This is a genomic window from Micromonospora sp. DH14, assembly GCF_029809455.1.
Classification (GTDB): domain Bacteria; phylum Actinomycetota; class Actinomycetes; order Mycobacteriales; family Micromonosporaceae; genus Micromonospora; species Micromonospora parva.
In genome coordinates, this window is the sequence record NZ_JARVKT010000005.1 from 1 (window position 1) to 55,887 (window position 55,887).

Consider the following 55,887-nt stretch of genomic DNA (forward strand, 5'->3'; position numbering starts at 1 on the left):
CCCCCCCTCCCTCTCCCCCTCCCGCACCACCCACCCCCCAGCGCGCTGATCATGAAGTTGTTGCCACGACACGCCGCCCCGGAGGGCAATAACTTCATGATCAACAGGAGCAGGGTGCATCGGGGAGAAGGGGGTCAGGTTTTCAGGAGGACTCCGGTTAGGAGGACGCCGTGGGCGAGGTTGAGGACTCCGTCGCAGCCGGGGTAACCGACCCGCGCCAGGCCGCCGGAGGCCTGCCGGCCGAACAGGTACGGGGCCAGGGAGTACGGGACGTCGGCGGTGACCGTCTCACCGGTCTCGATCTGGACGAAGTCCATCGACACCCGGTCGGTCGGCAGGTACTCCTGAAGGATCGCGCCGCCCTGGTCGACGGCAGCCCGCACACCGTCGGCCCAGTCCACCGCGCTCAGCTCCGGGCCGAGCAGCACCCCATGCCCGGCCGAACCGTCGGCCGGCTTCGCCACCAGCGTGGCCTGCTCGGCGATGGCCCGGTCGAGCACCGCGGCGGTCAACGGCACCGTGTACGGCACGTGCCGGCGGATCAGCGCCTGGTCGTCGGCGGGCAGCCCGGCCACGTCCTCCCACAGCCAGGCGAAGGTGACCTTGTTGCCGAGCAGCCAGGCCGCCGCCGACACGAACATCGGTAGCGTGCCGGCGGCGAGGGCCCGGGCCACCGCGTCCAGGCCGGCGGTCGGGGTGACCCGGTTGGGCACGAACAGGCGGAACAGCGCGTCGACCGGCGCGCCGTCGACGACCAGGCGCTGGTCGGCGTCCACTGTGGCGGTGGAGACCGGGGCGATGACCAGGTCGATGCCGAAGTCCCGGGCCCGTACGGCGAGCGGGTCGAGGATCCGGATGAACGTCTGCGGGTCGTCCAGGCCGGGGTAGTCGGCGTCGAAGTCCATCAGCAGCGCCACCCGGGCGCCCTCGGGCAGTCGCAGCTCGTCGCGGATCGCCACGAACCGCTGGTCCAGCAGGGACGGGGCGGCCCGCACCGGCAGGTCGTCGAGGATGCCCTGGTCCTGGTAGAGGCGCGCGTACCGCTTGATGACGGTGTCGGCGTCGAACCCGCCGCCGAGGCTGCTGTCGATGTTGTACTCGACGAACTTCGGCACCCCGGCGGAGAAGATCACATCCGGTCGGTACGCGGCCAGCAGCGCCTCGGTCAGCGGCTCGGCCTCGTCCAGCAACCGGGTCTCCCCCGCCGGTACGCCGAGCAGCCGGCGCAGCTCCCCGGCGGTACCGGCGCGACGACGGCAGGCGTCGAGGATGAGCTGCGCCAACCGGTCGCAGACCTCGTTGAGCTCCCGCCAGGCGTCCGCGGTGAGCACCGGGGGCCGGGCCAGCCGCCACTGCTTGTTGTAGGTGGCCCGGCCGTGGAAGACCTGCTCCCAGGCCGCCGCCCCACTGGCCACCATGGCCCGCCGGGCCGGCTCCGGCAGCTCGGCCCAGGCCCGGCCGACCGCCGGCCACTGATAGTTCGGGTCGATCATGATGAGTCCTTCACGGTCAGGTGGATGGCGGTGACGAGGTGGTCCCGGCCGGGTTGCACGGCCCGGTCCAGCGCCGGGGCGAACGGCAGCACCGCCCCGTCCGGTCGGGTGACCCGGCGCGGCGGGGCGAGCAGCCGGACCCGCTCCACCACCGAGGCGATGATCTCGGCGGCCATGCCGCAGGACCGGTTGCCGTCGTCGAACACCACGAGTCGCCCGGTACGGGTGACCGACTCGATGAGGCCGTCGATGTCGAACGGGTACAGGGTGCGCGGGTCGAACACCTCCACCGAGACCTGGTCGGCCAGTTCCTCGGCGACCGCGAGCGCGTCGTGCACCAGGTGCCCGACCGCGACCACTGTGACGTCGCAGCCGTTGCGGTGGATCCGGCCCCGGCCCAACGGCACCGGCGTCAGGTCGTCGACGTCGTCGCGCACGTCCATCGCGGCGGCCGGCGCGAACACCACCACCGGGTCGTCGTGGCGGATCGCGGTGACCAGCAGCCCGTACGCGTCGGCCGGGGTGGCCGGCACGACGGTGACCACGCCGACGTGCGCGAAGAGGCTGTACGGGTGGTCGGAGTGCTGCCCGGCCCACCCGGTCCGCGAGCCGGAGCCGGGCACCAGGTAGGTGACGGGGACACGGCACTGCCCACCGGTCATCAGCGGGAACTTGTGCGCGTGGTTGACGATCTGCTCGAAGACGAGGAACAGCAGCGACGGGATCTGGAACTCGATCACCGGCCGCAGCCCGGCCAGCGCCGCCCCGGTGGCGAAGCTGGTGAACGCCTGCTCGGACAGCGGCGTGTCGCGGACCCGTTCGGCCCCGAACCGCTTGGCCAGCCCGGTGGTCACCAGCGAGGCGCCGACCTGGATGTCCTCGCCGAGCAGGAACACCGCCTCGTCGCGGGCCAACTCGTCGGCGAGGGCCCGGGTCAGCGCCCGCCGGTACGACAGTCGCGGCATCTCACCCACCTCCGGTGCGGGCGGTCAGGCCGCTGGCGTACAGGTAGGTCAACGCGTCGGCCGGGTCGGGTTCGGGGCTGTCCAGGGCGAACCGCACCGCCGCGTCGACTGTCGCCTCGACCTCGGCGTCCACGGCGGCGCGGTCGGTGTCACTGAGGCGCTCACCCTGGATGCGGACCGGGTCGCGGGCCCGACCCCGGGTCACCTCGTCGGGCGGCCGGTAGTCGAGGCGTACCGCGTGTTCGAAGGTGTGGTGGGCGTCGAAGCGGTAGGTCCGGGCCTCGATCAACTCGGGGCCACCGCCGGCGCGCATCCGGTCGACGGCGGCGGCCGCGGCGGCGCGTACCGTCTCGGGGTCCTGGCCGTCGACCTCGACGGCCGGGATGTCGAACGCGGCGGCCCGGCCGGCGATGCTGCCGGCCACCGCGCCGGCGACCGGCATGGTGGTGGCGTAGCCGTTGTTCTCGCAGACGAACAGCACCGGCACCCGCCAGAGCGCCGCCAGGTTGAACGCCTCCAGCAGCATCCCCTCGTTGACAGCGCCGTCGCCGAAGAAGCTCACCCCGACGGTGTCGCGGCCCTGCCGTCGCCGGGCCCAGACCGCGCCGGTGATGATCGCCCCGGAGGCGCCGACGATCGCGTTGGCGCCGAGCACACCGATGCTCAGGTCGGCGGCGTGCATCGAACCGCCCCGGCCGGCGTTGAGGCCGGTGACCCGGCCGCACAACTCGGCGAGCATCCGGGCCGGGTCGGCGCCGCGCGCCAGCACGTGCCCGTGCCCCCGGTGGGTGCCGGCGAGCACGTCGTCGGCACCCAGCGCCGCGCAGACGCCGGCGGCGACCCCCTCCTGACCGAGGTACGGGTGGATGCCGCCGACGATCTGCCCGCCGTGGACCAGCTCCACCGCCCGTTCCTCGAACCGGCGGATCAGCCGGACCGTGCGGTAGAGCCGGACCCTGTCGGCGTCGGTCACACCGGCCCCTTGATGGCGGCGAGGATGTCGTCCCAGAGCCTGGCCCGGGCGGCCAGCGCGGTGTTGACGGTGACGGCGCACTCCTGCCACCTGCTGTCGTCGTCGCCGCACAGGTCGGCGAGCATCTGCATGGCCATCGGGGTGTGCTGTTCGCCGTCGACCTCGATGTGGCGTTCCAGGTAGTCGACGAACGTGTGCAGCCGGTTGCTGACCTCGTTGACCGAGACGACCTGGGTGAACATGTCCGGGATCAGGTCCTCCCGGCCGAACGCGAAGGCCGCCGCCTGACAGTGCACCGGCGTCGACTCGATGATCTGCCAGGTGGTCGCGGCGAACCTCGCCGACGCGGCGGGCACCCCCGCCTCGGTGAGCGCCTCGGTGACCGGACGGCCGGCGCGCAGCAGCTCGATGAGGGCGTTCACCGCCGTGGTGTCCGCGCCGGCCTCGGCCATGCCCCGCACGTACAGCTCGAAGTGGCTGATGTAGCCGCCGCCCAGCTCGTCGCTCTCCTCGACCATGACGATGTCGTTGATGAGGCGACGACTGCCGGTCGGGCCGGTCGGGATCCACGGCACGCTGACGCAGGTCAGCTGCCGCTGCAACGACTTCAGCAGGGACATGAAGTCCCAGACCGCGAAGACGTGGTGCTCCATGAAGGTGACGAGCGCCTCGTGGGTGTCGAGGTTGGTGTAGAGCGGGTGCTTGACCACGGCGTCGCGTCGGTCGGTCACCGCCCGCTCCAACCGCTCGATGCCCGGGTGCGTCCTACCCCAGTCGTACCGTGACATGTCAGCCTCCCTGCTGGGCGCGGTGGCGCCAGATGACCGGGCAGTAGTCGGGGTCCGCGTAGTCCGGCCGCCCGTCGTGGGTACGGCGGACCAGCACGTCGTGGTTGTACGCGGCGAGGGTGCCGTCCGAGAGCGGGTACTCCCGCCAGGCGTTGTCGCCGTCCTGCAGGTGCAGCGAGATCGCCTGTCGGGGCCGACCGCTGACGTTGGGGCCGCTGCCGTGATAGGTGCGGCAGTGGTGGAAACTCACGTGTCCCTTCGGGATCACCATCGGGATCTTGCGGATCTCCGCGCCGTTGTACGCGGCGTTCTCGGCCAGCATCTCCTCCAGCTGGCTGCGGTCCCGGTCGGCGAAGTGCCGCACCACCGTGTCGTCCGCGCCGATCTCCTTCCACCGGTGCGAACCGTCGACCATGGTGATGGTGCCCATCTCCTCCCCGCAGTCGTGGAAGGGGATGAACGCGGTGAGCATCTGCTCCGACGACGAGGACGCCCAGTAGTGCTTGTCGAAGTGCCAGGGCACGATGTTGCTGGGCTCCCCGTCGATCGGCGGCTTGTAGATCAGGGTGGACTGGAAGACGCGGATCTCGTCGGCCCGGGCCAGCCGGGCCGCGACCGCGCCGATCAACGGCTTGCGCAGGATCGCGCCGAGCCCGTCGTGCTCGTGGTGGACGTAGTCGTTGTGCCGCTGCACCGGGCCCCTGGACGGGTCCCAGTAGGCGAGCTTCGGCGGGCGGACCGGCAGCCGGCGGTCCCGCTCACCGTCGTAGTAGCGCGCAGCGGCGGCGGCGAGGGCGTCCACCTCGTCGTCGGTGAAGACCTTCTTCGACAGGTACCAGCCGTGCTCGGCGTAGTGCCGCACGTCGTCGTCGGACGGCAGCAGCTCCCGCTCCTCGGCGGTCAACGTCGACCCGAACCCGGTCACGGTCATGCGCCCACCTCCTGTGGTGTGGCCGCCACGGCGGCCAGCTCCCGCTCCTTGGCCTCGTAGAGGGCCTTGATGTTGCCGCTGCCGAAGCCCCGCGCGCCGCGCCGCTCGATCAGCTCCAGGAAGAGCGTGCGTCGCACGTGCATCGACTCGGCGAAGATCTGCAACAGCTGACCGTCGTGGTCGGAGTCGACAAGCACACCCAGCTCGCGCAGTCGGTCCAGTGGGGCGTCCACCCGGCCGACCCGCGCCTCCAGGGCGTCGTAGTAGCTGGCCGGGGTGCCGGCGAAGCGCACCCCGCGCCGGCCCAGCGCCTCCACGGCGGCGACGATGTCCTCGGTGCGCAGCCCCAGGTGCTGCACTCCCCCACCGGCGTGCTGGTCGAGGAACGCGTCGATCTGCCCCGGCCGCCGGGTGCGGTCCGGTTCGAGCAGGACCACCGTGACCCGCCCGGACGGGCTCTGCACCACCTTGGAGTTCATCCCCTGCCCGTCGACCTCGATGTGCTCCTCGAAGATCTGCGCGAAGTCGAACAGCGCCTCGAAGTGCCGGACCGTCTCGTCGAGCTGACCGGGCGGCACGCAGACCGCCAGGTGGTCGATCTCCGCGAGCACCGGCGGATGCTCCTGCGCCGACGACGCCGTCGGTGTGATGGCCCCGGGCAGGAACTCGGCCCGGTCGCCCCGGCGCTGCACCAGCCGGTGCCGCACGTCGGCGAAGCCGTCCACCTCGGCGATCACCACCTCGGCGTCCGCGCCGGTGCGGGTGGTCGGCGGCGTCACGCCGGTCGCACCCCGGCCCACCAGCTCGGCGTACGCGGCCGACACGTCGTCGACCTCGACCGCGACGACAGCGATGCCGTCACCGTGGCGCTGCACGTACCGGGCCGCCGGATGCTCGGCGCTCAGGCCGGAGGTGAGCAGCAGTCGGATGTCGCCGTGGCAGAGCAGCAGCGAGCGCTGCCCTTCCAGCCCGGTCTCCGGGCCACCCTGGCCACAGATCTCGAAGCCGACGGCGGTGCTGAAGTAGAAGGCCGCCTGCCGGGCGTCCCCCACGTAGAGTTCGATGTGGTCGATACCACTGATGTCCATGTCCCCTGAAACCCCTCCCACACAGTTCCCCCCGCGTTGCCGTCCGGGCGCGCCCGCCCGGGATGCCGCCTCGATCACCCCCTCGGCTCGGCGACGCGTGCCAGCACCAGGCTCACGTTCTGGCCGCCGAACCCGAACGAGTTGGTGACCGCGTACTCCGGGTCGGCCTTGCGGGGCGCGCCACGGATGTGGTCCGCCGGGCAGGCCGGGTCCGGGTCGTCGAGGTGGTACGTCGGCGGCAGCAGCCCCCGACCGAGCGCCACAGCGGTGGCCGCCGCCTCCACCACCCCGGAGGCGCCGAGCAGGTGACCGGTGAGCGCCTTGGTGGAGCTGACCGGCACGCCGCCGACGCCGAAGACGTCCGCCAGTGCGGTGGTCTCCGCGATGTCACCGAGCTTGGTGCCGGTGCCGTGCGCGTTGACGTAACCGACCACCGCCGCCGGCACACCGGCGCTGCGCAGGGCCCGGCGGATGCACGCCGCCGCGCCGGCACCGTCCGGTCGGGGGGCGGTCGGGTGGTACGCGTCAGTCGTCGCGCCGTGCCCGGCCACCTCGGCGTACCCGGTGAGGCCACGCGCCGCGGCGTGCTCGGCGCGCTCCAGCACGAGCAGCGCGGCGCCCTCGGACAGGACGAAGCCGCTGCGGGAGGTGTCGAACGGCCGGCTCGCCCGGCCCGGGTCGGTGCCGGCACGCGCCAACGCCCTTGCGTTGCCGAAGGTGTCGGCGAAGGTCGGGAACAGCGGTGCCTCGCTGGCCCCGCACAGCACCACGTCGGCTTCCCCGGTCGCGATGAGCCGGACCCCGTCGGCGATCGCCTGGGCGCCGGAGGCGCAGGCGGTGCCGACCGACGAGCTGTAACCCCGGATGCCGTGGGCGATGGCGATCCGCGCCGCCGGCATGTTCGGCAGGATCCCGGTGAGCAGGTACGGGCTGACCGCCGCCCGACCCCGGGCCGCGCGGGCCAGCACCTGCGACTCCAGGGTGGCCATCCCGCCGACCCCGCCGACGATCACACCGATCCGGTCGGGGTCGACGTCGCGGCCCACCACGATGCCGGCGTCGGCGAGGGCGTCGGCGGCGGCGAGCAGGGCGAGCACGACGATCCGGTCCAGGATCCGGGCCTCCGGCCCGGACGCGACGGTACGCGGGTCGATGTCGGGCAGCAGGCCGGCGACGTCCAGCGACTCCCGCGCCGGGTGCCCCTCGGCCGGACGGGTCAGCCCGGACCGGCCGGTGGTCAGGGCGTCGAAGGTCTCCTCGACCCCCCGCCCGACCGGGGTGAACAGCCCCATCCCGGTGATCAGCGCGGTCACGAACGCGCCTCGGTGAGGTAGCGCTCCCGCAGGACCACCTTGCGGACCTTGCCGGTCACGGTGACCGGGATGTCGGCGGAGCGCACCGGCACGACCCGCCGCAGGGTGGCGCCGACGTCGGCACCGAGAGCGGCGCGGACCCGCTCGGTGCGGTCCTGCGCCTCGTCCGCGCCGGCGGCCAACTCCAGCAGCACGTCGGTGACCACCACCCCGGCCTCGGCGACGATCACCACGGTGCAGTCGGTGACGTCCGGGCAGGCGGCGAGGATCCGCTCCTCGGACAGCGCCGTGTAGAAGCGCCGCCCGTCACCCGCGTCGACCGAGTCCACCGCCCGGTCCAGGTGGTAGTAGCGGCCGTCGGCGTCGGCGCGGACCAGGTCACCCGTGAGGTACCAGCCGCGCTGGCGGAAGCGGTAGGTGGTGACCGAGTCGTTCCAGTAGCCGCGGAACAGCGACGGCGAGTCGATGCCCAGGAAACCCACCTCGCCGGCCGGCACCGGCTCACCGTCGGCGTCGAGCACCGCGACGTTGGCGAACTGGTACGGGCGGCCGATGCACCGGCCGTACCGGTCGGTGTCGGCGCGGTGGGTGATGTGGAACATCGAGTGCCCCATCTCGCTGGAACCCAACCCGTCGATGAAGACCGACCCGGGCACCTTCGCCACCCCGTCCCGGGTGACGGTGTCGTGCCAACCGACCGCCACGAGGCGGCGGATGTGCGGCTCGTGCGAGGCGTCGCCGGTGTTGAACCACAGCCGCACCGAGTCCAGGTCGTACCCGGACAGGTCGAAGCGGGCCAGCTCCGCCCAGGTGACCGAGAAGCCGAACACCCCGTCGGGGCGCCAGCGTTGGATCGCGTCGAGCACCTGCTCGCCGCCCTGCTCGGACAGCAGGAACATCTGCGCGCGGTTGCCCAGCGCCTGGTTGACCATCAGCACCGTCGCGGTGTGCGGTGCGGGCAACGCGTTGAGGATCCGGGTGGTGCCCTGCGCCTGCGGCATGGTGAGCAGGTGCCGGGTGGCCGCGAAGAGGCTGGCGTGTGAGTGCAGCACCGCCTTGGGCACCCCGGTCGTCCCGGAGGTGTGGGTGATGACGATCGGGTCGTCCGGGTGGTGCCGGTAGTGCGCCGGGGCGGCGGCCGGGTCGCCCGTGCCGGCCTGCGCGGGGGTGCCGAGCAGCGGCACGCCCAGGTCATGCCCGGCCAGCAGCGCGGTGTGCGCGTCGTCGGCCAGCACCCCGACGCCCCGCAGGCGGCGGATGTACTCGGCGGCGATCTCCGGGCGAAGCTTGCCGTTCATCAGCGCCGGGATCGCGCCGAGGCGGGCCAGCGCCAGGAAGCTGAGCACCATGTCGGCGGCGGCGGTGGCCCAGACGGCGACCGGGTCGCGGGGGCGTACCCCGTGTTCGTGCAGCCAGGCGGCGCGGGCGGCGACCCGTTCGTCGAGCCGTCCCAGCGTCAGTGGCGTCTCGGCGGGGTGCCCGTCGACGGCGGTGTCGAAGGTCAGGCCGGGCCCGTCCGGGTCGGCGCCGTGCGCCAGCACCCGGGCCAGGACGTTGCCCGCCCCCAGTTCGGTGTCGGCGGCCAGTGCGCCGCGCAGTCCCCGTTTCCTCATGGTCGTGCTCCTCCCCCCAGCAGCACCGCGACCGCCTCGGTCGGCCCGTCGGGTGCCTGTTCGATCAGGATCAGCAACACCTCGTCGGCGTCACCGTCGTCGCGTAGCAGGTCGGCCTCGGCGACACCGTCGGTGTACGGGTCGCCGGTCGGGCTGAGACAGACCACCGGACCGCGCAGGCCCCACCGGGCGGCGATGTGCCCGGCGACGCTGTTGGGCACGGACTGGAAGAAGAACAGCGGGCCGACCCGCCCGCCGGCCTCGACGGTCGCCCGTACGTGTCGGGCGCTGGCCAGGTCGCCGCTGGCGCTGACCAGCACGATCCCCGTAAGCACCTCGGGTGGCACCGGCTGGGTCCCGTACCCCCGCCGCAGGCACCGCTCGGCGACGGCCACCACCACCGGCGCGAAGTCCGAGTGCACGAACCCCGGCACCCCCGCCACGCCGCCCTCGTCCCCGACCTCCGGCCACCAGGCCCTCGCCCTCTCCCCCGCCCTCGCCCCCGCCCTCGCCCTCTCCCCCGGTGATCTTGCAGTTTCGGTCGTCGTTTCGGGCACTTGGTCGGATTCGTCGGGACAGAAAGTGCAAGATCGCGGGGAGTTGGCGGCGGTCATCCGACGCCGACCAGGAGGGCGGTGTTGGCTCCGCCGAAGGCGGCGTTCAGGGTCAGGGCGTGGGTGACCGCCGTGCGGCGTGGAGCGGTGGTGATGACGTCGAGTGGGCACGCCTCGTCGGGGCCCTGCCAGCCGGCGTTGACCGGCAGCTCACCGTGGCGCAGCGCGAGGGCGGTGACCACCAGTTCGAGCAGGCCGGACGCCTCCAGCGCGTGCCCGTGCACCGACTTCGTGGAGCTGACCGGGACCTCGGTGGCGTGCCCGCCGAGGGCCCGGTGCAGCGCGGCAGCCTCGGCGGCGTCGCTCTGCGCGGTGCCGGTGGCGTTGGCGTTGACGTAACCGACGGCCCGCGGTGCCAGCCCGGCCCGGCGCAGCGCGCCGCCGATCGCGCGGGCCAGCCCGGTGCCGCCGGGCTCCGGCTGGCAGGGGTGGAACGCGTCACCGGCCCGTCCCCACCCGGCCACGGTGGCCACCGGATCGGCGCCACCGCGTCGTCGGCCGCTGCTCGACTCCAGCACCACCGCGGCCACGCCGTCGCCGAGCAACAGCCCCCGCCGGCCGGCGCTGAAGGGGCGGACCGCCCCGTCGACCGCGAGGGCGCGACCGGCGTCGAAGAGCGCGAACTGGTCCGGCTCCACCAGGTAGCCGGCGGCGACGACCACCCGTTCGACGTCACCGCGGGTGATCTGAGCGGCGGCGTCGGCCACCGCCGTGCTCGCCGACACGCAGGCGCTGGTGTAGACCCGGGTGTGCCCGGAGAGGCCACATCGGGCGGCGAGCTGACCGGCGAGCACGGCCGGGGCCGGGCCGGTGGCCGGTCCGCCGTGGACGGCAAGCAGCAGGGCGCACCCGGTGCGGCCCTCGCGGTCCAGGCCGGCCGCCCGGCACGCCTCGTCGATCGCGGCGGCCAGCTCGTCGGTCAGCGTGCCGACCTCGGGCAGGGTGGCCGCCACGGTGACCCGACGGGCGGCGGTGTCGAACCGGCGTACCGGGCCGAAGGCCGGCACACCGGCCAGCACGCCGGCAAGCTGCGCGTCGGCGCCCCGACCGAGGGCGCTGACGGCGTACACACCGGTGAGCTGGGCGACGCGCGCCTCAACCATCTGTGGGTGCGGTCAGCGACGCCCGGAACACCGCCAGGGCGTCGTCGACGGTACGGATGCCGGCCAGCTCGTCGTCGGCCAGGTCGAGCCGGCGGTCGTAGCGCTGCTCGACGAGGTGCACCAGCCAGGCGAGCTCCATCGAGCCGATCCGGTCGGACACCTCGGCGGCTGGTTTCGCGGTGAGTTCGGCGAGCATGCTCAGCAGGTCAGCTCGCCCCAGATCGGGCTGACCGCCCATCAGACCGGGTCGCTCGTGGCCTCGGCGACGCGCTTGGCGACCATCGTGGTGAACTCGCCGACAGTCATCAGGGCCAGCTGCTCGGACTCGTCGTCGGCGAACGTCACGCCGTAGCGGTCCTCGACCCGGACGGACAGGTCGGCCAGGGCGAGAGACTCCAGGTCGACGCCGGACGGGCCGAGTGTGGTGTCGTCGTCGAGCCCCTCGACGTCGTAGTTCATGTCGGCGAGCTGCTCGACGACGAAGGCGCGGACCTCGGCTCTCATGGATACCCTCTCTGCGTGGGCCAGCTGACGGTGTCCGGTCGGGACACCGCCTACGTGTGGGTCGGCCGGGACACCGGCGGTCAGCCGGATCCGGCCGCTGTGCTGCTGCGGCGGGCGGGTGCTCTGCTGCTCGGCCGCGCGGAGACCGCTGTGGTGCTGACGCACGACAGCGCGGGACGGCCGGTGGTCCGGGTCGACGACGTGACCGGGCCGGTCGAGCTGGCGGTCAGCGTCAGCCGCACCGCCGGGCTGGTGGTGGTCGCCGCCCGTCGGGGCGGCGCGGTCGGGGTGGACGTGGAACGGGTCCGCCCGCTGCCGGCGCTCGCGCTGGCCGCCCGCTGGTTCCCGCCCGCCGAGCTGGCCTGGTTGGGCGATCGGCCCGAGGCCGGCCGGACGGTGGACTTCCTGCGGTTGTGGACCGCGAAGGAGGCGGTCGGTAAGGCGCTCGGGCGGGGGTTGCGCGGCGGCGGGCTGCGCCGGTTGATGCCGACGCCGGGGCTGCCGTTGCGGCCGGTGCCCGGCGCCGGGCCCGTCCGGGTCGGTCACCCGCCGCTGGGCGAGGGCCTGGTCCTGGCGGTCGCCGGGTACGCGGCCACGCGGGTCGACGTCGAGGTGGTGCAGGGGCCCGGTCACGGGCTGACCGCCGAGCGCAGCGCGTCGGTCGAGCGGACCAGCTTGCCGGTGGTGGTGCGGGGCAACTGATCGAGCAGGTGCAGCGTCCGGGGCCGTTTGTAGCCGGCCAACCGTTCGGCGAGGAGCTTGTCCAGCGTCTCCTCCGACAGCGGGCCGTCGGGTTGGACGTACGCGGTGATGCCGTCGTCCCAGACGACCACCGCGGCGGACACCCCGGTCAGCTCGGTGACGGTGGCCTCCACCTCGGTCAGGTCGACCTTCATCCCGCCGACGGAGACCTGCGAGTCGAGTCGACCGCGCACGGTGACCAGGCCGGTGTCCTCGTCGACGGTGCCGGCGTCGCGGGTGTGCAGCCAGCCGTCGGACCAGCGGGTCGGGTCGCTCAGCCCGACGTACGGTGACGCCGGGCAGGACACCCACAGCTCACCGCCGCGCTCCCGGACCTCGATGCCGGGCGCGGGGGCGATCGACGGTCGGTGTGCGCCGTGCAGGTCGGTGCCGATCACCCCGACCTCGGTCATCCCGTACATGTTGCCCAGGGGAACCCCGTACCGGTCGGTGAACGCCCGGGCGACGGCGGCCGGCACCAGCTCACCCCCGGTGGTCATCCGCCGCAGCTGCGGCAGGGGCCCGGCCGGTCGGGTGGAGGCGAGCAGTCCGATGTGGAACGGCACGCCCAGCACGGTGGCCGGTGTGGTGCCGGCACCGATGGCGGCCAGCACGGCGTCGCCGCTGAGCCGTTGGGGCGGGACCAGCTCGACCCCGGCGTGCAGCCCGTAGAGCAGGCCGCCGACCAGGCCGAGCACGTGCACCATCGAGGGCAGCAGGATGATCCGCTCGCCGGGCAGCGCCACCCCGTCGATCCGGGTGTAGCGGTGCACCTCGGCGACCAGGTCGGCGGCGGTGCGGCCGATCACCTTGGACGGGCCGGTGGAGCCGGAGCTGAGCTGGATCACGGCGTGACCGCTGACCGCCGGACGGTCGGCGTAGCGCGTGACGCCCTCGGTGACGTCGACGAAGATCTTCAGCGCGCCGCCACCGGTGCGCACCGGGGCGATCACCACCTGCGGGGTCAACCGGAGCAGCGCGCGGTCCACCTCGTGGTCGGTGAGCCGGTGGTCGAGCAGGATCGCCTGACCCCCGGCGCGCCAGGTGGCGAGCAGGTTCACCACGTACGCCAGGGACGGCGGCAGCCGCAGCGCGGCGGCGCCACCGGGGCGCAGTCCGGCGGCGGTGAGCCGGTCCTGCGCGGCGGTGACCAGGCGGTGCAGGGTGACCCGGTCGATCGGTTCGGGCAGTCGGAGACAAACGTCGGCCGGTCGGCCCGCGAACAGGACTTCGTCCACCCAGACCGGGTCATCTACCGTAAGGTTTTCGGCGAAATGCTTCATTGCCCCCACCATTCGACGCGCAGCGCAAAGTAGGGCATAAGAGCCAATTTCTGACATCTTTCGAGGTGCTGCCGGAACCCTACGACAGCCGCGCTTGGCATCGCTAGATGCAAATGGCTAGATCGAATTGAGCGCCCGGACCGATTGCCACATACCGCCGCTGACCGCTCGTTCCCACCTGCCGGCCATGATCGACTCGGCTTCCTGGAAGCCGGGCTGTCCCCCGCGATGGGACACCGCGGTTTCCGGGAATCCGAGTCGATCAGGCACGGGAGAGGCCGATGAGGTCGGCCAGCCGAGCCACGCCCGCAGCCGCCGGGCCGCGATGGGCGATCTTGGCGATCAGGGTACGGGCGGCAGGGCGAAGACGGATCTCGCCGGGTGCGATGACGTGGGCGTCGGCCAACGCGCGCCCCGCTCCGGTGACGTCGCCGCTGTCGAGGTGGGCGCACGCAGCATCGACGAGGTGAGCCGCGCGGTGTTCGGCGCGGGCAGCCGGGGCCAGTCGTCGGTGCGGCCCGCCCCCGGTTGCCCAGCCGCTCGCGGCGACTGAGGGGCTCCGAGAAAAGATCCGCCTCGGAGCCTCACATATCCCTGGCCTGCGTCGTCATAGTGGTGAGGGCGGCAACCGGTGGCCCCGGAACGGAGTGCAAAGTGAAGGTTTTCATCGCTGGTGGGCACGGCCGCGTCGGCTCCCCCCTTGCTGACAAGCTGGAGGCCAGGGGCATCGAGGTGGCCTCGGGAGGACTTGATGACGGGATCGACGTGCTCTCTGGCGAAGGACTCGCCGAGGCCCTCGTCGGAGTCGACACCATCGTGAACGTCCTGAACACCCCCCGCTTTGACGCGGCGGGGGCGATTTCGTTCTTCGAGGAATCGACCAACAATCTGAACGCGGAGGGCAAGCGGGCAGGTGTGCGTCATCACGTCCTGCTCTCCATCGTCGGCGTCGGACAGGGAGACGCGTCCGACATCGGGTACTACCTCGGCAAGGTGGCGCAGGAGAGGGCCGCACGATCCGGTTCGATCCCCGCAACCATCATCCGAGCCACTCAGTTCCAGAGCTACATTCCCATCCTCATCGACCAGCACACCGTGGACGGCAAGGTCCTCGCTCCCAGGTCGTTCATCCAGCCCGTCGAGCTGGACGAGGTCATCGAACTGCTCACCGAGGCTGCCACGACATTGGAGCCGGGAAGCGAGGTCGAAATCGCTGGACCCGACCGCTTCTACCACGATGACCTCTTCCGTGCCACGCTGGCCGATCGCGGAGACGACCGCGAGGTTGTGACCGTGGACGCGGAAGGGGCACCTGATGCCATGGTTCCACGTGGCGCCCACCGGGTAGGCACTGTGCGGTACCCCGTTCCAGGAATCCCCCTCGCCTGAAACCAGCATAGGAGGACGATGGAACGGTCGACTGTCGGACGACAGTGGCGGCATGCCGCGCTTGGTTCGGAAAGGGCGCCCAATGTCGGAAGATTTTCCTGTCGAATCCGCAGGGTTCGGAGGAGCCGAGCGTGACGAATCACGGAATCTCGATTCCGTCGCGGCCGAACGACGTCGTTTGATGTCGCTGGCCTTTCGTATGATGGGCACCCTGGCCGACGCTGAAGATGTGGTGCAAGAAACGTATGTCAGATGGTACCGCCTTGAGGCCGAGGAACGCGAAGCGATTGCCACGCCCGCTGCCTGGTTGATGCGAGTTGCTAGCCGCATCTCACTCGACATGCTGGGCTCCGCGCGGGCACGACGGGAGACGTACGTCGGACAATGGCTACCGGAGCCAGTCCCAGCTGACCTCTTTGCGGACGCAGTGAAGGAGCCAACGAGTTCCAGTAATATCACCGCCGATCCGCTCGATCGCGTTTCCCTGGATGACACGGTCAGCATGGCTTTGTTGACGGTCCTCGAGTCTATGACCCCAGCGGAGCGAGTAACGTTCGTACTGCATGACGTATTCGGCGTGCCGTTCGTTGAGATTGCCGGCGTGGTAGGCCGCTCACCAGGAGCCGTAAGGCAATTGGCGACGTCCGCACGTCGGCACATTCGAGGAGGAAGGCGAGCACAAGTTCCTCCTCGACAGCATGACGAAGTTGTTCGGGCATTCCGCGACGCAACGGCGGGAGGGAATATTGAAGACCTGTTGCGCGTATTGGCCCCAGATGTCGAACTGCGCGTAGATGGCGGCGGATTCGTCAATGCCGCACCGCAGGTTATCCGTGGTTCGGATCATGTAGCGCGATGGTTCATGGGAGTGATGCGCAAGCAACCCGCTCTCCGTTTTGAGCGACGAGACACGGCTGACGGTCTCGGATACATAATTAGGAACGGGGAGCGTCGATATGGAATGGCCACCTTTGACGTCAGTGCTGAATGTGTCACGAACGTGTGGCTGATGCTCAATCCGCTGAAGCTGACGAGTTGGTCACTGGACTAGGAGCTCCTGACTCTTTCAGCGGTCGACGCCAACAGCGCTCCCGATGGTCCTGACGGTCTCGGGGGTCTGGGCGTGGATGTGGAAGCGCAGGGAACGGGCGTCGGTGAAGCACTCCCGCATCGGGCGCACCAGGTCCCGGTGTTCGGGGCTGCGTTCCCAGTTCTCGAAGTCGGCCAGGCTCGCCCACTCACTGGTGATCAACCACTGCTCCGGGTCGGTCGACGAACGGCACACCTGGTCGACAAGGTGCCCCGGCACCCCACCGGCGACCAGGTGCCGCACCTGCTCGTACGCGGCTAAGAACTGCTCGGTGCGCGGCACCGGCACCCGTACCAGGAAGACCACCCGGGCCCGTTGGTCGGTCATGACGCCTCTCCCCTCATCGGCGCGGCCCCGCGCAGGACCAGCGCGCTGTTGAATCCGTCGAAGCCCCGCGCGCACACCAGCGCGAGCCGGCTGCGCGGCCGGCGGTGCTCCCGGAGGAAGTCCAGCTCGCAACCCTCGGCCACCTCGTCCGGGCCGGCCGACGCGGGCAGCGTGTCGTGGGCGAAGGCGAGCAGCGCGGTGGCCACGTCCAACGCCGAACCGCCCTGGTACGCCCGACCGGTCAGCGGTTTCTGGGTGGTCACCGGCGGCGGCCGGTCGGCGAACACGGCCCGCAGGGCCTCGGCCTCGCTGCGGTCGTAGCGGGGCACCCCGAGCGCGTCGGGCAGCACCACGTCGATGCCGGCCGCGGCGACACCCGCCCGGTCGAGGGCCAGGCGCATCGCCCGCGCGTACTGGGCCGGGTCACCGGCGCTGTCCGCAGTGGTGTGCGCGGCGTCGTGGGTGGACCCCCACCCGCTCACCTCGCCGTAGACCCGGGCGCCCCGGGCCAGGGCGTGCCCCAGCTCCTCCACCACGAACACCGCTCCGCCCTCGGCCGGCAGGTAGCCGCTGGCCGTGGCGTCGAACGGCCGGTACGCCCGCTCCGGGTCGGCGACGTCGCTGAGCAGCCCAGAGCGCAGCTGGCAGGCCAGCGCGTACGGGCTCAACGGGCACTCGGTGGCCCCGGCGATCACCACCGGGGTGCCCCGGCGTACCGCACGGGCGGCGTGCGCCAGGCTGTCCAGCCCGCCGGCCGACTCGGCGACCAGCACCCCGCTCGGGCCCTTGAACTGGTGGTGGATGGAGAGCTGCCCGACGCTGGCCGCGTAGAACCAGGCAATCGACTGGTACGCCCCGACCGTGCGTGACGTGCCGCCCCACAGGCGTTGCAGCTCCCGCTGACCGAACAGGTTGCCGCCGGACGAGCTGGCCAGGGTCACCGCGTAGCCGTACGGGTCGGGGGCCCGGTCGGGCAGGCCCGCGTCGGCCAACGCCAGCCGGGTGGCGGCGAACCCGAGATGGGTCCACCTGTCGGTCTGCACCAACTGCCGGCTGTCGGCGTAGGAGTCGGCGGTGAAGTCGGGCACCTCCCCACCGAAGCGGGTCGGGTAGCCGGACGGGTCGAACAGGGTGATCGGCCCGGTCCGGCGGGTGCCGGCGAGCACCGTACGCCAGTGCGCGTCCGCGCCGATGCCGCTCGGCGCGACCACCCCGATGCCGGTCACCACCGCGCGCGCGACCTCGGCGCTCACGCCACCACTCCGCTTCGCTGCGCGCCGGCGCGAGACGCCACGCTGCTGTGCCTGATGGCTCGCTCGCTACGCTCGCTCACGCCGCCACCGCGCCGACCATCCGACGGAACACCATCGCCGACTGGAAACCGCCGAACCCGCTGCCCACCGAGAGGGCCACGTCCACCGGGACCTCCCGGGCCTCGTTGGGTACGTAGTCCAGGTCGCACTCCGGGTCCCGGGTGCTCCAGTTCGCCGTCGGGGGCACCACACCGAACTCGATGGCGAGGGCGCACGCGGCCATCTCGATCGACCCGATCGCGCCGAGCGAGTGCCCGACCATCGACTTGATCGAGCTGATCGGCACCCGGTACGCGGCCTGGCCCAGTGCCCGCTTGAACGCGGCCGTCTCGTGCCGGTCGTTCTGCCGGGTGCCCGAGCCGTGCGCGCTGATGTAGGAGACCTGCTCGGGCAGGATCCGGCCCTGCCGCAGCGCGTCGGTGACGGCGAGGCCCATCTCCAACCCGTCCGGGCGGAGCCCGGTCATGTGGAAGCCGTTGCTGCGGCTGGCGTAGCCGGCCACCTCGCAGTAGATGTGCGCCCCCCGCCGCCGGGCGTGCCCGGCCTCCTCCAGCACCAGCACCGCCCCGCCCTCGGCCAGCACGAACCCGTGCCGGTCGGCGTCGAACGGGCGGGAGGCGTGCGCCGGGTCGTCGTTGTCCGGGCTGGTCGCCTTGATCGCGTCGAACGAGGCGACGGTGACCGGCGAGATCGGCGAGTCGGACGCGCCGGCCAGCATGACGTCCGCCTCACCGTCCACGATCATCTGGTGGGCGTACCCGATGGCGTCGATGCCGGAGGTGCAACCGGTGGACACCACCTGCGCCGGGCCGTGCCACCCGTGCCGGCAGGCCACGTCCGCCGCGAGGCTGCTGGGCACCAGCGCCTGATAGAGGTACGGGCCGCCGCGCGACCCGTCCACCAGCCACCGGCGGCCGTGCTCGCTCACTGTGACGTACTCCTGCTCCAAGGCCATCGTGCCGCCCACCGCGGTGCCCAGCACCACCCCGGCCCGGTCGCGTTCCGCGTCGGTGAGCACCAGTTGGGCGTCGGCCACCGCCTCGGCGGAGCAGGCCAGCGCGAACTGCACGTACCGGTCGGCCCGGCGTCGCTCGGCTTCGCTGAGCCCCGCCGCCACCGGGTCGAAGTCGCACTCCGCCGCGATCTGCGACCGGAACGCCGACGGGTCGAAGAAACTGATCCGCCGGGTGGCGGTCCGCCCCTCGGTGATGGTCTTCCAGAAGCGGTCCCGGCTGGCGCCGCCCGGGGCGACCACCCCGATCCCGGTCACCACCGTGCGGCGCCCAGTCATGACGTCACCTCTGTTCGCGACTGCGGGGCTCGCAAACCCGGCTCACTCCTCGCGCTCATGACCCGCCCCGCTGTTCGACCAGTTCGGTGTCGACGTGGCCCAACTCGGGGCGGGGGGCGAGCGGGCCCAGGTGAAAGACCACCTCGGCCGGTTCGACGCCGGTGTTGCGCAGCCGGTGCCGCACGTTGACCGGAACGAACAGCCCCTCACCGGCGGCCAGCAACGTCGGTTGGTCGTCCAGGTCCACCGTGATCGCGCCGCGCACCAGGTAGAGGAACTCCTCGCTGTACGGGTGGTAGTGCTCGGCGATCCGCTCCCCCGGCGCGAGGGTGGCCACCCCGAGGAAGCCCGAGGTGCTGCCGACGGTGCGGGGGCCGAGCAGCACCCGCAGCTCACCGCCGCGCCGACGGTCGGCGGGTACGTCCCGGGCGGCGATCGGGCGGGTGCTCAGGTCACTCATCGCCGGCCCCCGTCAGCTCGTCGCCCACCGAAACGCCCTGGTCGGCGCGCTGCCGGGCGATCCGCTCCACCCGGTCCTTGATCACCGCGAGTTGGATCACGCTGTTGGTGTTGATCCGTTCGGTCATCGCGGCGTTGTCGACCGGCGCGGTGGGCTTCATCGCGAAGTCCTGCGTCCAGGTCATCCGAGTGCCGCCGGCCTCCTCGGTGTAGCGCCAGTGGATGCGCATGTACTCGAACGGCCCGGTCTCCACCCGGTGCGCCCGGACCTGCCTGCTCACCGGGTCGGCGGTGCGTTCACTGACCCAGCTCCAGGAAACCCCGTTCTCGTCGGGGTACATGGCGAGCCGGAACCGCACCGTGTGCCCCTCACGGTGCAGGATGTCCACCACGGCGTACTCGGTGAACAGCTCCGTCCAGTTCGCCACGTCGTTGGTGACCTCCCAGACCAGCCCCAGCGGCGCGTCGATGACGATGCTGTTCTCGGTGTGCCCGGGCGGGTCGGTGCGGCGGGCGACCAGGTCGGCGACCGCCGGGATGCTCAACTGCCCGGCCTGCTCGGGGATGCTCACCTGCCAGCGGTCGGCGACCACGGCGGACAGCTCCAGCAGGGCGAGTGAGTCCATGCCCAGCTCCTCCAGGGACGCCGCGGGCGCCCGGGCCGCGGCGTCGGCGTCCAGCCCGCAGTGCGCCACCAGGATGTCGGTGATCTCGGCGGTCATCGGGCGACCATGGGTGACGGTCATCGGGTCCTCCTGTGTGTTGCGTCGGGATCTGCGGCGGGCGCGGTTCGTGGTGCGGGGGTGGCCGTCGGCGCCCCGGCGGGCTTGGCGAGCAGACGGTCGACCAGGCCGGTGGTGTAGCGGCCCTTGCGGAATGCGGCGTCGTCGAGCACCCGTCGGACGAACGGGATGGTGGTGTGCACGCCCGGGCCGGCGACATCGAACTCGTCCAGGGCACGTTCCAGCCGGTTGAGGGCCAACTCCCGGTCCGGCGCCCAGACGATCACCTTGGCCAGCAGCGAGTCGTACCAGGGGCCGACCAGGTAGCCGGCGCTGGCGTGGGTGTCCACCCGGGTGAACGGGCCGCCGGGCGGCGTGAACCGCTCCAACCGCCCGGGGGCGGGGGCGAAGTCGCGTGCGGGGTCCTCGGTGTTGACCCGGCACTCCACCGCCACGCCGTGCAGGCGGATCTCCTCCTGACGCCAGCGCAGCGGCACCCCGGCGGCGATGTGCAGTTGTTCGTGCACCAGGTCGATCCCGGTGACCATCTCGGTGACCGGATGTTCCACCTGGATCCGGCAGTTGATCTCCAGGAAGTGGAACTTGTCCTCGGCGTCGACCAAAAACTCCAGCGTGCCGGCGCCGACGAAGCCGACCTGGAGCGCACCCCGCAGTGCGGTCTCGGCGATGGTGTCGAGGACGGCGGCGGGCAGCGCCGGGGCGGGCGCCTCCTCGACCAGTTTCTGGTGGCGCCGTTGCACCGAACAGTCCCGGGTGCCCAGGTGCACACCGTTGCCGTGGGCGTCGCAGAGCACCTGCACCTCGACGTGACGCGCCTCGGTGAGGTACCGCTCGACGTACACCCGGTCGTCGCCGAAGGCGGCCTGCGCGGCGGCCCTCGTGCGGGCGTACGCCCGGCGCAGCTCACCCGGGGTGCGCACCACTGTCATCCCGCGGCCCCCGCCCCCGGCGGCGGCCTTCACGATCACCGGGTAACCGACGGCCTCGGCCACCTCGGCCGCCGCGGCGGCGGTCGGCACCGGCGCGACGCTGCCCGGCGACAGCGGCAGGCCGGCGCGGCTCATCAGGGCCCGGGCCGAGGACTTGTCGGCCAGCGCGGTCATCACCGCCGGCGGCGGTCCGATGAACGTCAGCCCGTTGTCGGCGCAGATCTCGGCGAAGTCGGCGTCCTCGGAGAGGAACCCGTAACCGGGGTGCACCGCCTGCGCGCCCACCTGCCGGGCCGCCTCCACGATGGCGGCGGCGTTGAGGTAGCTGCGCCGACTCGACGCGGGTCCGATCCGGACGGCCTGGTCGGCGAGGCGGACCGCCGGCGAGTCGACGTCGGCGGCGGAGTAGACCACCGCCGTACGCACGCCGAGCTCCTTGCAGGCGCGCAGCACCCGCAGCGCGATCTCGCCCCGGTTGGCGATCAGCACGGTCTCGAACATGGTCAACCACCCCGCGCCGTCATGCCGGGTCCAGTTCGACGAGGGGCTGGTCGTACTCGACCGGCTGACCGTCCTCGACGAGGATCGCTGCCACCCGGCCGGCCCGGTCGGCGGTCACCTCGTTCATCAACTTCATCGCCTCGACGATGGCGACCGGCTGACCGGGCCGGATCAGGTCGCCGACCGCGACGAACGGCCGCGCGCCGGGCTCCGGCGACCGGTAGAAGGTGCCGACGATCGGGGCCCGCACCGCGGCGCGTCCCGGCACCGGCGGCCGGATCACCGTGGGCGGGGCGCCGGGCCCCGGCACGGGCGTCGGTGCCGCCGCCTGGGCCGGTACCGCGGGCACCTGCGGACGGGGCACGTCTTCGGGATGCCACTCGACCTCCAGCACCGCCGGCCCGCTGCGCAGCCGGATCCGGCGCACCGGCCCGGCCAGCTCGGCGATCAGGTGCTGCGCCTGCCGGCGCAGCCCGGCCAGCGCCTCCTCACCGTCCATCCCGACGTCGTCGGTCGCGTCGACAGTCGACACCGCCGGCTCCCCGGCGCTCATCGCCGGCCCGCCCGGGCACCGGTGCGGTACGCGCCGAACCGTCGGAAGCGTTGCCGGCGCAGGCGGACCAGCATGGCGGGGGGCACGTCCAGCAACGGCAGGAGGTTGGCCAGCAGGGCGGCGCGCAACCGGCGGGCGGTCTCCGCCGGGTCGTCGTGCGCGGCGGTCGGCGGCTCCGACACGACCTCGTCGACCACCCCGAGCCGGCACAGGTCGGGTGCGGTCAGTCGCAACGCGCGGGCGGCCTGCGGCGCCGCGGACCGGTCCGGCCAGAGGATCGCCGCGCACCCCTCGGGGCTGATCACCGAGTAGACGGCGTTCTCCAGCATCAGCACCCGGTCGGCCACCGCCAGTGCCAGCGCACCGCCACTGCCGCCCTCCCCGGTGATCACCGCGAGCACGGGGGTGGGCAGCACGGTGAGGGTGAGGATGTTCTCGGCGATGGCGGCGGCCTGACCCTGCTCCTCGGCGCTCACCCCGGGGTCCGCCCCGGGGGTGTCCACCAGGGTGACCACCGGCAGGCCGAGCCGGGCCGCGAGGCGCATCAGCCGTAACGCCTTGCGGTGCCCGGCCGGGCTGGCCATGCCGAAGTTGCGGGCGACCAGTTCGGCGGTGGTGTGCCCCTTCTGGTGGCCGATGACCATCACGTGCCGACCGGCCAGCCGCGCCACCCCACCCACGACGGCCGGGCAGTCCGCGCCGAGCCGATCGCCGTGCAGCTCCACGAACCCGTCGAAGACGGAGTCCAGGTAATCGAGTGTGGTGGGTCGCCCGGGGTGCCGGGCCATCCGGACGGTGTCCCACGCGTCGCGTACCGCCGGGGGGTCACCGGGGGTCGGGGCGGCGACGGGCGGGCCCGCCGGCCGCGGGTGGGCCGCGCCGTCGTCGGCGAGGCGCTCGTGGCGCGACGCCAGCTCCTGCCGGGGTACGGGCGTGCGCGCCGGACGGCCGGCGCGGGTCGCGGCGAGCAGCGCCACCAGCCGTCCGCGCAGCGACCGACGCTGCACCACCATGTCGACCTGTCCGTGTCGCAGCAGGAAGTCGGCCGTCTGGAAGCCCTCCGGAAGGGCCCGCCCGGTGGTCTGGCGGATCACCCGGGGGCCGGCGAATCCCATCCGCGCGCCGCTCTCGGCGAGCACCAGATCGGTGTTGGTGGCGAACGAGGCGGCCACCCCGCCGTAGGTCGGGTCGGTGAGGACGCTCACGGTGAGCAGTCCCGCCTCGCGTAGCGCGGCGATGGCCTGGCTGACGGAGGCCATCTGCATCAACGACAGCGCGCCCTCCTGCATCCGCGCCCCACCGGAGGCGGTGACCAGGACGAGTGGGATGCGGTCGTCCAGCGCCCGTTCGGCCGCCCGGGTGATCAGCTCGCCCACCGCGCACCCCAGGCTGCCGCCGAGGAAGCGGAAGTCCATCACCGCCAGCGCCACCGGGTGCCCACCGATGGTGGCCGTGGCGCAGACGACCCCCTCGGCCAGGCCGGTGCTGGCCCGGGCGCCGGTGAGCCGGTGCCGGTACGGCAGCACGTCGACGAAGTCGATGGGGTCCGCCTCCGGCAGCTGGTCGGGCAGCGGGCGCAGCGAACCCGGGTCGACCAGTTGGCGCAGGCGTTCCGGCGCGCCGAGTCGGGCGTGCTCCCCACACTCGGGGCAGACGTCGAGGTTGCGCCGCAGCCGTTTGCGGTAGAGCAGGCTGGCGCAGCCGGCGCATCGGGACCAGAGCTGCTCGTCGCGCGGCGCGGTGGCCGTCACGACCGCCGCCCGGTGTCCGGGGCGTCGAACCGGTAGAAGCACCGCGCCATGGCGTCGCGCGGTGAGCGCCACGTCGGCAGGTACGGCGACACGTACGGACGCAGCCGGTCGCTGACCCTGATGAACTCGGGGTGGCCACGGGCGGCCTCCACCGCGCCCTCCGTCGGCTGCGCGGTCTCCAGCAGGTGCACATAGAGGTCGTGCAGTCGGTACAGCGAGCGGTGCCGGACGCCGACCAGGCGCGGCAGCTCCGTACTGTCCGACTCGGCGAAGATCTCGGCGACCCGCTCCTCGGCGGTCGGATCGACCTTCGCGATGATCAGCGATCGGTCCATGCTGGGCCTCCCCCCACAGCGTCCGGCCGGCGACGGGTGGCCCCCGGACGTGCTGGACGACTGCCGACACGATGCGCCGCTCCTCGTCACGGCGGCGTCACCGTGCCGGGCAGGCCAGCGACGCATGATGGTGACGCTGCGTTGACGCAACCTGTGTATCAGCTATGCGTCCGGCGTGTTGTTAGCGCTAATGTTTGTGCACTTCAGAACCGATCTCGGGTTGACTGTCGCGAATAGAACGGTCACCGTGGCGTTGACCCAACGTGACCATCATTGATAATCTTCAGCTTGGTCAGCCCGGCGATCTCGGCGGGCGGGGCCGCGCCCGGCCGCGCCGTGATCGGCGGGTCGACAGTGGCGTCGCGGGCAACCGATCCGGGACACAGCAGACAGTCGGGACGAGCGTTCCGCAGGGGGTGCCGCCGTGGCCGCTGATCCGTCCGTGCCGACCGCCGGAGACCCGCCCGAGGAGGGCGTCTCCCTGCACCTGCTCGGAGGCTTCCGACTCCTCCGCGAGGCGGTGCCGGTCGTGGTGCCACGCGGGTTGCAGCGGGTGATAGCGCTGATCGGGCTCCGCCCCGGCGCCACCCGCAGTCAGCTCGCCGGCCTGCTCTGGCCGGACGCGCCGGAGGAACGGGCGCTGTCCTCGCTGCGCACCGCCCTCTGGCGGCTCCGACAGGACCCGTGCTGCCCGATGACAGTGGCCGGCGACACCGTCCGCCTCGGCCCGGCGGTCCGGCTCGACGTGGACGACCTGGTCGGCACCGCGGCCCGGGTCCGCGACGGCGACGACCCCCGCACCGCGGCCGGGGCGCTCGCCGCCGGCCGGCACGACCTGCTCCCCGGCTGGTACGACGACTGGGTGCTGCTGGACCGCGAGCGCCTGCGCCAACTCCGTCTGCACATGCTGGAACAGGTGGCCGGGCACCACCTGGCCGCAGGACGCCATGGTGAGGCCCTCGAAGCCGCGCTGGAGGCGATGGCCGCCGAGCCGTTACGGGAGACACCCCACCGGCTGGTGGTCCGCATCCACCTGGCCGAGGGCAACGCGTTCGAAGCCGTGCACGCCTTCTACGTCTACCGGGACCTGCTGCGCCGGGAACTGCGGCTGGAACCGAGCCCGGCCATGAGCGCCCTGCTCGACGACACCCTCGCCCCGATCCGCCAGGCCAGCCGCGCCGCCGTCACCGACCGTCCGTCACCAGCCGGTCGGCGGACGTGACGGTGACGTGACAGGCGCTACGGCACGGTGGGCGCACAGAGCACGTGGCACCGACCCCGGAGGGTCGGGCAGGCCACCGGCGGAAGGGGTCCCATGAGTCGTCTACTGATCGTCAGTCGGATCATCCCGGGAGCGGAGGGGCGGGTCGCGCAGATCTTCGCCGAATCCGACGCCACCGAACTCCCCAGCCTGACCGGTGTCACGCACCGATCCCTGTACTGCCTGCACGACCTGTGCGTACACCTGCTGGAGACCTCGGACGACGTCGACCCGGACGCGCTCGCGGCGGCCCGCAACCACCCGCTCTTCCAGCAGGTCAACGAACGACTCTCCGCGCACACGTCGCCGTACCTGCCGACCTGGCGCTCGCCCCGGGACGCCATCGCGGGCTGCTTCTACCGCTGGGACGCCACCGACGCGCCAACGGCGCGCCCAGCCAACACCGACGCGCCAACGGCGCGCCCAGCCAACACCGCCACGCCCACCGCGCGCCCAGCCGGCACCGACGCGCCCGCGTCCACCGCGCACTCGGCCAGCACCGACGTGCCCGTGGCGCGCCCAGCCGGCACCGAGGCACCCGCCGCGCACCCGGCCGGCTGACATGTCCGCCGCGCCGCCGCATGTCCTGATCATCGGCGCGGGCACGGGCGGGTTGTGCCTGGCACACGGCCTGCGCCGCGCCGGGATCACTGTCGCCGTCTACGAACGACACCGCGACCGGGCCGAAGGGCTGCTCGGCTACCGGGTCGGCATCGGCCCCACCGGTAGCCGGGCGCTGCGGGAGTGTCTGCCCCCGGAGCTGTTCGCCACCTTCCTGGCCACCTGCGCCCGTCCGCCGCACTACTTCAACGTGGTCACCCAGGGGCTGCGCCAGACCGCGTCGTTCGCGCTGCGGCCGAGCGACGACCCGGTGCGCACCGAACACTCGGTGGCCCGGATGGTGCTGCGCCAGGTGCTGCTGACCGGCCTGGAGGACGTGGTGCACTTCGACAAGACCTTCACCCGGTACGAGCAGCGCGACGACGGCACTGTCACCGCGCACTTCGCCGACGGCAGCACCGCCACCGGCGACCTGCTGGTGGCCGCCGATGGCACCCATTCCGCCGTACGCCGCCAGTACCTGCCGCACGCCGTCACCCGCGACGCCGGGACGATCAACATCGCCACCCGGGTCCCGCTGACCCCGCACACCCGCAGTCTCATCCCGGAGCGGGTCCAGCAGGGCATCTCGCTGATCTTCGGGGTCGGCGGGATGATGGGCGTGCTGCACGTCATGGAGTTCAAGTGGGACGCCGAACGGGCGATCAAGCCCGGCGTCAGCGAGGCCGACGCCGCCCTGCTGCGCGCCTGGCCCGGCCTGGCCCACGACACCACCACCGACAACATCAATCTGATCATCTGGAGCGCGGCCAACCGGTTCCCGGCCGACGTCATGCAACGCCGTGGCCAGGAGTTGGTGCAGGTAGCCCTGGACCTCACCGCGAACTGGCACCCGCACCTGCGGGAACTGCTCACCCACGCGGACCCGGCCAGCGCCCTGCCCATCAAGGTGTCCACGTCCGAGCCGGTCCCGCCCTGGAAGAGCAGCACCGTCACCATGCTCGGTGACGCCATCCACACCATGACCCCTGGTCGCGGTGTGGGCGCGAACACCGCGCTGCGCGACGCCCGGCTGCTCTGCGAGCAGCTCAGCCGCGCCACCGCCGGCGACAAGACCCTGGTCCAGGCGGTCGCCGACTACGAGGCGGTGATGGCACCGTACGGCTTCGCGCGGGTTGCCGAGTCGTTGAACCGCAGCGGCACCAACGGCGACGACCGGATGTACCGGCCGGTGGTGGGTCGGCTCGCGCTGCTCGGCGCGCGCGGCTACTTCGGAGTGACCAGCCGGGTGCCACGGCTGCGGCGCCGGTTCGTCGACGACTTCCACACCTACGAGGGCGACCGGGACTGAACCCGGTTCTGCCCGACCCGGGCCCGGCCTCCCCGCCGGGCCCGGGTCTCGTCGTGTCCGGCGCGCTCCACCCGACCGACCAACGGGTGGCGCGCTGCACGCCCACCCCGGTCTCATCGGCCCGGTCTCGGTGCGATCGGGCGACGCTGTGTCACCCGGCAGGCACCGGCTGAGGTGGCTGGCCCACCCACGACGCTGACGACCGATCCTGTCTGTCGTCGGCAATACGCGTGTGCGAAGCTGCGGCGAGTTTTTCTCGTGACTTTTCCAACGAGCTGAGAGGGAGGTTCGCCGTGGCGTGGTCTTTCGGACACTCGCTGATAGTGGTACTGGCACTGTTGCTGGGCCTGGCCGCCGGTTGGCTGCTGCGCGGCCGGCGGGGCGTACCGGGCAATTCGATTGTGGATGGTGACCCCGTCGCCGGCCTGGCCGTGATCTCCACGCCCACGCCGGCCGCCACCACCGACAAGGCGGTGCCGGCCGCCGCCGTCGACCCGGCACCCACCGCCGTCGCCGACGAGCCGGTACCGGTCGACACGGTCAGCGCGCCGGCCGCGACGACCGAACCGGACGGTCCCACCCCGGTGCCCGTACCGGCGGACGCCCCGAGCGGCGTCGACCCCGGAGATGTGGCGCTGACCGAGAACCCGCCGCCGGTAACTGCCGCGGAGCAGCCCGACGCCGCTGAGCCGCGACCGGAGCCGGCCGTGCAAGCGGCCGCCGAGCCGGTCAGCGTCGACGAGCAGCCGGCCCCGGCGGCAGTGGTCGCTCCGCGCCAGCCCGCGGACGACCTCCCGTCCGCCGACGCGCCGATCGACGCGACGCCGACCGGTGTGACGCCGGCCGACGACGCGCCGGTTGCGGCCACCCCGGCCGACGACGCGCCGGTTGCGGCCGACCCGGCCGACGATGAGGCGACCAAGGCCACGGCGGTCGACCCGACGTCCGCAGCGGCGCCGGCCGACCTTTCGGTTGCCGAGCCGACGCACGCCGACTCCCTGCACGCCGAGTCGGTCAGCGCCGGCTCCGTGGCTGGGTCGGCGGTGGCCACGCCTCCGGTCCGGCCGACCACCGCGGCGGCCCCGCCGGTCCGGCCGTCCTCCGACACGACGGTCAGCAGCGTCGACGCCGACCCGACGGGCCCGGCCGACGACTTCCGCCGGATCCAGGGGATCGGGCCGAAGATGGCGGCAGCGTTGCAGGACGCTGGTGTGCGCACGTACGGCCAGCTCGGCGAGTTGGACGAGCCAGCGCTGCGCGACCTGATCCGGGCCGCCGGCCTGCGCGCCGCACCTGGTCTGGCCACCTGGCCGCAGCAGGCCCGGGTGCTCGCCGGAGCCGGCGACGAGCTGGCCGCCGTGCTGCCGAACGGCAACCAGGCCTGATCGTCTGCATTCGAGCCCCCGGCAGCCGTCCACCAGGACGGCGCGCCGGGGGCTCGGCCGTAGCTGCCGCACCACCCTCCGACACCGGCTGCACCGCTGGGCGACTCGGCACTGCGGCAACCGCGCCAACCGCCCGGCCCCGACATCCCCGGCGGGCAAGACGCCAAGCCGATCACCGACGAGCGGCCTTCGCACCAACGCCTCGGTACACCCGCGCGCCCGCGACGACCGGCGACCGGCAACCGACGTCGCCCACCCAAGATCGTGCTCGATCCTGGATGTAGGGGTGTCGGGCGCGCGCGGATGCGACTACATCCAGGATGTTGCGCGATCTTGCGAAGGGCAGCGGCCGCGTGAACGGCGCGTGAGGAGTCGCGCAGCCGCGCCGGGGCGGAGCGCTGGTGACGTTCGGCCTCAGGCCCGCAGCTCGGTGGCGAGGTCGCCGATCGACGCCATCGCGTACCGCTGCATTCCGGGGCCGAAGGTGATGCGGGTCGCGCCCTGCCGACCCAGCTCGGCCACCGACTCCCGGGCCGGGCCGGCGACCATGTTGATCGGCCCGGAGATGCCCTCCCGCAACTGCGGGAGCAGTTGCGGCGGCGCCAGGATCGGGTAGACGCAGTCGGCTCCGGCCGCCACGTAGAGCCTTGCGCGTTCCATCGCCTCGACGGGGTCACCCGTCCCGACCAGGAACGTGTCGACGCGCGCGTTGATGAAGAGCTCCTCCCCCGCCTCCGCGCGCACCTCGGCCAGCCAGTCCGCGTGCCGCCGCGGGTCCTTCAGGGTGCCGTGCCCCTCCGAGTCCTCCAGGTTGCAGCCGACGGCACCGGCCTCCAACAGTCGCCCGACCAACTCACGAGGGGCCAGGCCGTAACCACCCTCGACGTCGGCGGACACGGGCACGGAGACGGCGCGGACGATGCGCGCCACCGCCGCGAACATCTCGTCCTGCGGGGTCGCGCCGTCCTCGTAGCCGAGCGACGCGGCGACACCCGCGCTCGGGGTCGCGAGCGCCGGGTAACCGGCATCGGCGAGTACCCGGGCGCTGGCCGCGTCCCAGGGGCCCGGCAGGACGAGCGGGTCACCGGCGGCACGGTCGTGGTGCAGGGCACGGAAGGTCGCGGCGGTCATCGTTCGGTCTCCCGGCGGGGCTGCGAAGGGGCGGGCTCAGGCGGTGTATCCGCCATTGGAGTCAAGCACGGCGCCGGTGATGTACGAGGCCGCGGGGCTGGCCAGGAACGCGATGGCCGCGGCGGTCTCGGCGGGGTCGCTGACCCGTTGGATCGCGAGGCTGGACACCAGGCCCTTGAGCATCTCCGGGTCCGGCGGCTCCATTCCGGTGAGCATGAGCCCGGCCTGCAGCATGTTGACGGTGATGCCGCGCGGCGCGAGGTCACGGGCGACGCCCCGGGTGTAACCGACCAGACCGGCCTTGGTGGCGGCGTAGTCGGCGAGACCGGGTACGCCGACGCGGGTGCCGATCCCCGAGCCGATGTTGACGATTCGGCCGTTGTCGCGCAGCACCTTCGCCGCCGCGCGGATGATCGCGATGACGCCGGTGTAGTTGGTGGCGTGCATGCGGTCCAGGGTGGCCACGTCCACGTCCGGGTCGTCGACCGTCCGGCCCTGCTCCAGGGAGATCGCGGCGTTGTTGACCAGGATGTCCAGGCCGCCGAGCTGGGTGACGACGTCGTCGATCAGCTGCGGCGCGCGGGAGCTGTCCGCCTGGTCGTTCTGCAGGGCGAGGGCCCGTACGCCCCGACCCACCAGTTCCTCGACGACAGCGGCGGCCTTGTCGGCGGAGCCGACGTAGGTGATGGCGACGTCGGCGCCGGCGTCGGCCAGGGCGCGGGCCGTGGCCGCGCCGAGACCCCGTGAACCGCCGGTGACGAGGGCGACCTTGCCCGCGAGTGGCTGTGTCATGAGTTGGTCCTCCATGCAACCGGGTTATTGACTGATCGGTCCACCATACGTTTACTGGACCGTACGGTCAATAATTGCTACGCTGGTCACATGGCCAGGCCACGGCAGTTCGACGAGGAGCAGGTGATCCGCGCGGTCCGGGACCAGTTCTGGGACGCCGGTTACGCGGCCACCTCACTGGAGGACCTGGTCCGGGTCAGCGGGCTGGGCAAGGGGAGCCTCTACGGCGCCTTCGGCGACAAGCACCGGCTGTTCCTGCGGGCGCTGCGGGAATACACCGACACCAGCTGCGGCTACCTGCGCGAGATGCTCGCGTCCACTCCCCGCGCCTTGGACGCGCTGCGCGCGTTCGTCATGGCGCCGGTGGGCGACCCGGGTGGTGCCGCCGCCCGGCGCGGCTGCCTGATGGCCAACAGCACGTCCGAGCTGGCCACCGCCGATCCCGACGTGCTCGCCGAGGCGCGGCGCACCTACGAGGCGACGACCGCCCTGGTCGCCGAGTGCGTCGGGCGGGCCCAGGACGAGGGCGACCTGCCACGCGACGTCGACCCGGTCGAGACGGCACGCGCCCTGCTCGCCGCCCAGCAGGGGCTGGTGTTCATGGGACGCACGGGGATGGACATCGACACCCTGACCAGGACGGCCCGCACCCTCGCCGCCACGCTGCTGCCGGGGAGTTGAACCGGCCGGTCAGCTTATTTGATCTTGCGGGTGGTGCGGACCACGATGTCCTCGTACTCCGGGTGCTTGACCAGCCAGTCGGCGAGGAACGGACAGATCGGCACAACGGTCCGGCCCCTGCTCCGCGCGTCGTCCAGCACCGCCCGCGCCAGCGTCGACCCGACGCCCCTGCCCTCGTACGCCGGATCGACCTCGGTGTGGGTGTAGGCGATGATCGAGCCGGTCAGCTGGTAGGTGACGAACCCGGCGACCGCGCCCGCCTCGTCGCGCGCCTCGAAACGCTCCCGCGTCGGCGCGTCTGTCACGGTGAACTGCACAGTGCCATCCAACCACCCGGGCCGGCGGCCCCTACCGCGAGGCCGGCAGCGAAGGGCGACGTCACGCGCATCGTCGCGCCCGAAACGGGAACCCGACGCCCGCCGGGAGCACCCCGAAACGGGGACACGACGCCCGCCGGGAGCACCGTGGGAGGAGACACGCCACCATGACGAACGCGTCGACGGACGGCGGCTTCGCCGTCGTCGAGATGTTCACGTCCCAGGGCTGCAACAGTTGCCCTCCGGCAGAGGAGCTGCTGAGCGAGATCGAACGCGACGCCCGGGCGCACGGACAGAACGTCTTCGCCCTCGGCTTCCACGTCGACTACTGGGACAACCTGGGGTGGCCCGACCAGTTCGCGGACCCGGCGTACACCGCGCGCCAGGAGGCGTACGCCCGCGCGTTCGGCACCAGGGGTCTGTACACCCCGCAGATGGTCGTCAACGGCAGCGTCGAGTTCGTCGGTTCCGACCGGCGCCGGGCGGCCAGCACGATCATGTCCGCCATGTCGTCGAGGGCCACCACCGCGCTGACGCTCTCCGTCGCCGGCTTCGGCGGAGACCGGGTGGTGGTGGACTACCGCACCGACCGGCCGCCGGCGGGCGCGGTGGTGAACGTGGCGGTGGTGCAGCGGGGCCTGGACAGCGACATCGCCCGGGGCGAGAACGCAGGGCGGACGCTGCGGCAGGACAACGTCGTGCGCGCCTTCAGGTCAGTGGGTCTGGACGCCGAGCGGGGGCGGGTGGAGCTGGCGACACCGCCTGACCTCGATCCGCGCGACGCCAGTGTGGCCGGCTATGTCCAGGAGGGCGGCGAACGGGCCATCGTCGGGGCGACGGCCGTCGCGCTGCCCACCGGGTAATCTCGGCGCGTGCGGATGGTGGGCGGCGCGAGGGGGTCCGGTGGCTGACGCCGACGACGTACGCCGGGTGGCGCTGGCTCTGCCGCAGACTGTGGAGATCCCCAGCGACGGTTTCGACTTCCGGGTGGCCGACAAGGGCTTCGTCTGGTCCTATCCGGAGCGCAGACCGGGCAAGCCGCGGGTGATCCGGCTCGACATCGCGGTGCTGTTCGTCGGTGACGAGGCCGAGAAGCAGGCGCTCCTGCTCGGCGAACCCGAGGTCTTCTTCACCACGCCAAGCTACGACGGTCTGCCCCTGGTGTTGCTGCGCCTGGCGGCGGTCGACGTCGACCGGTTGACCGAGCTGGTGACGGACGCGTGGCGGATGCGCGTGCCGGACGCGTTACTGGGCGACACCGCGGGCGCCGGCAAATAACGACATCAGCACGCAACGGCTTCGACACATTGACGTGGATCTCAGTGCTCCACTACCGTGACCGAGAGAGCGCTCTCTCACCCGACCTTCCCCCCAAATCAGACGCAACGCGCTGGACCCGGCGAGGGCCGCAACCGGCGCGCGCGATGGAGGCACGATGAAACCTCCCGTCCCCCACCGCCGGTGGGCCCTGGCCGCCGCCACCGCGCTGGCCCTGGCCGTCGGCGGCCTCGCCATTCCGGTCACCGACGCGGCCGAAGCCGCCCCCGTCGGCGCCGGCAGCTACACCACCACCCCGGTCGGCCCGCTGCCCAGCGGCTGCGGCGCGATGTCCAGCAACCCCCGGCAGTTCGCCACCGCCAACGCGCCGTCCGGGCCGATACCCACCAACGACTGGTGGTCCTCGCTGCTGTGGAAGCGCACCGACTGTTCCTTCAGCGAGCCGCTGCACGCCCACCCGATCTCGTACGACACCTTCGGCGACGGGCTCGGCTTCTCCGCCAACTCCACGCCCGCGATCAGCGGCACCGCCACCGGCGTCGGCGAGTACCACTACCCGTACGTGCAGGACATCCGGGTCGGTGTGGCCGGGCTCGCCGCGCCACTGGTCAAGGTCGACGGCTGGACGGACTGGACGGTCAGCCCGCACTGGAGCGACGGCACGCGCACCATGCGCGCGACCATCGGCCACGGCCTGCCCTTCGCCTACTTCCAGACCACCGGCGGAAACGCGCAGATCAGCACGGCCGGCACCCCCGACGTCTGGTCAAACAGCGGCGCCACCATCGGCTTCCGGGTCAACGGCCACGACTACGTCGGGTTCGCGCCCAGCGGCGCCAGCTGGACAGTGGCGTCCGGCCAGATCTCATCCACGCTGGCCGGTCGCGGCTACTTCTCGGTCGCCCTCCTGCCGCCGACGTCGAGCACCACCGAGCGCGCCAGCCTGGCCGCCACCTACGGCCAGTACGCGCACGCCCACGTCACCGGCACCCAGGTGTCGTACGCGTACAACCCGGCGACCAGCGGCCTGACCACCACGTACGCGTTCACCACGACCGCCCGGGAGGGCACCGCCACGCAGACCGTGGTCAGCCTCTACCCGCACCAGTGGAAGTCGCTGAGCGGGTCCCCCGCGATCACGCCGACCTACCCGTCGGCGCGGGGCCGGATGAAGGTGCTCACCGGCGTCAACCAGTTCCGCACCGCCATGAAGTTCCAGGGCATCCTGCCGGAGTTGCCGGCCGTCGGTGACGGCAGCGGTGCCGACCTGTCGACGCTCACCGGGCACCTGGCCGCCACCCGCGCCAACCCGATGGACCAACGCGGCAACGACACCTACTGGACCGGCAAGGGGCTCGGCCGGGCCGCCCGGATCGCCGAGATCGCCGACCAGGTCAACGACATCACGACGCGCGACAGCGCGCTGAACGCGATCCGCAGCACGCTCACCAACTGGTTCACCGCGTCCAGCGGCAAGACCAGCCGGGTCTTCTACTACGACAACAACTGGGGCACCCTGATCGGGTACCCGGCGTCGTACGGCTCCGACCAGGAGCTCAACGACCACCACTTCCACTACGGCTACTACATCGCCGCCGCCGCGACCCTGGCGAAGTTCGACCCGGCCTGGGCGGCCACCAGCCGTTACGGCGGCATGGTCGACCTGCTGATCCGGGACGCCAACAACTACCGCCGCGGCGACACCCAGTTCCCGTACCTGCGGGACTTCGACATCTACGCCGGTCACGACTGGGCGTCCGGGCACGGTTCCTTCGGCTCCGGCAACAACCAGGAGTCCTCGTCGGAGGGGATGAACTTCGCCAGCGCGCTGATCCAGTGGGGGCAGACGACCGGCAACACCGCCGTCCGGGACGCGGGCGTCTTCCTCTACACCACGCAGGCCGCGGCCATCCAGGAGTACTGGTTCGACGTCAGCGACCAGAACTTCCCCAGCGCGTTCGGTCATTCGACGGTCGGCATGGTCTGGGGCGACGGCGGCGCGTACGCCACCTGGTTCAGCGCCGAGCCGGAAATGATCCAGGGCATCAACCTGCTCCCGGTCACCGGCGGCCACCTCTACCTGGGCAACAACCCGGCGTACGTGCGGACCAACTACGCCGAACTGGTCCGCAACAACGGCGGACAACCGACGGTGTGGCAGGACATCCTCTGGCAGTTCCAGGCCCTCGGGGACGCCGACGCGGCGCTGGCGAACCTGCGCGCGAACCCCGGCTACACCCCGGAGGAGGGCGAGAGCCGGGCACACACCTTCCACTGGATCCGCAACCTCGCCGCCCTCGGCACCGTCGACACGACGGTGACCGGCAACCATCCGCTGTCGGCGGTCTTCTCCCGCAACGGGGCCCGCACCTACGTGGCGTCGAACCCGACGGCGACACCGATCACCGTGACGTTCTCCAACGGCACCGCCCTCACCGTGGGGGCCGGCAAGACGGCAACCACCGGGGCGTACACCTGGAGTGGTGGCAACGCGGCCGGTGGCGTACCCCCGACGACGCCGACCGATCCCCCGCCGACGACGACCCCGCCGCCGTCCACCGGCGGGCCGACGCGGTACCTGCTGCCAGGTGGTGGGTTGGGCGGCGCCGGTAGCGCGGCCACGACGACGGTCGCGGCCGCGAACGGAAACCACGACGGTACGCCCACCAACGCCCAGGTCTTCACGGCGACCGGTCTCAACCTGGCCTACACCGGCGGGCAGACGGCGTTCGACCTGTTCGTGGACGCCGGGACGGCGGTCGGCAACGGCGTGCAGGTGCGGATCTCCTACGACCTCACCGGCAACGGCAGCTGGGAGCGGGTGGAGACGTCACGCTACTTCGCCACCGACCCGGTTCCCGGCTACGAGCACTACACCCAGAACGCCGGCCTCGCCTCGGCCACCGGCACGTTGGGCACGCTGAGCAACGGCACGGTCCGGGTGGAGGTGTGGTCGGCGATCGGCAACAACCCGAGCACCGTGGGCATCGGCAACCAGTCGGTGCTGCGGCTTCCGTACTCCTGATCGATCTGTTCGTCCCGACACGACGTCGGCCGGTGCGCAGGACCAGGATCGGTCCCGCGCACCGGCCGACGGGTGCGGTCAGTCAGTCAGTCTCAGGACGCGGCGCAGGTGGGCGTCATGCCGGCCCCACTGCCGTTGCCCTGGAAGCCGAACTCGGTGACCTGGCCCGCGCCGAGCCGGCCGTTGTAGTCCACGTTGGCGAACCGCACCGTGCCGGTGGAACCACTGGCCGTCGCGCTCCAGGTGTTGGTGACACTCGCGCCACTCGGAAGCGTGAGGCTGACGTTCCAGCCGCTGGTCCCGGCGGAGCCGGCGGTGACCTTCACGGTGGCCACGAATCCACCGGTCCACGAGTTCAGCGACACCGACGCCGAGCATCCCCCGGTCCCCGGCGGCGGGGTGGTGGGCGGGTCGGTGGGCGGCGGGTCCGTGGGCGGCGGGGTCGTGGGCGGCGGCGTCGTCGGGATGCCGGTCCCGGCGTTGAGGGCGTTCAGGACGTTGGTGTACGCGGCCTTCTTGTTGCCGTTGCAGTCGAACAGCAGGGCGTTGTCGGAGCCGCGCCACGAATCGCAGTCCCGCACCCCCCAGACCGTGATGCCGGTGCAGCGTGAGACGTTCATGCAGGCGCGGGTGACAGCGCCGAAGATGTTGGCCTGGTTGCCACCGGTCATCACGTCCAACTCGGTGATCTGCACGTCCACACCGAGATCAGCGAAACGCTGCAGGTTGGCCTGGTAGTCACCAGCCAGCGAGGTCCCCAGGTGCGACTGGAACCCCACACAGTCGATCGGCACACCACGGGACTTGAAGTCCCGCACCATGTTGTAGATCCCCGTCGACTTCGCGTTGATCCCGTCGGTGTTGTAGTCGTTGTAACACAACTTCGCACCCGGATCCGCCGCCCGCGCCGCCCGGAACGCCGCCTCGATCCAGTCGTTGCCGGTGCGCTGCAGGTTCGAGTCCCGCCGCCCACCGGAACCACCGTCGGCGAACGCCTCGTTCACCACGTCCCACGAGTGAATCTTGCCGCGGAAGTGCGTCGCCACCTGCGTGACGTGGTTGATCGCCGCGTTGCGCAACGCGCTGCCCGACATCCCCTGCGCCCAGCCCGGCTGCTGCTGGTGCCACAGCAGGGCGTGGCCCCGCACGCTCATCCCGTTGGCCTGGGCGTGACTGACCAGGCGATCACCACCGGTGTAGCTGAACCGACCCTGCTGCGGCTCGGTGGCATCCCACTTCATCTCGTTCTCGGCCACGACACTGTTGAACTCACGGTTCAGGATCGTCGTGTAGACGCTGGTGGACAGCTTGCCCGTCGCGACAGCGGCCCCGAAGTAGCGGCCCTTCTCCGCCGCCGAGGCCCCCAGGGTCGTGCCGGCGCTGGCCGTGGAGGTCAGTGCCACCGTCATCCCGGCGGCGAGAACGCCGGTGACTGCGATGGTCACCGCCGCTCGCAGGGCTCTTCTGTGATTCATCCCGGATTCCTTCTCTGTGGTGGTGCGGTGATGGAAGCGCAGCGCCCGAATCTGCTCATGCGACATCGGGGACGACAGCAGCGGTCGCCGTCGCGGAAGCACTGCGGGGAATCCTGAACCGACGTCCGGCATGCCCTGGGCGGACGTCGCGTTCCGAGGGGCCACAGCAGGTTCGCCCGGTGAACCACAGGTGCGGCCGCCCTCAACCATCGACTGTGAGCGATCACATGCCGTTCGTCAAGTCGTAACCGGCCGGGCCGAGGCCCGGTCACCGCAGTCGGGCCGGCGGGGCGACCCGGCGTGCTGCCGGAGCCGCAGGAACACGGCTCCGGCAGCGCCGGTCACTGGAACGAGGCGTCGTCGACGAGGAAGCTGTCGGTGCCCTGCGCCGTCTCCACGTAGAAGGTGGCATTGGACAGCGTGCCGCTCCACGACACGGTCGTGGTGCCCGTGAGCAGCGTCCAGCCGTTGACGGTCACCCCCACCGCCGGGGTCAACTGGAGGTAGCTCGTCGTGCCGCCGGCCGTCAGTGACAGCGTCGCCTTCGCCGACGGGGTGCCGCTCTGTGCGCGTACCCAGACGTTGGTGGTGTAGCTCTTGCCGTTGGTGAGCCGGGCGGTCACGTCCTGACCGGGGCCGTTCCACGCGCCGGTGCGGCCGGTGATCGACAGCGAGCCGCCACCGCCGTGCGCGACGGTGGTGTTCCGGGCGAGCGTCCCGCTGCCGTGCACACCCCAGCCCGTCGTGCCGTTCTCCACGTCTCCGTTGGTGAGCAGGTTGGCGCTACCGGCGGTGCCGCTGAACTGCCACCAGTTGATGTTGAAGAGGTTGCCGCTGCCGCCGGCGAAGCGGAGATAGAGGTCGTGGGTGCCGGTGGCTCCGTTGACCGTGCAGGTGGTGGTGGTCCAGGTTTGCCAGCCGCCGGTGCCGCCGACGGTGCAGGTGCCGACGGTCGGGCCGGTGGCGCTGTCGAGGCGTACCTCGATCCGGCCGCCGCTGGCACCCGAGGCGACCCGGGCGCTGAACGATGTCGCGCCCGCGCCGAACGCGACGCCCTTGACTTTGATGTAGTCGCCGTTCTCGATCCAGCCGACGTTCATCCCGCCCTCGCTGGACGCCTCGGTCTCGATCCCCGAACCCCAGGCGATCGTCTCGGCCTCCTGGCGCACGTACGGGTTCAACGTCCCGATCTGCGGCGCTCCCGTGGTGGTCATGTTGATCGTCGGGAAGGTGCCGTTGCTGTTGTAGGTGAACTTCTCCACCGCGACCGACCGGGTGAAACCGCCGCCGCCGGGCAGGGCCCCGTTGTGGTAGAAGAAGTACGACCCGCCCTGGAAATCGATCACCCCGGCGTGGTTGGTGAAACTCGCCCCCTGCCTCGGCATGATCGTTCCCCGGTACGTCCACGGCCCGGTCGGCCCGGTCGCCGTGGAGTACGCGATGAACTCCGAGCAACACTCCGCCGCGAACACGTTGTAGTACAGGCCGTTGCGCTTGAACACCCACGGCCCCTCCTCATACAACGTCGGCCGACTCGCGTTCCCGGTACGGGTACCGAACCCCGCCGTCGTCAACGGAATCCGGGTGGCGCTGCCGGAGAACGAGATCATGTCCGGGTTCAGCTTGACGTACCACAACCCCGGGTTGCCCCAGTACAGATACGCCTGCCCGTCGTCGTCGATGAACGCGTGCGGATCAATCTCACCATTGCCGACCAGGGGTCGGCCGATGGCGTCGCGGAACGGCCCGGTCGGGCTGTCCGCCACCGCCACCCCGATGACCATCTGCCCGTTCGAGCGCTGACGCACCGGCACGTACCAGTAGAACTTCCCGTTACGCGCGATGACCTGCCCGGCCCACGCGTTGGCGTCCGCCCACGCGAACGTCGCCAAATTCATCGGCACGCCATGATCGGTCCAGTTCACCATGTCCGCGGACGAGAACACCCGCCACTCCCGCATGGTGAAGTAGGTGGACCCGTCCTCGTCATGACCGGTGTAGAGATACACCCGACCGTCATGCACCAACGGCGCCGGATCAGCGGTGTAAATATGCTGGACGATGGGATTGTCCGCCCTGGCTGCCCCCGGGACCAGCGCGAGGACGCAGGCCATGCTCGCCAGCCAGGCGATGGCGCGCCTGGCCCGGGTGGTGGTTCGATCTTGCACCTTCACGATTACTCCCACAGAGAGTGTGCCGTGCGTGATGTCCGCCTCGACGCGCCACCGCTGTCCTGGCTGCCACCCGAACGGACTCTGTTGTCCGCACGCCGAGCAGCACGACCGGCGGCCGTGTTAGCGTTAACAGCTGCTGTCGGACGCCTCCCTCCCCGTCTGACCTGGATTTTTGCGATACGCGGGATGACCGTCGTAACCACATCGCAGCATTGATGTATCGACGTCGACATCCAAGATTTACGATGCACCGTACTGAGCGACACGGCGGGCGTCAACGGGCGGACGCCGGCTCTTCGTCCATCGTCATCCGTCACACAGGGTCACGTTCTGCTGGCCCGGAGCCCGGCCGGTGTCCGTTTCGGACCTTTGCGGCCACCCAGCCCGACAGACCCGGGCCAGGTCGCCGCGCGGACGGGCCGGCGAGGCGATCCGGGGGTTGCGGGCATGTTAACGACGAACTATGTTAGCGATCACATCGATGTGTCGCGATAAGCGTCAGGGGTGGGCACCCGGCGTCCACAGCGACAGCGTCCCCACCACCCGCACCGCACCCGTCGTCGGCAGTTCACCGCCGACGACCCCGCCGCCGTCGGTGGCGGCCCCGACGTACCGGTTACCTGGAGGTCCCCATGCCACCCCCGCCCCTCAGCCGCCGCCACCTGCTTCAGGCCGCCGGAGCCACAGTGGTGCTCTCCGCGACCGGCGCCGCCGTCGCGCCCGGGAGCGCGTCCGCCGCCATCGTGCCCCCGGCCCGCTCCGACATCGGCGTTTCGGCGTACCCGTTCGACCCAGGTCAGGTACGACTCACCGCAGGCCGGTGGATGGACAACCAGAACCGCACGCTCAACTACCTCCGGTTCGTCGACGTCGACCGGATGCTCTACAACTTCCGGGCCAACCACCGGCTGTCCACCAACGGCGCCGCCACCAACGGTGGCTGGGACGCGCCGAACTTCCCGTTCCGGACCCACATGCAGGGGCACTTCCTGAGCGCCTGGGCGTACGCGTACGCGGTGCTGGGCGACACCACCTGCCGGGACAAGGCCAACTACATGGTGGCCGAGCTGGCCAAGTGCCAGGCCAACAACTCCGCCGCCGGGTTCGGCGCGGGTTACCTCTCCGGCTTCCCGGAGTCCGACTTCACCGCGCTCGAGGCCCGGACGCTGTCCAACGGCAACGTGCCGTACTACTGCATCCACAAGACCCTCGCCGGGCTGCTCGACGTCTGGCGCTACACCGGCAACACCCAGGCCCGCACCGTGCTGCTGGCCCTCGCCGGCTGGGTCGACAGCCGCACGAGCCGACTCAGCTCCAGCCAGATGCAGTCGATGCTGGGCACCGAGTTCGGTGGCATGAACGACGTACTCACCGACATCTACCAGCAGACCGGCGACTCGCGCTGGCTCGCCACCGCCCAGCGCTTCGACCACGCCGCCGTGTTCAATCCCCTCGCGGCCAACCAGGACCAGCTCAACGGGTTGCACGCCAACACGCAGGTGCCCAAGTGGATCGGCGCGGCCCGCGAGTACAAGGCCACCGGGACCACCCGGTACCGGGACATCGCCAGCAACGCGTGGAACATCACCGTGGGCGCGCACACCTACGCCATCGGCGGCAACAGCCAGGCGGAGCACTTCCGGGCGCCGAACGCGATCGCCGGTTACCTCAGCAACGACACCTGCGAGCAGTGCAACACGTTCAACATGCTCAAGCTGACCAGGGAGTTGTGGCTACTCGACCCGAACCGGACCGACTACTTCGACTTCTACGAGCGCGCCCTGATCAACCACCTGATCGGCGGGCAGAACCCGGCCGACAGCCACGGCCACATCACCTACTTCACCCCGCTGCGACCGGGCGGGCGTCGCGGGGTTGGCCCAGCCTGGGGCGGCGGCACCTGGAGCACCGACTACAACTCGTTCTGGTGCTGTCAGGGCACCGGCCTGGAGATCAACACCAGGTTGATGGACTCCATCTACTTCTACAACGGCACCACACTGAGCGTGAACCTGTTCGCGCCGTCGGTGCTGAACTGGACGCAGCGCGGCATCACCGTCACCCAGAGCACCAGCTACCCGGTCAGCGACAGCAGCACCCTGACCCTGTCCGGGACGATGAGCGGCTCGTGGAGCATCCGGGTGCGGATCCCGTCCTGGACCAGCGGCGCGACGATCGCCGTCAACGGCACCGTGCAGAACATCGCCACCAACCCCGGCAGCTACGCCACCGTCACCCGCACCTGGGCCGCCGGTGACACCCTCACCGTGCGACTGCCGATGCAGGTCGTCATGCGGGCCGCCAACGACAACGCCTCGGTCGCCGCCGCCACGTACGGCCCGACCGTGCTCGCCGGCAACTACGGCAACACCGCGCTCAGCGCCCTGCCCGCACTGACCGTCTCCTCGATCGCGCGTACCAGCACCAGTTCGCTCGCGTTCACCGCCAGCGCCAACGGGTCCACCGTGAACCTCGCCCCGTTCTACGACGCCCACGGCTACAACTACACGGTCTACTGGAACACCAACGGCGGCGGCAGCACCGGTGGCAGCTACCGCCTGGTGAACGTCGGCACCGGCCTGGTCCTCGGCGTGCAGAACATGTCCACCGCCGACGGCGGGCTGGCCGTGCAGTGGGGCGACAGCGGCACCGCCGACCACAACTGGGTGATGGTGACCGACGGCAACGCGGTGCGGTTCCGCAACGTCCACAGCGGCAAGGTCCTGGGCGTGGAGAACATGTCCACCGCGGACAACGCCCGGGTCCTGCAGTGGGCCGACAACGGCACCGCCGACCACCGGTGGATCCTCGTGGACAACGGCGACGGCTCCTACAAGATCCGCAACGTCAACAGCAACAAGCTGCTGGGAATCCTGAACGGGTCGACCGCCTGGGGAGCGCAGGCCGTGCAGGACTCCGACAACGGCAGCGCGGACAACCGGTGGAGGCTCGTCCGCAACGCCTGACATCCGCCCCACCCCCGGGCTCACCGGCGCGGTCACCCGAAGGCCGCGCCGGTGACGCCGGGCGGGCACCCGGCAGCGGCCGTACAGTGGGGAGGGTCCTGGCCCCAGTGAACGTGGCGGACGTGTCGGCCCGTGCCGCTTCCGCCCGGAAGGAGCACAGTGAACCGCCCCCTGCGCACCACACTCGTCGGCGCGTTGACCGCCGTCATGCTGGCCACCGTCGCCGTCGCGCCGGCGCAGGCGCACAGCGCCGGGCGGCCACCGGCCGTCCTCGCCCTCCCCGACGGGTTCCAGCCCGAGGGCATCGCCACCGCCGGCCGGTACGCCTACTTCGGCTCCCGCGCGACCGGCGCCATCCAACGCGTCGACCTGGTCACCGGCCGGAGCACGACGATCGCCGCGGCCACCGGCACCCCGTCGCTCGGTCTCAAGGTCGACCCCCGTGGCCGGCTGCTCGTCTCCGGCGGCACGGCCGGCGACGCCCGCGTGCTCGACACCCGCACCGGCGAGGTGCTGGCCCGCTACCAGCTCGCCACCGCCCCGACGTTCGTCAACGACGTCATCCTGACCCGCGAGGCCGCGTACTTCACCGACTCGAACCGGCCGGTGCTCTACCGGCTGCCGTTCGGTGCCGGTGGGGCGCTGCCGCCCGCCGACGCCGTCACCACGATCACCCTGACCGGCGCGTACGAGCAGGTCGGCACCGGCGTCAACCTCAACGGCATCACCACCACACCGGACGGCCGGGCGCTGATCGTCGTCCAGTCCAGCACCGGCACGCTGTACCGGGTCGACAAGGCGACCGGCGCGAGCACCGTCGTGGACGTGCCGGGGCACACCTTCACCAACGGTGATGGCCTGTTGCTGCTCGGCCGCACCCTCTACGTCGTGCAGAACCGCCTCAACCTGATCGCTGTGGTCCGGCTGAACCACGCCGGCACCGCCGGAACGCTCACCGGCACCATCACCGACCCGAACTTCGACGTGCCCACCACCGTCGCCGCGGCGTTGGGCCGGCTCTACCTGCCCAACGCCCGGTTCACCACACCACCGACCGCCACCACGCCGTACACGGCCGTCGCGGTCCGCGCCCGCTGAGCGACCCGAGGGGGTACGCGCCACGCGGGTGCCCCCTCGGCCCGCCGCTCTGGATCTCCATTGCCGGTGCACCGCCAGTAGGATCACTGGCACCTCGGCGATGACTGTTCGCCTCGTGCATCCCGGAGTCCGTGTGGCCGCCCGTCCGAACCGTTTCCTGCGCCGAGCCCTGGCCGTGGGCTGCCTTCTCGCCGTCGCCGCGCTGCCGACCGCGGCGCCGGCCGCACGACCGACCGCACTGCGCGCCGCACCGGCCGACGCCCCGCAGGTTACCGTGCTGCGGATGCTGCAGATGAACCTCTGCAACAGTGGCCGCGCCGGTTGCTACACCGGCCGGGCGCTGGCCAGGGCCACCGAGGTGATCACCGCCGAGGCGCCCGACCTGGTCACCCTCAACGAGATCTGCGCGAACGACCTTGCCGTCCTGCGCCGCGTGTTCCAGACCGTCCACCCCGGCCGGACCGTCGTGGCCGCGTTCCAGGCCGCCGGTGACCGTCCGAGCGGCGACGACACCCGCTGCCGCAACGGCCAACGATTCGGCATCGGGCTGCTGACCCACGCGCGGGCAGCGGCCAGCCCGGGGACCGTGTACGCCGGGACCCATCCGACGCAGGACCTCGCGGACCCCGAGGAACGGGCCTGGCTCTGCGTCGACGCCGACGGCGCCCTGCTCGTCTGCACCACGCACCTGTCTGCCACCGGTTACCGCGTCGCGCTCAGCCAGTGCGACCACCTGCTCGGCACCATCCTGCCGATCATCAGCCGCAACGCCGGGTACGAGCCCATCGTGCTGGGCGGCGACCTCAACCTGCGCGCCGGCCACGACCCCGACGTGCGGTCATGCACACCGCCGGGCCACCAGCGGATCGACGACGGCCGACTGCAACACATCGTGGCGACGACCGACATCACGCTCTGCTGCCGCGCACTGGTCCCCATGCGAGGGGCGACCGACCACCCCGGGCTGCTGACCACTCTCAGCATCGGCGGCAGCCGATCCAGCCGTTCGCCGACCTGACCCCCGGGATGCCGACCCCTCACCGGGCCGACAGCAGGATGACGTGCAACCGACGCGGGCCGTGCACCCCTTCCACCCGGACGAGCTCGATGTCGCTGGTGGCCGACGGGCCGCTGATCCAGGTCAGCGGCAGGTGTGGGGTCAACCGGGCGAGGGCCTCGGGGACGGTGGCCACCACGTGGTCGGCCCGGACCACGCACACGTGCCGGTCCGGCAGCAGGCTGAGCACCCGTCGACCCTGGTCGGGTGAGCCGTCGAGGACAACCGTGCCGGTCTGGGCCACGGCGAGGGCCGCGCCGGTGACGACGGCGTCCGCGGCCCCGATCCGCGCGTCATCGAGGCCGTCGTCGCGCAGCACGGTCACCGTCGGCGGCAGCCAGACCGGCGGCACACCCGGGGGTACGACGACAGTGGCGCCCGCCGGCACGATGTCGGCGATCGTGTCGGCGACAGCGGTCTCGGCCACCCGGTGCACGTGGGCCCGGTAGTCGGTCAACCGGTCCACCAACTGGTCAAGATCGAGCATGCCCGTGTGCCGGTAGTCCCTCGGCACCTCGGCCGGTGTGTGTGGGCCGCCGGCGAGCGCGGCCCGTAACCGGCCGAGGACGAGGTCCCGCGACGTCATCGCTTCGCCCACCAGTCGCGGAAGGTCTGCGCCGGTGGTTCCGGCAGGTCGCGGCTGCCGGTCCAGTCGCTCAGCGGCGGCGGCAGGCCCCGTCCGTGCGGGCCGGCGAGTCGGCTCAGCCGGGTGGCGCGCTGCGCGGCCTCGTACCACCGGGGATGGTCCATCGCGTACGCGGCGGCGGCCATCGCGATCGACTCCGCGGTGGGTCGACGTCGCGATTCGACGACCTCGGTACGCAGGTGCACAAGCAACTCCGGAATGTTGATCTTCACCGGGCAGGCGTCGTAGCACGCGCCGCACAGCGTCGACGCGTACGGCAGGGACGCGTTGTCGTCGATGCCGGTGAGCTGGGGCGACAGCACCGCCCCGATGGGCCCCGGATAGACCGACCCGTACGCGTGCCCGCCGGCACGCTCGTACACCGGACACACGTTGAGGCAGGCCGAGCAACGGATGCACCGCAGCGCCTGCCGGCCGACCTCGTCGGCGAGCACCGCGCTGCGCCCGTTGTCCAGCAGGACCAGATGGAACGCCTGCGGCCCGTCGCCGGGGGTGACCCCGGTCCACATGGACGTGTACGGGTTCATCCGCTCCCCCGTCGAGGCCCTCGGCAGCAACTGCAGGAACACCTCCAGGTCCCGCCAGGTCGGCACGACCTTCTCCACGCCCATAAGGGTGATCAACGTGTGCGGCAGGGTCAGGCACATCCGACCGTTGCCCTCGGACTCCACCACGGCCAGGGTGCCGGTCTCGGCGACAGCGAAGTTCGCGCCGGACACCGCCACCGGCGTACTCAGGAACGTCTCCCGGAGGTAGCGGCGTGCGGCGGCGGCCAGCTCCGCCGGGTCGGCGGTCAGCGCCGGGTCGACGCCGGGCATCTCGCGGAGAAAGATCTCCCGGACCTCCGCCCGGTTGCGGTGGATCGCGGGGACCAGGAGGTGGCTGGGACGGTCGTCGCCGAGCTGCACGATCAGCTCCGCGAGGTCCGTCTCGACCGCGGTGACGCCGGCCGCGTGCAGCGCCTCGTTGAGGCCGGTCTCCTGGGTCGCCATCGACTTGACCTTGATGACGCGGTCCGCGCCGGCCGCCCGGACGAGGTCGGTGACGATCCGGTTGGCCTCCACCGCGTCAGCCGCCCAGTGCACCACGCCACCGGCCTCGGTGACCTTTGCTTCGAGTTGTTCCAGCAGCTCCGGCAGGCGGTTCATGGCGTCGGCCTTGATCGCCGCGCCGGCCGAGCGCAACTGCTCCCAGTCCGGCACCTCGGCGATGACGCCTTCCGACTTGGCCCGGATCGTCGTCGTGGCGTGCCGCAGATTGCGGCGCAGCTGTGGGTCGCCGAGGCTACGACGCGCGGCCGCGGGGAACGTCTCCTCGCCGCGCAGCTGTCCCACCCCGGGTGGGGCGAACGCTGGCATGCCGAGGAAGGTCGGACGCGTCACGGTCGCACCGCCGATCGATCCGAGACGCTGGCGGTCGCGTTCGACTCGGTCGACGCCAGGATCTCCGCGAGGTGCACGCTGCGGACGCCGGTCCGCAGCCGGGACAGACCACCGCCGATGTGCATGAGACACGAGGAGTCGCTGGCGACGCACACGTCGGCGCCGGTGGAGAGCACGTGGCGCATCTTGTCCGCCAGCATGGCGGTGGAGGTGTCCGCGTTCTTCAGCGCGAACGTGCCGCCGAACCCGCAACACTGCTCCGCGGCCGGCAACTCGACCAGGTCGAGGCCACGCACCTCGCGCAGCAACCGTCGCGGCCGGTCCCCCAACCGCAGCATCCGCAACGAGTGACAGGTCGGATGGTAGGTGACCCGGTGCGGGTAGTACGCCCCCACGTCGGTCACCCCGAGCACGTCGACGAGCAGCTCCGACAACTCGTACGTCCGGGCCGCCACCGACTCGGCCCGAGCGGCCAACGACGCGTCGCCCGCCCGTCGGGCCACCGACGGGTGCTGATGCCGCACCGCCCCCACGCAGGAGCCCGACGGCGCGACGATCATGTCGTACGGGTCGAAGACCCGCACATGTCGGCGTACCAACGGCACCGCCTCGGACTGGTAGCCGGTGTTGACGTGCATCTGCCCGCAGCAGGTCTGGTCCACCGGGAAGACCACCTCGTGGCCGAGGCGCTCCAGCAACCGCACCGTCGCCGTCGCCGCCTGCGGGAACAGGGTGTCGGCCAGGCAGGTCACGAACAGCGCGATCCGCACGTCACGCCTCCTCCCGTCGGGCGGCAGCCCGCAGCACCGCCGGCGTCTCGTTCGGCACTGGCGTCATGGCCGGACCCGCAGGTGGGTGATGCCACCATCGACGTCCAGCACCGTGCCCGTGGTGGATCCCGATCGCGGTGACGCGAGGTAGACGATCGCGTTCGCGACCTCCTCCGGCGTCACCAGTCGTCCGATCGGTTGCCGGGCCCGCAGCGCGGCGCGCTCGGCGGCCGGATCCTCAGCCCGCGCCAGCAGGCGGCCCACCCACGGCGTGTCGGCCGTGCCGGGGCACACGCAGTTGACCCGGACCCCCTCACGGACGTGGTCGGTGGCCATGGCGAGGGTCAGCGACAGCACCGCGCCCTTGCTGGCCGAGTAGAGTGCCCGATCGGGCAGACCGTTGAGCGCGGCGATCGACGAGATGTTGACCACCGACGCGGCATCCGAGCGGCGCAGCCACGGCAGGGCGGTGCTGACGACTCGTGCCATGCCGACCACGTTGATGTCGAGCACGCGGTGCCACTCGTCGTCACCGTGGTCGGCGACGGTTCCGGTCGCCCCGACCCCCGCGTTGTTGACCACCACGTCGATGCCGCCGAGCGCGGCGGCGGCCGTGGCGACCGCCTGCTCGACCGACGGGCGGCTGGCCACGTCGGCGACGACGCCGACCACGTCGTCCGGCAGGCCACTCGGGTCGAGGTCCAGGACCGCCACCCGGGCGCCCCTCGCCCGCAACTCCAGGGCGGTGGCGTGACCGATGCCGGACGCTCCCCCGGTGACGATCGCGGCCAGCCCGGCGAACTCCGCGGTCATGCCGCCACCATCGTCTGGCGGGCCCGTCCCAGACCGGCGACCTCCACCTCCACCACGTCACCCACGCGCAGGTAGGGCTGGTCCGGACGGCCGAGCGCCACCCCCGCCGGCGTGCCCGTGTTGATGACGTCACCGGGGTACAGGACCATGAACTGGCTGAGGTACCACAGGACATACGAGACCGGAAAGATCATGTCCTTGGTGGACCCGTCCTGGCGGAGGACCCCGTTGACCCAGAGCCGCAGCGACATCGACTGCGGGTCGCCGACCTCGTCCGCCGGGACGAGGCTCGGCCCCAGCGGATTGAACGTCTCGCAGCTCTTGCCCTTGTCCCACTGCCCCCCGCGCTCAAGCTGGAATCCGCGCTCGGAGACGTCGTGCGACACCGCGTACCCCGCGACGTGTCGCAGGGCCTGCTCCGGCGAGTCCGCGTAGCGGACGGTCGTGCCGATGACGACCGCGAGTTCGACCTCCCAGTCGGTCTGGGTGGAGCCGCGTGGAACGTACACGTCGTCGAACGGCCCGACCATGGTCATCGGGTCCTTCATGAAGACCACCGGCTCGGCGGGGAGCTGCGCCCCCGTCTCCGCCGCGTGGTCACGGTAGTTGAGTCCAATGCAGACGATCTTGTTGGGACGCGCGACCGGGGCGCCCACCCGCAGCGCGCGGGCGTCGGGCACCTCCACCAGCTCACCGCGTTCGAGCGCGGCCCGGGTACGCCCGATCCCGTCCGACGCCCAGAAGGCCCCGTCCAGGTCGGCGGTGAGCGTACGCAGGTCGAAGGTCGTACCGTCGTGCTGGACGACCGGGATCTCCCGGCCGGGCGGGCCGAGACGCTGGAAGTTCATCTCCATCTCCTCTGTGTTCGGGTTGACCCACACCGGTCACCCACGGTTCACCTGCCGCACGGATCGCCAGAGCGCGGTGAGGTCGCGCCGGCGGGCGGCGAAGGCGTGCACGGTCCCCGCGATCTGCTCCGGCGACTCCGCCCCGACCACCACTGACGAGACGACGTCGCTGTCGGCCGCGAAGGCCAGCGCGGCCTCGGGCAGGCTGACCCCGTGGCCCAGCGCGGCGGTCTCGATGTCGCGAGCGCGGGCGACGACGTCGGGCGGGGCGGCAACGTACTCGAAGTGCGTTCCCGCCGTGGGTGCCGGCGCCGCGAGCACCCCGCTGTTGAACACGCCCGCGTTCAACACCGACACCCCCCGCTCCCGGCACAGCGGGATGAGTTCGGTGAGCGCGCTCGCGTCGAGCAACGTCAGTCGACCGGCCACCATCACCGCGTCGATGTCGGTCTCCCGGACGAACCGGATCAGGCTCGGCAGGTCCCGGGTGCCGACCCCGACCGCCCCGATCTCGCCGCGTGCGCGCAGCTCGGCGAGCACCGGGAACGCTTCGTCGACGGCCTGGTCGAGGTGGGCCTCGGGGTCGTGCACGAGCGCCACGTCGATCCGGTCGACGCCGAGCCGCTGCCGGGACTCGTCGAGAGATCGCCGGACGGCGTCGGCGCTGAAGCCCCAGCGGCGTTCCCGCTCGCCGTCGGTACTCTCGACGATCAGGCGACCCACCTTGGTGCTGATCGTGAACGCTTCCCGCGGCTGGCCGGCGAGCGCGACGCCGAGACGCTCTTCGGCCGCACCGAGCCCGTAGTGCGGCGCCGTGTCGAAGTAGCGGACGCCCGCCTCCCACGCCGCCGCCACGGTCATGTCGGCCGTTCGCTGGTCCATCGGCGCGTAGAGCCCGCCGAGCTGCGCGGTGCCGAGACCCAACTCGGTGACCACGACGGTGGAGCGTCCCACCGCGTTCGCCCTCACCGCAGTGTCCCGTACACCCGGGCGGCGGTGCCGCCGAGCACCGCGGCACGCTCGGCAGGTGTCCAGCCGGCGAGCAGCCGGTCGAGGCGGGCCCGCTCGCCCCGGTAGTCGTCGCGCAGCAGCAACACCGGCCAGTCCGAGCCCCAGAGCAGCCGGTCCGCCCCGAGGACAGCGCGCGCGTCGCCGGCCAGGGTGACCGCGGTCCGCTCGTCGGTACCGAGGCTCGACAGCTTGGCGACGGCGAGCGGCGCGCGGGCGAGCTGCGTGAGCGCCCGCCGCCAGGCGGCGAGGTCCGTCCCTGGCCGGGCGGCGTTCGCCAGGTGGTCGACGACGACCGGGAGGCTCGGGCACCGCTGCGCGAGGGCGGCGGCCTCCGGCAGCTGCTCCGGGGAGATCAGCAGCTCGAGCAGCAGCCCGGCCCGCTGCACCGCGGCGAGGCCCACCGCGACGGCCGACGTCGACCACCAGGAGTCGGGAGCGCCGACAAGCGACTGCCGCACACCGCGCAGAAGAGTGCCGCCGGGACCGGCACGCAACGCGGCGAGCCGGGTGCCGACGTCGGGCGCGGTGAGGTCGACCCCGGCCACCACGGCGGCGACCCGTGGATCGTCCGCCGCGCCCGCCAGCAGCCGCTGCGCCGCGCAGTCGCGCTCGTCGGCGGCGACGAGCACCACGTGTCGCACCCCGGCGAGGACCAGCTCGGGCGCGAGGTCGCCCAGCCCGAACGCGCGACGGATCGGTCGCGCGGCCGGCGCCGCGAGCCACGCCGCGTCCAGCAATTCCTCGCCCCAGACGTGCACGTGGGCGTCGATCGTGGACGCCACGTCAGGTGAGCGGCTGGCGGCCGGCGTCACGCCAGGCCTCGTACTCGGCGCGGCTGTCCGGGCTCAGCGGGTAGTAGTCCGACAGACGGGCGCCCTGTTCGAGGCGCATCCGGCTGAACTCCTCCCAGTTCTCGTGGTCCTCGGCGGACTGGACCAGCTCCAGCGCCCTGCCGGCGGGCACGATGACCGCGCCGTCGTCGTCCGCCACGACCACGTCGCCCGGCAGACAGAGCACCCCGCCGGCGGCGACCGGCACGTCGTACGCCCACGGGAACAGGTCGGTCTGCGAGGCGTAGTGCGGGGTCGTGCCGGTGCACCAGATGGGCACCCCGAGTTCCCGCACCCGGGCGGCGTCCCGGATACGCCCGTCGACGACGATGCCGGCGCCGCCGCGGCGCTTGAAGTAGCGCACCAGCATGTCGCCGAAGCAGCCGGTGAACGAGCTGCCGTACGCCTGCACGACGAGGACGTCACCCTCCTGCACGGTTTCCAGCACCGCCCACAGCGCGGTGTGCCGTTCGATGTACTCCTGGCTGAGCCCGCTGGCGACGTCCTCGCGCTGGGGCATGAACTGCAGGGTCAACGCCGAGCCGACCACTCGGCTGCCGCGCTCCAGCGGCGCCGGTCCCTGCACGGCGGTACGGGTGATGCCGAGGCCGTTGAGCTTCGCGCACGCGGTGGCGGCGCTCACCACCTCCATCCGGCGCAGGACGTCGGGGTCGGCCCGGTCGAAGGCCCCGCCGCGGACGGGCAGCGGCCAGACGGTCGCCGGAGATTCGAGGGCGGCGGTGTTCATGGGTGTTCCTCCTGGGTGGTGCCGTGGACGACGTGCTGGTGGGCGGCGCGGTACGCGCGCCGCTGGATGTCGAGGTCGAGGGTGATGCGGGTTCGGGCGGGCAGCAGGACCTCCACGCGGCTGCCGCCGACGATGGTGCGGTGGGGCACGGTGCGCACCGGTGGGACGTCGTAACGCCGGGGGTCGCCCGGATAGCCGGGGTTCGCGACGTCGTGACCGACGGCCACGATCTCGTCCTCGCCGAAGGCGCCGGCCTGCACCACGGCGAGTTGCTCGTGGTCGCCGGTGTTGACCAGCTCGACGACCACGCGACGTTCCTCGACGGCGGTGACCAGGGCGGCGACGTCGGCCGGCAGGCCGGGGCGGCCGAGCCGCCCGTCGCCGACCAGCACCCGGGCGAGTGGCAGTCCGCCGTAGTAGATCGCCGGCGGCGCCCCGGTGACGAGGTGACTCAACACCTCGGTGACCACCGGGTTGAGCCGTTGCCAGAAGTGGATGTCACCGTCTTCCGGCTCGTCCGGCGCCGCATCGATCAGGGCCATCCGCCGCAGTGTCTGCGCCAGTGCCAGTTCCAACGCCCGTTCGGGGTAGTCCGGGTTGCGGCCGGCGAGGTAGCCGATCCACGGGGCCTCGTGGCCCTGTTCCTCCTTGTCGTGGAACCAGCGCACCTTCTCCCAGTCGGTGTCGGAGGCGGCACGCAGCCGCTCGATGTGCGGGTCAGTGGCGATGTCGCCGCGCGTCCAGGCCCGCCACAGCAGCGGTGCCAGCGGTACGGGGTGCCGGTCGAACCAGCCCTGCGGCCCGCGCCGGTAGGGCACCAGCAGTTCCCGGGTGGATTCGTCCGCGCCGAGCCGCTCGGCCCAGCCCGGACCGAGGCTCCCCCGCTCCGCGATCCTGTCGGCGACCTGCCCCTCGGCGAGGACGGCGTCGAGGGTGCCGTCCACCAGGTCGAGTCGGTCGACGTGGCCGGTGAGCAGCACCGCGTTGAGCGCGGCGACGGTGGCGGCCGGCAGGATCGAGTGCAGCCCGTGCGGCCAGGTCCAGCCGTAGTGCCCGCCGTACCAGGCGCCGCCGTGCAGCTCGCCGACCTGCCCGGACGGTCCGACGTTGTCGGGCAGCACGCCACCGTTCGCGGCGGCGCGCTCCCGCCAGGCGTCGACGTACTCCAGCACCCAGGCGGCGAGGCGCTCATCGTGGTCGTAGAGCCAGGCGTTCACCGCGAGGGTCGTCGCGGCGAGGTTGACCGCGGTGTCGCCCCGACCCATCCGCTGCTGCATCGCCTGGCCCATCGCCCGTGCCGCGGCCGGGTCACCCAGGTCCTCCCAGGAGTCGATGCCCGGTATGTCGAGCAGCGGCAACCCGTAGATCCGCATGCCGGGCTGGTCGGCGCGGTAGTCCGCCCACTCCTCACCGACGCCCCAGCGCGGGCCGCCGGCCCCGGTGTGCGGGGCGACGATCGTGCGGGTCACGGGGTCGTAGTTGTCCGAGCCGGGCAGGTACAGCTCGGCGAAGCGCCGCGCCCGCGCCCGGAAGGCGGCGTCGGCCGGGTCGGCGGCGCAGATCCCGAGCAGGAACGGCAGGGATTCGCCCTGGTGGAACCAGTCGTAGCCGACCTCGTACTCGTCGCGTAGGAAGCCGACCTCGGTGAGTTGCCGGGTCACGCCCTCCCAGTGCCGTTTGGCCGCGGTGAGCAGATCGGCCGATCCGCCGAGCCGATACAGTGTCGGCCAGTTGAAGAACGGTTCGTAGAAGTCGTCCACGCCATCACGGCCGACCATTTGCCCGTGATAGCGCAGCCGGCCGTCGGGCTCGCAGAAGCGGCGCTCGAACTCCCGCCACCCGCGGTCGAGCCGCCGGAGCAGCTCGCGTTCGAGCAGCGCCCAGCGCGGCAGTTCGCGCAACGCGACGGCGGCTTTGATCCGGGGTGTCATCCCTTGACCGCCCCCGAGGTGAGGCCGCCGATGATGCGTTTCTGCAGCAGCACGTAGAACACGACCACCGGCGCGACGGCGAGCAGCATGTTCGCGTACACGACGGTGAAGTCGGTGGAGTACTTGCTGACGGCCGCGAAGACCCCGGTCGTCACCGTGTAGACCCCGGAGCCGGGTCCGAGGATGAGTCGCGGGCTGACGAAGTCCGACCACACCCCGACGGCGTTCAGCACGACCGCGGTGGCGACGGCGGGGCGCAGCAGCGGAAAGATCACCCGCCAGAACGTGCCGATCTTGGAGGCGCCGTCGATCCGGGCCGCCTCGTCCAACTCGCGCGGAATGCTCTGCACCAGCGTGGTGAACAGGAACAGCGTGGTGGGGATGGTGAGCGCGGTCTGGAAGAGCACGAGCCCGGGAACGGTGCCCATCAGGCCGACCGTCTTCAACACGTAGATGACCGGGATGACGATGGCCTGGGTCGGGATGAACAGTCCGGCGAGCATGACCAGCAGGACCACCCGGTGCCCCCGGCGGACACCCCGACCGATCGCGTACGCGGCCGGACCGGTCAGCAGGATCGACAGGACGTTCACGGCGACGACCAGCAGCGCGGTCGTGCCGTACGCCTCGATGACGTTGAAGGTCGACGAGGTGGCGGCGGCGTACAGGTTGTCAAGGGTGAAACCCTCGGTGGGTACCCCGAACGGGGACCCGACGATGTCCTCCTGCGACTTGAACGCGTTCGTCATGAGCAGGTACAGCGGCCCCAGCATGGCCAGGGCGACCAGGACCAGCGCCGTGGCACGGGCGAACCGGGCGACTCTCATGCGGCCACCGCCCGTTCGCTACGACGACGCGCTTGGGTGAGCGCGACGGTCACCGTGATGATCGCGACCATGAGGACGACGGACTGGGCGGCGCCGTACCCGAGCTGCGACCGGCTGAACGAGGTGGTGAGGATGCTGAACACCACGGTCTGCGTCGACCCCGCCGGGCCGCCAGCGGTCAGCGCGAGCACCAGCTCGTAGACCCGCAGCAGACCGATCGCGGCCAGCACCACGTTGAGGGTCACGGTGGGCGCGAGCACCGGAAGCTTGACCCGCCAGAAGGTCTGCCACGGCCCCGCGCCGTCGACGGTCGCCGCCTCGGTGAGCGAGGCGTCGAGGGTCTGCAGCCCGGCGAGGTACAGCACGACGTTCACGCCGAAGCTCGCCCAGATGACGACCGCGATGGTCGTCACCGTCGCCCAGGTGGGATCGGCGAGGAACGGCAACCCGCCCGCGCCGGAGTTGCGCAGCAGCGCGTTCACCGCACCGTTGGTGCCGAGGATCGACGCCCAGAGGAAACCGAGGATGATCGGGCCGATCACGTACGGCGAGAAGACCAGCACCCGCATCACCGTGTTGATCCGCGAGTTGCCGTTGAGCAACAGCGCGATCCCCAGGCCGAGGACGTTGCAGGCGAGGGTGCCGACCAGGGCGATGACGGCCGTGAGGCCGGCTGCCCGGAGCACGTCGGGGTCCTGGACGAGGCGCTCGTAGTTGCGGGTCCCGACCCAGGACGCGGGCATGGTGAACCCGTCCCAGTTGGTGAAGCTCAGGTAGACGGCGATCCCGATGGGGACGAGCACGAACATCACGACGAGCGCGAGCGCCGGGCTGATCATTACCGCGTCGGTCAGCAGGTCGAGGCGGCCGGCGCGGCGTCGACCGCGGGGCCGTGCCGGCGGGACGGCGGTGGCCGCCCCGCCGGTGACGGGGATGGTGTCACTGGTTGGCATTCAACTTCCACCACGAGTCGAGGGCCGCCGCCGCGTCGGCGGGGGTGCTGCGCACGTACAGCGCTTGGACCTGCTTGTTCAGTTCGTCGCCGAACCCGCCGGGGATGCCGGCGCCGGAGGTGCCGAGGACGAGCCCCGGTGCCGAGTCGAGGATCGCCGCTACCGACTTGTTCAGCGGGCTGGCCTCGTAGGCGACGCCCTGGCGGAAGTTGCCCTCGGAGGCGAGCGAGGTGGCGATGGCGGTCTTGTCGCTGACCAGGTACTTCACCAGGTCGAGCGCGAGCTGCCGGTTCTTCGAGCCCTGCAGGATCGAGTACGGCTGGGCGGGCCCGCTGAGCTGCCCGACCGGGCTGCCGTCGAGCGACGGGGTCGGGAAGACACCGACGTCGAACTTCTTCGTCGCCTCGTCGATTGACGGGACGATCCAGTTGCCGATGACGTAGGTCGCGGCCTTGCCCGAGGTGAAGGCGTCGATGGAGTCCTGGT

54 protein-coding genes and 1 pseudogene (1 of these 55 only partly in view) are annotated in these 55,887 nt (G+C 71.8%); 15 read left to right on the plus strand and 40 right to left on the minus strand.

Annotated elements, in window-relative coordinates:
• Nucleotides 1-134 precede the first annotated feature (134 nt).
• The 12 genes from QCZ28_RS08860 to QCZ28_RS08915 form a co-directional block, all read right to left on the minus strand.
• On the minus strand, nt 135-1,493 hold the full coding sequence (locus QCZ28_RS08860; protein WP_279516134.1) for a hypothetical protein: 1,359 nt from the start codon (nt 1,491-1,493) through the stop codon (nt 135-137).
• Nucleotides 1,490-2,458: a transketolase C-terminal domain-containing protein gene (locus tag QCZ28_RS08865; RefSeq protein ID WP_279516135.1), complete on the minus strand. Its 969-nt coding sequence runs from the start codon at nt 2,456-2,458 to the stop codon at nt 1,490-1,492. Before QCZ28_RS08865 ends, QCZ28_RS08860 begins: the two co-directional genes overlap by 4 nt.
• Before the next feature lies 1 nt (nt 2,459).
• On the minus strand, nt 2,460-3,431 hold the full coding sequence (locus tag QCZ28_RS08870) for a thiamine pyrophosphate-dependent dehydrogenase E1 component subunit alpha (protein WP_279516136.1): 972 nt from the start codon (nt 3,429-3,431) through the stop codon (nt 2,460-2,462).
• Nucleotides 3,428-4,219 (minus strand): DUF3050 domain-containing protein, encoded by a 792-nt coding sequence (locus QCZ28_RS08875; RefSeq protein ID WP_279516137.1) that lies wholly within the window; start codon nt 4,217-4,219, stop codon nt 3,428-3,430. The genes QCZ28_RS08870 and QCZ28_RS08875 overlap by 4 nt, the downstream gene beginning before the upstream one ends.
• A gap of 1 nt (nt 4,220) precedes the next feature.
• Nucleotides 4,221-5,150, minus strand: coding sequence for a phytanoyl-CoA dioxygenase family protein (locus QCZ28_RS08880; protein WP_279516138.1), 930 nt, complete (start codon nt 5,148-5,150; stop codon nt 4,221-4,223).
• Nucleotides 5,147-6,238, minus strand: a complete 1,092-nt coding sequence (gene hppD, locus QCZ28_RS08885) for a 4-hydroxyphenylpyruvate dioxygenase (RefSeq protein ID WP_279516139.1) — start codon at nt 6,236-6,238, stop codon at nt 5,147-5,149. Before hppD ends, QCZ28_RS08880 begins: the two co-directional genes overlap by 4 nt.
• Before the next feature lie 74 nt (nt 6,239-6,312).
• Complete coding sequence (locus tag QCZ28_RS08890; protein WP_279516140.1) at nt 6,313-7,551, minus strand: beta-ketoacyl-[acyl-carrier-protein] synthase family protein; 1,239 nt, start codon at nt 7,549-7,551, stop codon at nt 6,313-6,315.
• The gene (locus QCZ28_RS08895; RefSeq protein WP_279516141.1) at nt 7,548-9,164 is read right to left on the minus strand and encodes a class I adenylate-forming enzyme family protein; all 1,617 of its coding nucleotides are present in this window, start codon (nt 9,162-9,164) and stop codon (nt 7,548-7,550) included. The genes QCZ28_RS08890 and QCZ28_RS08895 overlap by 4 nt, the downstream gene beginning before the upstream one ends.
• Nucleotides 9,161-9,607 (minus strand): beta-ketoacyl synthase chain length factor, encoded by a 447-nt coding sequence (locus QCZ28_RS08900; RefSeq protein ID WP_279516142.1) that lies wholly within the window; start codon nt 9,605-9,607, stop codon nt 9,161-9,163. The genes QCZ28_RS08895 and QCZ28_RS08900 overlap by 4 nt, the downstream gene beginning before the upstream one ends.
• Nucleotides 9,608-9,774: 167 nt before the next feature.
• On the minus strand, nt 9,775-10,881 hold the full coding sequence (locus tag QCZ28_RS08905; RefSeq protein ID WP_279516143.1) for a beta-ketoacyl synthase N-terminal-like domain-containing protein: 1,107 nt from the start codon (nt 10,879-10,881) through the stop codon (nt 9,775-9,777).
• Nucleotides 10,874-11,119, minus strand: coding sequence for an acyl carrier protein (locus tag QCZ28_RS08910; protein WP_279516144.1), 246 nt, complete (start codon nt 11,117-11,119; stop codon nt 10,874-10,876). The genes QCZ28_RS08905 and QCZ28_RS08910 overlap by 8 nt, the downstream gene beginning before the upstream one ends.
• Nucleotides 11,119-11,385, minus strand: a complete 267-nt coding sequence (locus QCZ28_RS08915) for an acyl carrier protein (protein WP_030332988.1) — start codon at nt 11,383-11,385, stop codon at nt 11,119-11,121. The genes QCZ28_RS08910 and QCZ28_RS08915 overlap by 1 nt, the downstream gene beginning before the upstream one ends.
• Nucleotides 11,386-11,400: 15 nt before the next feature.
• Here QCZ28_RS08915 and QCZ28_RS08920 point away from each other — a divergent pair, with 15 nt between their 5' ends.
• Entirely contained in the window at nt 11,401-12,087 is a 687-nt protein-coding gene (locus tag QCZ28_RS08920) for a 4'-phosphopantetheinyl transferase superfamily protein (protein ID WP_279516145.1), read from the plus strand.
• Here the strand turns inward: QCZ28_RS08920 and QCZ28_RS08925 are convergent.
• Complete coding sequence (locus QCZ28_RS08925; RefSeq protein WP_279516146.1) at nt 12,015-13,409, minus strand: class I adenylate-forming enzyme family protein; 1,395 nt, start codon at nt 13,407-13,409, stop codon at nt 12,015-12,017. The two genes, QCZ28_RS08920 and QCZ28_RS08925, sit on opposite strands and share 73 nt — an antisense overlap.
• 391 nt (nt 13,410-13,800) lie before the next feature.
• On the opposite strand from QCZ28_RS08925, the gene QCZ28_RS08930 reads away from it, so the two are divergent.
• The 3 genes from QCZ28_RS08930 (at nt 13,801) to sigJ (ending at nt 15,849) form a co-directional block, all read left to right on the plus strand.
• Complete coding sequence (locus QCZ28_RS08930; RefSeq protein WP_279516147.1) at nt 13,801-13,962, plus strand: hypothetical protein; 162 nt, start codon at nt 13,801-13,803, stop codon at nt 13,960-13,962.
• A gap of 101 nt (nt 13,963-14,063) precedes the next feature.
• A complete protein-coding gene (locus QCZ28_RS08935) occupies nt 14,064-14,798 on the plus strand; it encodes an NmrA family NAD(P)-binding protein (protein WP_279516148.1) in 735 nt (244 codons plus the stop codon).
• A gap of 52 nt (nt 14,799-14,850) precedes the next feature.
• Nucleotides 14,851-15,849, plus strand: coding sequence for an RNA polymerase sigma factor SigJ (sigJ, locus tag QCZ28_RS08940; protein WP_279516149.1), 999 nt, complete (start codon nt 14,851-14,853; stop codon nt 15,847-15,849).
• A gap of 15 nt (nt 15,850-15,864) precedes the next feature.
• Here sigJ and QCZ28_RS08945 read toward each other — a convergent pair whose 3' ends face one another.
• The 9 genes from QCZ28_RS08945 to QCZ28_RS08985 form a co-directional block, all read right to left on the minus strand.
• Nucleotides 15,865-16,215, minus strand: a complete 351-nt coding sequence (locus QCZ28_RS08945) for an antibiotic biosynthesis monooxygenase (RefSeq protein ID WP_279516150.1) — start codon at nt 16,213-16,215, stop codon at nt 15,865-15,867.
• On the minus strand, nt 16,212-17,468 hold the full coding sequence (locus tag QCZ28_RS08950) for a beta-ketoacyl synthase N-terminal-like domain-containing protein (RefSeq protein WP_279516151.1): 1,257 nt from the start codon (nt 17,466-17,468) through the stop codon (nt 16,212-16,214). The genes QCZ28_RS08945 and QCZ28_RS08950 overlap by 4 nt, the downstream gene beginning before the upstream one ends.
• Before the next feature lie 76 nt (nt 17,469-17,544).
• The gene (locus QCZ28_RS08955) at nt 17,545-18,819 is read right to left on the minus strand and encodes a beta-ketoacyl-[acyl-carrier-protein] synthase family protein (protein ID WP_279516152.1); all 1,275 of its coding nucleotides are present in this window, start codon (nt 18,817-18,819) and stop codon (nt 17,545-17,547) included.
• A 55-nt stretch (nt 18,820-18,874) separates the two neighbouring features.
• Entirely contained in the window at nt 18,875-19,279 is a 405-nt protein-coding gene (locus QCZ28_RS08960) for a cupin domain-containing protein (protein WP_030332975.1), read from the minus strand.
• Nucleotides 19,272-20,024: an SRPBCC family protein gene (locus QCZ28_RS08965; RefSeq protein WP_279516153.1), complete on the minus strand. Its 753-nt coding sequence runs from the start codon at nt 20,022-20,024 to the stop codon at nt 19,272-19,274. Before QCZ28_RS08965 ends, QCZ28_RS08960 begins: the two co-directional genes overlap by 8 nt.
• Entirely contained in the window at nt 20,021-21,451 is a 1,431-nt protein-coding gene (locus QCZ28_RS08970) for an acetyl-CoA carboxylase biotin carboxylase subunit (RefSeq protein WP_279516154.1), read from the minus strand. Before QCZ28_RS08970 ends, QCZ28_RS08965 begins: the two co-directional genes overlap by 4 nt.
• Before the next feature lie 19 nt (nt 21,452-21,470).
• Nucleotides 21,471-21,950, minus strand: a complete 480-nt coding sequence (gene accB / locus QCZ28_RS08975) for an acetyl-CoA carboxylase biotin carboxyl carrier protein (RefSeq protein ID WP_279516385.1) — start codon at nt 21,948-21,950, stop codon at nt 21,471-21,473.
• Nucleotides 21,951-22,000: 50 nt separating this feature from the next.
• Nucleotides 22,001-23,755 (minus strand): acetyl-CoA carboxylase carboxyltransferase subunit alpha, encoded by a 1,755-nt coding sequence (locus QCZ28_RS08980; RefSeq protein ID WP_279516155.1) that lies wholly within the window; start codon nt 23,753-23,755, stop codon nt 22,001-22,003.
• On the minus strand, nt 23,752-24,090 hold the full coding sequence (locus QCZ28_RS08985) for a TcmI family type II polyketide cyclase (protein ID WP_279516156.1): 339 nt from the start codon (nt 24,088-24,090) through the stop codon (nt 23,752-23,754). Before QCZ28_RS08985 ends, QCZ28_RS08980 begins: the two co-directional genes overlap by 4 nt.
• 424 nt (nt 24,091-24,514) lie before the next feature.
• On the opposite strand from QCZ28_RS08985, the gene QCZ28_RS08990 reads away from it, so the two are divergent.
• The 4 genes and pseudogenes from QCZ28_RS08990 to QCZ28_RS09005 all read left to right on the plus strand — a co-directional run bounded on the left by QCZ28_RS08990 (nt 24,515) and on the right by QCZ28_RS09005 (nt 28,648).
• Nucleotides 24,515-25,312: a BTAD domain-containing putative transcriptional regulator gene (locus tag QCZ28_RS08990; RefSeq protein ID WP_279516157.1), complete on the plus strand. Its 798-nt coding sequence runs from the start codon at nt 24,515-24,517 to the stop codon at nt 25,310-25,312.
• A gap of 93 nt (nt 25,313-25,405) precedes the next feature.
• Nucleotides 25,406-25,723, plus strand: a pseudogene (locus QCZ28_RS08995) (TcmI family type II polyketide cyclase); the annotation flags it as partial.
• 190 nt (nt 25,724-25,913) lie between these two features.
• Nucleotides 25,914-27,263 carry an NAD(P)/FAD-dependent oxidoreductase gene (locus QCZ28_RS09000; protein ID WP_279516158.1) on the plus strand — a complete coding sequence of 450 codons (1,350 nt, stop codon included), beginning with the start codon at nt 25,914-25,916 and terminating at the stop codon, nt 27,261-27,263.
• A gap of 293 nt (nt 27,264-27,556) precedes the next feature.
• Nucleotides 27,557-28,648 carry a hypothetical protein gene (locus QCZ28_RS09005; protein WP_279516159.1) on the plus strand — a complete coding sequence of 364 codons (1,092 nt, stop codon included), beginning with the start codon at nt 27,557-27,559 and terminating at the stop codon, nt 28,646-28,648.
• Nucleotides 28,649-29,062: 414 nt separating this feature from the next.
• On the opposite strand, the gene QCZ28_RS09010 is transcribed toward QCZ28_RS09005, so the two are convergent.
• The gene (locus QCZ28_RS09010; protein ID WP_279516160.1) at nt 29,063-29,779 is read right to left on the minus strand and encodes an isocitrate lyase/phosphoenolpyruvate mutase family protein; all 717 of its coding nucleotides are present in this window, start codon (nt 29,777-29,779) and stop codon (nt 29,063-29,065) included.
• 36 nt (nt 29,780-29,815) lie between these two features.
• Entirely contained in the window at nt 29,816-30,571 is a 756-nt protein-coding gene (locus QCZ28_RS09015; protein WP_279516161.1) for an SDR family oxidoreductase, read from the minus strand.
• Nucleotides 30,572-30,661: 90 nt separating this feature from the next.
• On the opposite strand from QCZ28_RS09015, the gene QCZ28_RS09020 reads away from it, so the two are divergent.
• Complete coding sequence (locus tag QCZ28_RS09020; protein WP_279516162.1) at nt 30,662-31,252, plus strand: TetR/AcrR family transcriptional regulator; 591 nt, start codon at nt 30,662-30,664, stop codon at nt 31,250-31,252.
• Between the two features lie 14 nt (nt 31,253-31,266).
• Here QCZ28_RS09020 and QCZ28_RS09025 read toward each other — a convergent pair whose 3' ends face one another.
• Complete coding sequence (locus tag QCZ28_RS09025; RefSeq protein ID WP_347815096.1) at nt 31,267-31,569, minus strand: GNAT family N-acetyltransferase; 303 nt, start codon at nt 31,567-31,569, stop codon at nt 31,267-31,269.
• 167 nt (nt 31,570-31,736) lie between these two features.
• On the opposite strand from QCZ28_RS09025, the gene QCZ28_RS09030 reads away from it, so the two are divergent.
• The 3 genes from QCZ28_RS09030 to QCZ28_RS09040 all read left to right on the plus strand — a co-directional run bounded on the left by QCZ28_RS09030 (nt 31,737) and on the right by QCZ28_RS09040 (nt 35,872).
• Nucleotides 31,737-32,432, plus strand: a complete 696-nt coding sequence (locus tag QCZ28_RS09030) for a DUF1223 domain-containing protein (RefSeq protein WP_279516163.1) — start codon at nt 31,737-31,739, stop codon at nt 32,430-32,432.
• 40 nt (nt 32,433-32,472) lie between these two features.
• Nucleotides 32,473-32,847: an MmcQ/YjbR family DNA-binding protein gene (locus QCZ28_RS09035; protein ID WP_279516164.1), complete on the plus strand. Its 375-nt coding sequence runs from the start codon at nt 32,473-32,475 to the stop codon at nt 32,845-32,847.
• A 157-nt stretch (nt 32,848-33,004) separates the two neighbouring features.
• Nucleotides 33,005-35,872, plus strand: a complete 2,868-nt coding sequence (locus QCZ28_RS09040; protein ID WP_279516165.1) for a glycosyl hydrolase — start codon at nt 33,005-33,007, stop codon at nt 35,870-35,872.
• A gap of 92 nt (nt 35,873-35,964) precedes the next feature.
• On the opposite strand, the gene QCZ28_RS09045 is transcribed toward QCZ28_RS09040, so the two are convergent.
• The 3 genes from QCZ28_RS09045 to QCZ28_RS09055 all read right to left on the minus strand — a co-directional run bounded on the left by QCZ28_RS09045 (nt 35,965) and on the right by QCZ28_RS09055 (nt 40,160).
• The gene (locus QCZ28_RS09045) at nt 35,965-37,347 is read right to left on the minus strand and encodes an endo-1,4-beta-xylanase (protein WP_279516166.1); all 1,383 of its coding nucleotides are present in this window, start codon (nt 37,345-37,347) and stop codon (nt 35,965-35,967) included.
• Between the two features lie 341 nt (nt 37,348-37,688).
• On the minus strand, nt 37,689-39,461 hold the full coding sequence (locus QCZ28_RS09050) for a family 43 glycosylhydrolase (RefSeq protein ID WP_279516386.1): 1,773 nt from the start codon (nt 39,459-39,461) through the stop codon (nt 37,689-37,691).
• A 558-nt stretch (nt 39,462-40,019) separates the two neighbouring features.
• Nucleotides 40,020-40,160, minus strand: a complete 141-nt coding sequence (locus tag QCZ28_RS09055) for a hypothetical protein (protein WP_279516167.1) — start codon at nt 40,158-40,160, stop codon at nt 40,020-40,022.
• Between QCZ28_RS09055 and QCZ28_RS09060 the strand changes: the two genes are divergently transcribed.
• From QCZ28_RS09060 to QCZ28_RS09070, 3 genes are all read left to right on the plus strand, one after another.
• A complete protein-coding gene (locus QCZ28_RS09060) occupies nt 40,154-42,487 on the plus strand; it encodes a beta-L-arabinofuranosidase domain-containing protein (protein WP_279516168.1) in 2,334 nt (777 codons plus the stop codon). The two genes, QCZ28_RS09055 and QCZ28_RS09060, sit on opposite strands and share 7 nt — an antisense overlap.
• Before the next feature lie 159 nt (nt 42,488-42,646).
• On the plus strand, nt 42,647-43,585 hold the full coding sequence (locus tag QCZ28_RS09065) for a superoxide dismutase (RefSeq protein ID WP_279516169.1): 939 nt from the start codon (nt 42,647-42,649) through the stop codon (nt 43,583-43,585).
• 133 nt (nt 43,586-43,718) lie between these two features.
• The gene (locus QCZ28_RS09070; protein WP_279516170.1) at nt 43,719-44,603 is read left to right on the plus strand and encodes an endonuclease/exonuclease/phosphatase family protein; all 885 of its coding nucleotides are present in this window, start codon (nt 43,719-43,721) and stop codon (nt 44,601-44,603) included.
• Between the two features lie 19 nt (nt 44,604-44,622).
• On the opposite strand, the gene QCZ28_RS09075 is transcribed toward QCZ28_RS09070, so the two are convergent.
• The 12 genes from QCZ28_RS09075 to QCZ28_RS09130 form a co-directional block, all read right to left on the minus strand.
• Nucleotides 44,623-45,228, minus strand: a complete 606-nt coding sequence (locus QCZ28_RS09075) for an LUD domain-containing protein (RefSeq protein ID WP_279516171.1) — start codon at nt 45,226-45,228, stop codon at nt 44,623-44,625.
• Nucleotides 45,225-46,646 (minus strand): LutB/LldF family L-lactate oxidation iron-sulfur protein, encoded by a 1,422-nt coding sequence (locus tag QCZ28_RS09080; RefSeq protein WP_279516387.1) that lies wholly within the window; start codon nt 46,644-46,646, stop codon nt 45,225-45,227. The genes QCZ28_RS09075 and QCZ28_RS09080 overlap by 4 nt, the downstream gene beginning before the upstream one ends.
• Nucleotides 46,647-46,666: 20 nt before the next feature.
• Nucleotides 46,667-47,440, minus strand: a complete 774-nt coding sequence (locus QCZ28_RS09085; protein WP_279516172.1) for a (Fe-S)-binding protein — start codon at nt 47,438-47,440, stop codon at nt 46,667-46,669.
• A 63-nt stretch (nt 47,441-47,503) separates the two neighbouring features.
• Nucleotides 47,504-48,253, minus strand: coding sequence for an SDR family NAD(P)-dependent oxidoreductase (locus QCZ28_RS09090; RefSeq protein ID WP_279516173.1), 750 nt, complete (start codon nt 48,251-48,253; stop codon nt 47,504-47,506).
• On the minus strand, nt 48,250-49,101 hold the full coding sequence (locus tag QCZ28_RS09095) for a fumarylacetoacetate hydrolase family protein (RefSeq protein ID WP_279516174.1): 852 nt from the start codon (nt 49,099-49,101) through the stop codon (nt 48,250-48,252). Before QCZ28_RS09095 ends, QCZ28_RS09090 begins: the two co-directional genes overlap by 4 nt.
• A 36-nt stretch (nt 49,102-49,137) precedes the next feature.
• Nucleotides 49,138-50,055 (minus strand): aldo/keto reductase, encoded by a 918-nt coding sequence (locus QCZ28_RS09100; protein ID WP_279516175.1) that lies wholly within the window; start codon nt 50,053-50,055, stop codon nt 49,138-49,140.
• A gap of 11 nt (nt 50,056-50,066) precedes the next feature.
• The gene (locus QCZ28_RS09105) at nt 50,067-50,924 is read right to left on the minus strand and encodes an amidohydrolase family protein (protein WP_279516176.1); all 858 of its coding nucleotides are present in this window, start codon (nt 50,922-50,924) and stop codon (nt 50,067-50,069) included.
• A complete protein-coding gene (locus QCZ28_RS09110) occupies nt 50,896-51,690 on the minus strand; it encodes a hypothetical protein (protein ID WP_279516177.1) in 795 nt (264 codons plus the stop codon). Before QCZ28_RS09110 ends, QCZ28_RS09105 begins: the two co-directional genes overlap by 29 nt.
• The gene (locus QCZ28_RS09115; RefSeq protein ID WP_279516178.1) at nt 51,687-53,621 is read right to left on the minus strand and encodes a hypothetical protein; all 1,935 of its coding nucleotides are present in this window, start codon (nt 53,619-53,621) and stop codon (nt 51,687-51,689) included. The genes QCZ28_RS09110 and QCZ28_RS09115 overlap by 4 nt, the downstream gene beginning before the upstream one ends.
• Nucleotides 53,618-54,448, minus strand: a complete 831-nt coding sequence (locus QCZ28_RS09120; protein ID WP_279516179.1) for a carbohydrate ABC transporter permease — start codon at nt 54,446-54,448, stop codon at nt 53,618-53,620. Before QCZ28_RS09120 ends, QCZ28_RS09115 begins: the two co-directional genes overlap by 4 nt.
• A complete protein-coding gene (locus QCZ28_RS09125; RefSeq protein ID WP_279516180.1) occupies nt 54,445-55,401 on the minus strand; it encodes a sugar ABC transporter permease in 957 nt (318 codons plus the stop codon). Before QCZ28_RS09125 ends, QCZ28_RS09120 begins: the two co-directional genes overlap by 4 nt.
• Nucleotides 55,388-55,887 carry the 3' end of an extracellular solute-binding protein gene (locus tag QCZ28_RS09130; RefSeq protein WP_279516181.1) on the minus strand. Its footprint extends 742 nt past the window's final position, so 500 of the gene's 1,242 nt are visible here — the last part of the coding sequence; its start codon lies beyond the right edge, outside the window — the gene reads right to left on this strand; its stop codon occupies nt 55,388-55,390. Before QCZ28_RS09130 ends, QCZ28_RS09125 begins: the two co-directional genes overlap by 14 nt.

What these genes read in the sequence shown, in the direction of transcription:
- QCZ28_RS08860 (WP_279516134.1), bottom strand. Translation starts at nt 1,493, where the DNA reads ATGATCGACCCGAACTATCAGTGGCCGGCGGTCGGCCGGGCCTGGGCC.
- QCZ28_RS08955 (WP_279516152.1), bottom strand. Translation starts at nt 18,819, where the DNA reads ATGACTGGGCGCCGCACGGTGGTGACCGGGATCGGGGTGGTCGCCCCG.
- QCZ28_RS08945 (WP_279516150.1), bottom strand. Translation starts at nt 16,215, where the DNA reads ATGACCGACCAACGGGCCCGGGTGGTCTTCCTGGTACGGGTGCCGGTG.
- QCZ28_RS09010 (WP_279516160.1), bottom strand. Translation starts at nt 29,779, where the DNA reads ATGACCGCCGCGACCTTCCGTGCCCTGCACCACGACCGTGCCGCCGGT.
- QCZ28_RS09080 (WP_279516387.1), bottom strand. Translation starts at nt 46,646, where the DNA reads ATGCCAGCGTTCGCCCCACCCGGGGTGGGACAGCTGCGCGGCGAGGAG.
- QCZ28_RS09090 (WP_279516173.1), bottom strand. Translation starts at nt 48,253, where the DNA reads ATGACCGCGGAGTTCGCCGGGCTGGCCGCGATCGTCACCGGGGGAGCG.
- QCZ28_RS09125 (WP_279516180.1), bottom strand. Translation starts at nt 55,401, where the DNA reads ATGCCAACCAGTGACACCATCCCCGTCACCGGCGGGGCGGCCACCGCC.
- QCZ28_RS09075 (WP_279516171.1), bottom strand. Translation starts at nt 45,228, where the DNA reads ATGACGTCGCGGGACCTCGTCCTCGGCCGGTTACGGGCCGCGCTCGCC.
- QCZ28_RS09120 (WP_279516179.1), bottom strand. Translation starts at nt 54,448, where the DNA reads ATGAGAGTCGCCCGGTTCGCCCGTGCCACGGCGCTGGTCCTGGTCGCC.
- QCZ28_RS09095 (WP_279516174.1), bottom strand. Translation starts at nt 49,101, where the DNA reads ATGAACTTCCAGCGTCTCGGCCCGCCCGGCCGGGAGATCCCGGTCGTC.
- QCZ28_RS08875 (WP_279516137.1), bottom strand. Translation starts at nt 4,219, where the DNA reads ATGTCACGGTACGACTGGGGTAGGACGCACCCGGGCATCGAGCGGTTG.
- QCZ28_RS09040 (WP_279516165.1), top strand. Translation starts at nt 33,005, where the DNA reads ATGAAACCTCCCGTCCCCCACCGCCGGTGGGCCCTGGCCGCCGCCACC.
- QCZ28_RS08985 (WP_279516156.1), bottom strand. Translation starts at nt 24,090, where the DNA reads ATGGACCGATCGCTGATCATCGCGAAGGTCGATCCGACCGCCGAGGAG.
- accB (WP_279516385.1), bottom strand. Translation starts at nt 21,950, where the DNA reads ATGGACGGTGAGGAGGCGCTGGCCGGGCTGCGCCGGCAGGCGCAGCAC.
- QCZ28_RS09110 (WP_279516177.1), bottom strand. Translation starts at nt 51,690, where the DNA reads ATGAACACCGCCGCCCTCGAATCTCCGGCGACCGTCTGGCCGCTGCCC.
- QCZ28_RS08865 (WP_279516135.1), bottom strand. Translation starts at nt 2,458, where the DNA reads ATGCCGCGACTGTCGTACCGGCGGGCGCTGACCCGGGCCCTCGCCGAC.
- sigJ (WP_279516149.1), top strand. Translation starts at nt 14,851, where the DNA reads ATGCCGCGCTTGGTTCGGAAAGGGCGCCCAATGTCGGAAGATTTTCCT.
- QCZ28_RS08880 (WP_279516138.1), bottom strand. Translation starts at nt 5,150, where the DNA reads ATGACCGTGACCGGGTTCGGGTCGACGTTGACCGCCGAGGAGCGGGAG.
- QCZ28_RS08965 (WP_279516153.1), bottom strand. Translation starts at nt 20,024, where the DNA reads ATGACCGTCACCCATGGTCGCCCGATGACCGCCGAGATCACCGACATC.
- QCZ28_RS09115 (WP_279516178.1), bottom strand. Translation starts at nt 53,621, where the DNA reads ATGACACCCCGGATCAAAGCCGCCGTCGCGTTGCGCGAACTGCCGCGC.
- QCZ28_RS09050 (WP_279516386.1), bottom strand. Translation starts at nt 39,461, where the DNA reads ATGGCCTGCGTCCTCGCGCTGGTCCCGGGGGCAGCCAGGGCGGACAAT.
- QCZ28_RS09000 (WP_279516158.1), top strand. Translation starts at nt 25,914, where the DNA reads ATGTCCGCCGCGCCGCCGCATGTCCTGATCATCGGCGCGGGCACGGGC.
- QCZ28_RS08970 (WP_279516154.1), bottom strand. Translation starts at nt 21,451, where the DNA reads ATGTTCGAGACCGTGCTGATCGCCAACCGGGGCGAGATCGCGCTGCGG.
- QCZ28_RS08960 (WP_030332975.1), bottom strand. Translation starts at nt 19,279, where the DNA reads ATGAGTGACCTGAGCACCCGCCCGATCGCCGCCCGGGACGTACCCGCC.
- hppD (WP_279516139.1), bottom strand. Translation starts at nt 6,238, where the DNA reads ATGGACATCAGTGGTATCGACCACATCGAACTCTACGTGGGGGACGCC.
- QCZ28_RS09020 (WP_279516162.1), top strand. Translation starts at nt 30,662, where the DNA reads ATGGCCAGGCCACGGCAGTTCGACGAGGAGCAGGTGATCCGCGCGGTC.
- QCZ28_RS08925 (WP_279516146.1), bottom strand. Translation starts at nt 13,409, where the DNA reads ATGAAGCATTTCGCCGAAAACCTTACGGTAGATGACCCGGTCTGGGTG.
- QCZ28_RS09045 (WP_279516166.1), bottom strand. Translation starts at nt 37,347, where the DNA reads ATGAATCACAGAAGAGCCCTGCGAGCGGCGGTGACCATCGCAGTCACC.
- QCZ28_RS08895 (WP_279516141.1), bottom strand. Translation starts at nt 9,164, where the DNA reads ATGAGGAAACGGGGACTGCGCGGCGCACTGGCCGCCGACACCGAACTG.
- QCZ28_RS08915 (WP_030332988.1), bottom strand. Translation starts at nt 11,385, where the DNA reads ATGAGAGCCGAGGTCCGCGCCTTCGTCGTCGAGCAGCTCGCCGACATG.
- QCZ28_RS09060 (WP_279516168.1), top strand. Translation starts at nt 40,154, where the DNA reads ATGCCACCCCCGCCCCTCAGCCGCCGCCACCTGCTTCAGGCCGCCGGA.
- QCZ28_RS09030 (WP_279516163.1), top strand. Translation starts at nt 31,737, where the DNA reads ATGACGAACGCGTCGACGGACGGCGGCTTCGCCGTCGTCGAGATGTTC.
- QCZ28_RS08910 (WP_279516144.1), bottom strand. Translation starts at nt 11,119, where the DNA reads ATGGGCGGTCAGCCCGATCTGGGGCGAGCTGACCTGCTGAGCATGCTC.
- QCZ28_RS08905 (WP_279516143.1), bottom strand. Translation starts at nt 10,881, where the DNA reads ATGGTTGAGGCGCGCGTCGCCCAGCTCACCGGTGTGTACGCCGTCAGC.
- QCZ28_RS09015 (WP_279516161.1), bottom strand. Translation starts at nt 30,571, where the DNA reads ATGACACAGCCACTCGCGGGCAAGGTCGCCCTCGTCACCGGCGGTTCA.